The sequence below is a fragment of the Lysinibacillus sp. BSL11 genome, from assembly GCF_052928325.1.
Map to the genome: position 1 here is coordinate 1 of NZ_JAVGCX010000013.1, position 57,671 is coordinate 57,671.

The window sequence follows — 57,671 nt, forward strand, 5'->3', positions numbered from 1 at the left end:
CTCGAAACATGTTTATACAAGTAGGGGGTGAACAGTTTTGCGGACGGGATCTAGTCCCACGGGCCAGACGTTCTACCCCGACTACCGTTATAATAAGACCTAAAAGAAAAAGGTCAACCAGAAAAAAAACTGGCTAACCTCATATTACGATCGGGCCATATTGTTGAATAAGGGTTTTGGAGAAATTAGGAGGATTAATATTGAGAATAATCTAAAAAATTAGTTTATTATTAGTTCAAATTAAAGTGCTTGAGTCGTGATGGTAATAATTGGTGTGTGATATGATTAACAGAATATTGTTTGAAGGTTCTATAACCGGGCGCATTTCTGCAGAAAAAAATGCGTCTACGAAATAAAATGGGCCATGTGTTTATGGATAAAGTATAAATTTTAGGGGGTATTTTATGTTTGTAGTAAATGTAGAAGGGGCTATTCGTCGCAAAGAGAAATGGCTTTTAATCCGTAGAAGTGAAAAGGAGGAGCATGCTGGTGGAGGTCTCTCATTAGTAGGAGGAAAGTGTGAAATTGAAGGTGATTCGTCTGATATTCTGGAAAGAACATTAAAACGAGAAGTTTTTGAAGAAGTAGGTAGCGAAATTACAGGCATTAAATATGTAAATAGCTCCTCCTTCGTGACAGAATCAGGGATAAATGTCATCGATATAGTTTTCCTATGTCATCATAAATCTGGAGAACCTTACGCTAAAAGTACTGAAGAAGTGGATGATGTTATTTGGATGACTACATCAGAGGTTCTTGCACATACGGAACTACCTTTATTTCTAAAAGAAAACATTAAACTTGCAGAGAAAATACTACAAGATAATATGCAGATGAAATATTAGTTATACATTTTCCATTATAGGGCGCCATTGTGGAGCAACAAAGTTGGAAAATGATCAAACTTTTTTATAAAAACCTAACTTAAAACTGCTAAAGAAGAATCCCTTTTGATCAATCTTTTTCAAAAAGGAATTCTTCTTATTTAACGTAAAATAAAGGTTTGTGAGGTATTTTTGCTCAATCTTTATTCTAAATCTACAAAAATCTGTTGCAATTCAAAACATTAAATCATAATATAAGAATATAGTTATATACGGATTAATTCACCTTTCTTTAACGAGGTGATTTTATTTAAAATAATATATAAGCAAATAATTATATAAGGAGTGCAGATAAATGGAAAATACACTAATTGAAAAACAACTAAAAGCAGCTGCAGATTTAAATCGCATTAAATTACTCGCATGTATGAAGAATGGGGAGGTATGTGTATGTGATTTTGTAGATGTACTAGGCATATCACAACCAGCCGTTAGTCAACATCTGCGAAAATTAAAGGAGGCAGGCATTATTACGGAACGAAAAGTAGGGACTTGGAAACATTACCGTTTAGTAGAGGATCAAACGCCATTGATGAAGGGCATCTTAGAACAAATTCAGCCTTTAAAGGGTTGCAACTGTGGCACAGATTGTTGCCATGTAGGGGGAACTGATAATGAATAATAATTCTTTAACCAAGCAGCTTTCTTTTCTAGATCGTTACCTTACCCTATGGATATTTGTTGCTATGGGAATAGGTGTTTTATTAAGTTTGACAATGCCTAATATTGGAGAAGCATTAGAGGCCATGTCTATTGGCACAACATCCATACCGATTGCTATCGGGTTAATTGTCATGATGTACCCACCATTAGCGAAAGTAAAGTATGAAGAAATGTGGCGTGTGTTTAAGGATTGGAAAGTGCTTTTACTTTCTCTTTTTCAAAACTGGTTACTCGGACCGTTCTTAATGTTCTTTTTAGCCATCATCTTCCTGCACGATTATCCAGAGTATATGGCTGGACTGATTATGATTGGTTTAGCTCGTTGTATTGCAATGGTGATTGTATGGAACGATTTAGCACGTGGAGACCGTGAATATGTAGCTGGTTTAGTTGCGTTTAACTCCATCTTTCAAATCGTGACTTATTCAATTTTTGCTTACTTTTTCTTAAATGTATTACCTGGTTGGTTTGGCTTAGAGAATTTTAGTGTTTCTATTTCCATGTGGGAAATTACTAAGAGCGTACTGATTTACTTAGGGATACCATTTGCTGCAGGGTTCCTCACACGATGGATAGGCATTAAAACAAAAGGGAAACAGTGGTATGAGGAAAAATTCTTGCCAAAGATTTCACCACTTACTTTAATTGCCCTGTTATTTACGATAGTGATGATGTTTGCCTTAAAGGGTGAGCAATTAGTGGAACTGCCACTTGATGTGGTACGAATTGCAATCCCATTATTTATTTACTTTGTAATTATGTTTGCTGTGTCATTCTTCTCTTCCCGTAAAGTAGGGGCATCTTATCCTGTCACAGCAGCTCTTTCTTTTACAGCTGCAAGTAACAATTTTGAGCTGGCGATTGCGGTAGCAGTTGGCGTGTTTGGCCTTCACAGTGGCGTGGCATTTGCTGCTGTTATTGGTCCACTTGTAGAAGTACCTGTTCTCATCGGACTTGTATGGGTTGCCCTACGTTGGCAGAAAAAATACTTTAAAACCATTAAATTATAAGGAGCAATTACTATGACAAATACACTTTATTTCTTATGTACAGGAAACTCATGTCGAAGTCAGATGGCTGAAGGATGGGCAAAAAAGCTACTACCAACCAATTGGACAGTTAAAAGTGCTGGGATTGAAGCACATGGTGTAAACCCGAATGCTATAAAAGCGATGGCCGAGGTGGGGGTTGATATTTCAAATCATACATCCGATTTAATTGATATGGAGACATTACATAACGCCACGTTAGTAGTCACGTTATGTGGAGATGCAGCTGATAAATGCCCAATGACACCTCCTCACGTTCGCCGTGAACATTGGGGATTTGAAGATCCAGCGAAAGCGACAGGTACGGATGAAGAGAAATGGTCTGTATTTCAAAATGTTCGTGATGCAATTGGTAAACGCATTGAACAATTTGTAATTGAGGAGCTGAAATAAATTGAAAAAAATTCATATCTATGAACCAGCAATGTGCTGTTCTACAGGCTTATGTGGACCCTCTATAGACCCAGAATTATTGCGTATGTCATTTATTATGAATAATTTAAAGAAAACAAACATAGAAGCTGAAAGATTAAATCTTACAAACGAGCCAAATGCTTTTGTAGAAAACGAAGCAATCAATCAACTATTAATGTCGGAAGGAATTGATGCCTTGCCTGCAACGTTTGTGGATGGAGAATTACTTTGTAAAGGGATATATCCAACAAATGAACAATTTTCACAGTGGTCAGGACTTTCAGAAGACGAATTACTACAAAAGCCAAAAGTACGCTTGTCACTAAAAGGAGATGCGTAATATGGAACGCTTTACAAGAAGTTATTTCCCAGACACCCCATTCCTGTTTTTTACGGGGAAAGGGGGCGTTGGGAAAACATCGGTTGCGTGTAGCCTATCAATTACCATTGCAAAGGAAGGGAAAAAGGTACTTTTAATTAGTACAGACCCCGCATCCAACTTACAAGATATTTTTGGCCAAACGCTTTCTAATAGTCCAACTAAAATTGAAGGCATAAACAATTTATTTGCGATAAATTTGGACCCTGAACAGGCGGCACAACATTATAAAGAGCAAATGGTTGGTCCGTACCGTGGAAAACTACCTGAAGTGGTATTACAAAATATGGAGGAACAACTTTCTGGTGCTTGCACAGTAGAAATTGCTGCCTTTAATGAATTTGCATCACTATTAACTGATACTTCAGTAATTGGAAATTTTGACACTGTCGTGTTTGATACTGCACCTACAGGGCATACGTTACGATTACTACAATTGCCTTCTGCATGGTCTACGTTTCTAGATGATAACACGACTGGCACTTCCTGTTTAGGTCCTTTAAAAGGGCTAGAACCACAACGTGAAGTCTATAAAGAGGCAGTTGAACGTTTAAAGAATGCTAATCAAACAACGTTAATGTTAGTGACACGCCCAGAAGAAAATCCTTTAAAGGAAGCAGCACGTGCTTCTCGCGAATTGTTTGAAATAGGTATTCAAAATCAGACCCTACTAATTAATGGATATATGAGCAATGCAAATTCTACAGATGATATCGAAGAGGCTTTCATTGCACGTCAAGCTGATGCAATAGCAAGAATTCCTGAAGAACTAAATCAATTTGAGCAATTCTACTTACCTTTTGTACCGTACTCTTTATCAAGTATTGAGCGTATGCAAGCATGGATGACTGACCAAGAAGTTATACATGAAGATGGATCAAATGAAGTAACTAAGATTCCTGGGATAGAAGAAATGATTGCAGATTATTTAGAGCGTAAGCCGAAACTCATTTTTACGATGGGTAAAGGTGGGGTTGGAAAAACAACGGTGGCTTCTTATATTGCATTACGATTAGCGGAAGAGGGTACTCATGTACATTTAACTACAACAGATCCTGCCGCACACCTCAATTGGACATTCGGTGATGATAACGTTAAAAATTTAACGATCAGTCGTATCGATCCAAAAGCAGAAGTGGCAAACTATGAAGCAGAAGTGCTTGCTAAGGCAAGTGAAACGATGAATGAGGAAGGTTTAGCATTTGTGAAAGAGGATTTAGCTTCTCCTTGTACAGAGGAAATAGCTGTATTCAGAGCATTTGCTAACGTTGTAGAAAATCATCAAGATGAAGTCATTATTATTGATACTGCACCAACAGGGCATACGTTGCTTTTACTGGACGCAACAGAAGCTTATCATCTCGAAATAAGCCGTTCACAAGGGGATATTCCTCCAGCTGTTTCTAACCTGTTACCAAGGTTGCGTGATGCGTCTTATACGAGTGTTGCCATTGTAACTCTTCCTGAAGCAACACCTGTTTATGAAGCTTCGCGCTTACAAGAAGATTTACACCGTGCTGGATTATCTGTTGATTGGTGGGTTGTTAATCAAACATTTTCATCTATCTATACAACAAGTCCAACATTAATTCAAAAACAACAAGCTGAAACGAAATGGCTAAAAGAAGTTAGATCCATCAGCAATAATCAATTCGTGGCCATTCCATGGGTAATAACGCCACCAGTCGGAACACAAGGTTTACATGAATTAAAAGGAGAGAAAATCAAATGAAAATGAGTCCAGAAGGTAAAAATTATTTAGAACAGGTATTAGCTGATTCAGAGGTTAAAACGCTTCGTTTCTTTGGTATTGCAGGCTGCTGTGGTGTTAATTTAGGTGTAGGCTTAGAAGCACCAGCAGAAGAAGATGCAATTCAAACAATTGAAGGTATCGAGGTCGCAATTCATCCTGATATTGCACCGCAATTAACAGATGTTACGATCCATGCAGAAGAAGAGAATGGTGAACTAGGTTTAGTATTAGTTGGATACTCACCGACATCTTGCTAAACAGATACCTTAAATACTGTCTTAGCAATTATTCAATCCATTGAATGGAGGATACAATAATGACAGTTAACCATGCTAGTGTATTAACTAAAGATTATTTTATCGCTTATTTGAAGTTAATTATGATTAGTAGAGAATACACTTTGATACAGGCTAAAGAGTTTGCTTTTAACTTCTTCTTTAAAGGAGATATAGCTCGTTACGGCACTTCGACATGGTTGCAATTTGAAAAAGCTATAAAAGAAATTGATAAAACAATGTGTGAAATTGAAATGTGTTAATTACTAAGTTTACAACGTCTAGCTAACTGCTAGGCGTAAAAAATACATTTTATATAAGTGAATGCTTATATAAAAAAGAGGAGAATTTAATGATGAAAACACTAAAAGTAATCAACCAAAATGGATCTTGTTGTACTACTAAGGATATTGAAGTACAGGAGAGTGTTAATAACCCCAATAAGAATTTACCGATTGTCATAATTGGCGCAGGTCCCATTGGATTAGCTACAGCTGCTCATTTAGTGGAACAAAAGCAAGCATTTATTTTACTTGAGGCTGGGCATGAAATAGCACACAATATTCGTACCTGGGGGCATGTTACATTATTTTCACCATGGCGATATAACATCAATAAAGCTGCTAAATCATTATTAGAGGGGTCTGATTGGGTAGAACCTAACTTAGAAACAATACCTACCGGGCATGAGTTAATTGATCTTTATTTAAAACCTTTGGCAGAGTTAAGACAAATAAAACCAAGTATCCGATTGAACTCCAAAGTAGTAGCTATTTCAAGACAAAAAAATGATAAAATGAAATCAAAAAATCGATTCAATCAGTCCTTTAATATATATGTTGAAAAAGAGGATGACATCGATATTATTGAGGCAAAAGCTGTTATTGATGCAACAGGAACATGGGGGAACCCAAACCCAGCAAATTCTACAGGTGTATGGCTCCAAAATGAAAAAGCATTAGCAGATCACATTGAGTATGGTATCCCAGAAATTAATACGAATACTAAAAGATATGCTAATAAGAAAATTGCAGTTATTGGTGGTGGCCATTCAGCGATCAATACCTTATTAGCTTTGGCTGAATTACAGAGAGAAAACCCTTCAACAAAGCTAGTATGGATTATGCGTAAAGGAACTGTAGAAGAAGCCTATGGTGGAGAAGAAAAAGATGCATTAGCAGCACGTGGCGCACTCGGTGTTCGCATTCACGAATTAGTAGATACAGGTAAGGTTGAAGTAATAACTCCTTTCTATATCTCACAGGTGAAGAAAGAAGAGAACATCCATATTGTTGGTACTATAAACGGAGAACAAAAAGTATTAACAGGATTTGAAGAGCTTATTGTCAATGCGGGAAATAGACCAGACCTATCAATTAACAGCGAATTACGCCTTTCGATTGACTCAGCAACAGAAAGTGTGCAAGCATTAGCGCCACTAATTGATCCAAATGTTCATAGTTGTGGCACAGTAAGGGCGCATGGTGAAGAAATACTACGTCAACCTGAAAAGGACTTCTATATTGTCGGAGCTAAAAGTTATGGACGTGCACCCACATTTTTAATGGCAACAGGCTATGAACAGGTTCGTTCCATAACAGCTTATTTATCAGGAGATGAAGAAGCGTCGAAACGTGTGGAATTAGAATTACCAGAAACAGGCGTATGTAGTATTAATCTTGTCAATCAATCAAATACATGTTGTTAAAAATTTGACTGTTAGCGCAAGCTAGCAGTCCTTTTTAAAATACTAAGGGGGAAATGAGATGGACACACTAATTATTCGTAAAATGGAAAAGAAAGATTTACAAGAGGTATTAAATATTTATAAAGAGGGAATCGAAACAGGGATAGCAACCTTTGAAACAATTGTGCCAAGTGAACAGGTATGGGAGGAAAGACATCATGCGGCCCTGCGCTTTGTTGCAGAGGAACACAATAGAGTAGTTGGTTGGATTAGTATTTCCCCTGTCTCTACACGCGCTGTTTATTCTGGAGTGGGAGAAGTTAGTGTTTATCTATCAAGTGATCATAAAGGCAAGGGTATTGCTTCAAGGCTTTTTAAATTACTAATAGAAACGAGTGAAAAGGAGGGGTTTTGGACACTCCAATCATCCATCTTTGCGATCAATACATCAAGTATCCAATTACATAAAAAGATGGGCTTTCGAATTGTTGGTACAAGAGAAAAAATTGCTCAGTTAGATGGGATATGGCATGATACAGTTTTAATGGAAAGAAGATTAAACATATAGTACGCGCTCCCTGCTATGCTAACCAAATTCTATACTAGGAAGTTTCTCGATATAATTTTAAAAAGATTTATAGTCACCATTTTTTACAGTGGCTTCAAATATGCATTGGATTGGTAAACCTAATTTCTCATAATCAACTTCTAAAGTTTATTTTTTTATATTTCCCAATGATTCCATTTGTCTTACACGTTCCGTTACTGATGGGTAGGACAGATGTACCCTTCTTCCAAGCTCGCTCATTTATAAACGGCTGTTATTATGGAAAACTCAAAAAGCTAAGGATTTCGAGGGTGCTAGAGAACTTCAAAGATATAAATTTGGAGTTCAATACAAGCAAAGCAAGGTCAAATTCAAACGAATGAGGTTTCCACATTTTCAGAAAATACTTTAGATATTTCTTTTGCAAATGGTCTAAAACTTTACTTAAATCATGACATGGCAGGATGGAACTTTAATTCTAGTGGTGCACCAACATTTGGAGGTATCCAAACAGCGAAAAACGGTAATAATCCTGTTGGAGCAGTGTGGTTATTACTTAGTGGAGAAAACTACCATTGGAGACTAATACATGGTTATGACACTGAAGGTGGAAATTATGTAGGCTATAAAGATCCAGACGGTGGATAATATAATACATCTACTAATTATGTAAGTTGGACAAAAATATCTGATAAAATCAATACAGTTTACATGAGTAGATAATTTAAAGATTGTGAGGGGGAAAAGTGAATAAATTATCATTGTTTTTTTATTCTTTAAACGTAATTGTTACTTCTATCGCCTTTTACGTGATTAATTTTTTAACTGAACCAGTTTTGATAGGTAGTTCAGAGAATAATATTAGTAATGGTAATCCAGGACTCTTTCCTTTAGTATTTTTAATGCCGTTCTTGATAGTTTCGATTATTGGTACATTTAAAATTGCATATTCTTTTGCTATAAGAACTTACAAGACAATGCAATATAAAATAATAATTATATTTTCATTCCTTCTTTCGAGTATGATATATTTCTTTACTTTTAAAGAAGCAAGAGAATTTAGATTATTAGTCTTTGAAAATAATGATTCAGTTACTAAAATAACTCAAATTCCATTACTTAACACATATTCAAATAGTATCTTCTTTAATGGATGGACATTACTTGCGTTACTATTTACCACTGTTTTTATAGCTTATTGTTTCGCATTAGTTAAACAAAGAGATACAAGATGAATAAATGAAGTTTTGATCCAAATGGATTAACGCTTTTTATGTGTGCCCGGCATGACAACAACTCGATGGTAAAAGTCCATACAGGCTTGGCAGTAGGATCTGTTAGCAAAAGACAGGGGTGTCCATGGCTACGTGGAATCTGGAGGTAATAGGACGCAAACTCTCGAACTGTTGAACAGAAATCAGATAGAAGGTTGGCTTGGGATGGATAAGCTTGCATAACAAAGCGAAGTCTAATACTGTCCGAATCATATACAGTAAATCTGGGAGTTACATGAGAAGAAAGTGTTTGTGCTTACCCAGGGAGGTCTCTTGAGGGTTATTTTAATTAACAATTTGTCTAGTGATAGTCAGATGAATCAAGAGAAGTCATAGTAGCCAAGTCAACTATGGTGAAGGACAGAACAAACTCCAATCTTGAAAGAAACAAGGAGGTGGAGACATCCGCCGAAGCACAGAAAACATCGGGATATAGACCGAATAGATGACTACTTATAGAGGGATAAGCTGGAAGCAAAAGAGCATATAAGAGTTTGTAGGGATGTAAACATGGAAATAAAGAAACAAGATGCTATCGAACTAATTGAAAAATCATAGCTGATAAAAATCTATGGAGAGCCCAACAACTGTTGTAGAGTGTGAACCAATATCATGAACGAAGGGTCTGTAGATTCTTGTCCATATACAAGTCTGGACATTTCTTATTCGTATATTTAAGAATCATTTCAAATGCAAAAGAAGTCCGTAAAATTGTCTCAGGGAATGAAAAAGAAGTTTTAAGGACTGAACCGTTTATAATGTTGAAAAAACTCCCATGTGATATTCAACAATTGAGTGTGATACTGTAATAAGAAACAGCGCTCGTTTTCATTAAAGATCCAATATAATGATCGTGCAATTCTTTTCTCATCTAAGGCAGGGTTACGCATTTTTTTGTAGAACTAAATGTACAAGAAGTTAATAAAAGAATAAAACGATATTAGATCCTATATATGTATCAATATTCTAAGTTTTTTTTAAAAAAGGGGTGTAAGTTGTGCAAACTTCAATGGGGGAAACGGAGCTTTATCAGGAAAGAGTTATCGATAATTTCATTGACGATATTGGAAGAAAAATGGAATATTCAATTATAGGAAAAGGTACACCAATACTTGTGTTTCATGGTGGACATTCTAATTGTAAAGAAGAGTTTGGCTACGCTGAATTATTGGAACAAGGTTATTCAATAATAACTCCTTCTAGAGCTGGATATTGTAATACAGATCCACTTCTCGGGAAAGATCTTCAAACAGCCTGCCATGCTTATTTAACTATACTCAATCATTTGAATATCGAAAAGGTACATGTAATTGCCATTTCTGCATATTGAAGTAGCCGCTCAAATTACTGATGTTGATATTGAGATGTTTCGTAAAATGAACAATTGACAACGCTCTGGATATGGTTTTATGATCGACTTATCACAAACTGGAACAATTTCTGCAGCTGATTTATGCTCAATTAAGTGTCCTACATTAATTTTACATAGTATAAATGATAGTGCTGCACCTGTTGAACATGCTTATCATGCACAACATAACATCACAAATTCGAAACTTTGTATTCTTCAAAATTGGGGTCATTTAATTTGGCTCGGGCATGATTCCGAAAGAATGTATGATGAATTAATAAAATTTTTGATTACCTATTAACAACTTTATATGTATTTAAATTAGTATACGAATCACCTTCTTGTATTTTGTAATAGATATTTCTACTTTAGGAGGTGCATGAAAAGGATTATTTATTTGATTAACTAGAGATATGGATGACTTTACAATATTCAATGTAAGGTTGTCCATTTTTACTTTGGACTCTTTGACTCTATTTATTTAGTAATATTCAAAAAATTAGACTGTTAGAATACTTCGAACAGCCAAGAACTTCAGAATGACAAGTAGAAATGTACAGATATAATGGGAAGTTGACGTATTCAAGCCCTCCTCCTCGCCAAATGATTTTAGTTTACATAATATAAATACCGCTGACACAAACTTATAGTTATCGGATGGTTCCTATAGATTATCGTTCAAAAGGGGGTTATTCGTTTAAATAATGTTAATTATCGTTTAATGTAGATTTGTCTAATATTCATAAAAATTATTCTAAGAGAAATGAACTTAGCTTGTTGTTAAAGAATCACGATTCAAGTCCATAAGAAAATATATTTTGAAATTCTAAAACAGGAATACTTGAAGAGTCGAACATACAAATTTGTATGTTCGACTCTTTTTTACACATTATAAAGAACCAATGGATAAGTAATAAATTTGATACTCTGAATTTTTAAAAAGTATTTAAAAAAGGTGTTGATTTTGATCTTGCAAAATCTAATAAAAGACAAAAGTGAAGCAGCCTAGGTTCTTTTAAATAAATTTAAAAAAGTGTTAAGGAACACTTTAAGGAAAAAAATAAAAAGGGTCACTTGGGATAGGAGTGCCCCTAAGTAACAGAGGTGTAAGGCTAAAATAGCTTTACTTTACTATCAATATGCGGTGATAGCGTAGTTTGTATAGTTCATAGCCTGAGAAATAGATTTTAAAAAAATGCTCTGATATGATTCATAATTAACTTACCAAAATTTAGAGAATGACTTATTTTAATTATTTATAAATTTAATCCAAATCTCTTTAATTCAATGAAAATACCTTCTAATTGTTTTCCTTTGTCTGTTAACGTATATTCCACACGAGGGGGAACCTCCGGGAATACCTTTTTATTCAATATCCCATGATCTTCTAGTGTCTTAAGACGGAGTGAAAGTGTTTTCGGGCTAATTCCATTCATTGATTTCAATAGGTCACTGAATCGCATTGTTCCTTCTATAAGCAGATCACGAATAATTAAAAAAGTCCATTTAGTCCCAATCACGTCGAGCGTTTTAGCAATGGGGCAAGTCTCACCTGGTGCTCCTTTGGTTAATATTACTGGCTCAATAACACTCATATGAAACATCCTCCTGAAAAATTTTTTTGTTTAATTCACCTTATCATATCACAATAGTATACTTTCAGAAACTTTATGAAATAAATATCACTATTTCCATAAATGAAGTTACTATATTTATAATATCGTTGTACCTATAATTTCATCCCTTATTAAGGAGGTGACTAAAATTATTGCAAGAAATCAACGAAACAAACTACCGTTTGCTCTCATTACTATATAAATCAATGCTTTTGCTATTGATACATAATCATGAGTGTTCTTCCGGATGAAGCAAACGATTTGAATTTTACCTTAAGTACAGAAGGGTTATCATCTACACGCTGGGTAGTTTTTTAGAAATCATATAATTGAGGGAGCTAGATAAAGATGAAAAATATACTGATAATTAACGGTCATCAGAAGTATAGTTCAGCAGAGGGGAATTTAAACCAAACATTGATGAACAAAATGGTCAGTTTTTTAAGTGAAAAAAACAATGTAAAAACAACAATTATTCAAAAAGGATATAAAATCGAAGAAGAACAACAAAAATTTATATGGGCTGACATTGTCATTTACCAAACACCTATCTATTGGTTCAGTGTCCCGGGCTTATTGAAGTCGTATATGGATGAAGTATATGCTTATGGTTTATTTTTTAGGGGTGCTGATCAGTATGGAGAAGGCGGGTTGTTGACTGAAAAGAAATATATGTTTTCGACTACCTGGAATGCTCCTGAAAAAGCATTTAACGATCCCAGTCAATTTTTTGAAGGGAGCAGCCTAGAAGAAGCATTAAGTCATTTACATCGTATACAGAAATTTCTCGGAATGAAACCTTTAAAGAGTTTCTCTTGTTATGATGTAGTCAAAAATCCGAAAGTTGAAAAGTTTGTATCCGAACTTGATTTACATCTACAAGAGGTATTGAATTTTTAATCTATTAAGTAAACGTATAAGGGGAGAAAAACATGTTAAAAGATAAAAAAGTTATAATGATCGGTGGAAGCTCTGGGATTGGTTTGGAATCAGCTAAACAGCTAATAGCTCATGGGGCAGAAGTAGTCATTGCCAGCCGTTCCGAAGATAAATTACGGAATGCCAAAGAGCAACTAGGAGATAGAGCAACGGCTTATACTCTAGATACAACGCAAGAACAGCAAGTCCAGTCTTTCTTTGAAAAGATCGGCCAGTTCGATCATCTTGTGGTAAGCGCGGCAGAAACATCCGGCGGGTCATTCCTCCAAACGGATACAGCCCAAGCCCGAAAACTGTTTGAAAACAAATTCTGGGGACAATATTATGCAGCGAAATACGGTGCTTCGAAAATTTTACCAAACGGTTCAATCACTTTGTTCTCTGGGGTTGTAGCCTACAAGTCTATGGTTGGCTCAGCAATTCTAGGTGCAGTCAATGCGGCTATTTCGAATCTAGGCCAGACTTTGGCTTTAGAACTTGCTCCGATCCGAGTAAACATCGTTTCACCTGGAATAATTGATACACCTTCCCGTAGCAAAATGCCTGAAGAAGCACGTAATAACTTCTATAATGCACTTGAAAACAAACTCCCTGTGAAACGAATAGGAAGAGCTGAAGATGTTGCACAAAGCGTACTATACTTGCTACAAAATAGTTTCGTGACCGGAACCGTTCTTCATGTAGAAGGCGGTCACATTTTAATTTAAGTCAGCAGCTGAGGAAAATATATCCACTAAACAAGAAAAAACGCTATTCTTTTTGTAGAACTATACGAAAAGATAGTGTTTTTTAATCTTCCCATCTCCATGGGGCTTAAAAGGCACTCTAACACGTTTTCCTTATTTTGTTGTAACATCAGTTATGCAGTGTAAAGCGGGTAGGTGGGAGGCCTGACTTTTTCAACACATCATTAAAGATGAAATGTAACCCACGCGGATCTAATGTTTTACGATTTTTATTAGGGAAAACTGGCTCTGATGGATAAATTTGATAGGATATTAAAGAAGCTTTATAAGATGCCGGAAGCGGCATTAAGTGTGGATGAAGGGGCAATATCCGTTCTTTTTTTCCTTTTCCATCAATTCGAATTGTTTCATTTACCAGATCAACTTGTTCCCATATTAATGAAACAAGTTCAGAACGTCTTAGACCTGTTGTTGCTAATAATTTAAACATGAGCTCATTCCGCATCGAAAAACGCGATTGGGCGCGTTCTAGATAGTCAAATAGCTGCTTTAGATCCGTTAATGTCATATACACAGGAAGTTTATCATCGGTCTTTGGCGATTCAATCCCGTGCGTAAAATCATTAGCAAGGTATCGTTCTATTAAACAATATTTGGCGAACGATTTTAAGGAAGAAATTTTTCGGTTCACCGAACGAGGTTTTTGTTTTAAAGATCCTAATAGATATTGGATAAAGCGACGTACTTGGGTCTTGGTAATCTCATTTAAACAGGTTGAACAGCCATGTTCCATTAAAAAGGTTAAGAAGAGCTGTAAATCGTATTCATAACTCGTAACCGTATTTTCCGAGTAATTTTTTTCAATCTCAATATACAATACAAATTCGTCAATGGCAGCGTGTAGTTGCAAGTATAAAACCTCCAGATATCGTATTAAACAATAATTATTATCTGTACAAAATCATCCCATTATCGTAAAAAAGGAGAGTTATCGTTCACATGAAAATTATAAGGAACTTGAAAATTACAAGTCGAAAAGTACAGATATTATGGGTAGTTGGTGTATTCAAGCCCTCCTCCACGCCAAATAATTTTAGTTTACATAATATAAATTATAGGAAGTTGTGTTTCATTGAAAAGTATACTAATAATAGTGAGATAAAATGAATGTAAAAGGTCACATAGGTTTTGGACACCAAAAATTTACCTTTCTAGCTTCAAAATTCTTTCTGCTTTCCTTAAAAATAAAATAATTTTCCTTCATTTTTAAACCTTTAGTTTTGGACTTTTTAATTTTTAAAATAACCAGTCGTCAAATAAATTTCGACAACTGGCTAGGTGTATACTTTTTCGACTGTAATATCAAAGGATACTAAATATTAGTTTTTACCGAAGAAAGATCTCATCTTCATTTGCAAGTTCATTTTCTAAAAAAACGTTCTTTCATGGGAGTTTAAGAATATTTCTTCACAAAGCAACTTTATTTCAAAGACACAACGATCTTACTACATGCTTTTTATTTATCCCACACGCTCATCTGCTAGTACTACTATTTGTTATGACCAAATTAGCCGTTTCACTCGGATGGCTAAGAGGAAAATGATGACCATATGGAACAAAATCAACCTTACCCAGATGTGAAGGAGCAGAATAGCCTCTGTCAGAATCCCCCCAAATAATGTGAAGATTATACTTTGTTACTTCATTGAAATCACCTTGAATGTTTTTCGATAGTAAACTGTTAAGCTGAACAGTAGTGTTTAAAATTCTAGGAGAAGTAAAACTTTTACCTATTTTTTGAATATAGTGTTCAGGGATGCTCTCCGTATTTTCAAATAAACCATTATTTAATAAATAACGCTCTATTAAATTAGTAGTTGCCAATTTCAATGTCCATTTGTTTATAAATTGAGGAACATTTATTGATTGAGCATTTTTTTTGGCAACAGGTGGCTGAAGTAAAGTAATTGTATACTTCTTATCTATGTACTTTTGTACTAATGCTTCCAAAAGAATATACGCACCAAATGAATGGCCAATTAGATGGGCACCGTTAGTAGCTTTCTCCAATAACTTTTTTACTACATTCAAATAGATATTTAAAGGATTTTTCTCTCGTTTAAAAGGAGAACGTCCCAAACCAGGAAGGTCTATGATCCATACAGGACGACCTGTTTTTTCATGAAGCTCTTTTCCTAAAGGAAATAAATCCTCTCCATCACTCAATAAACCATGTAATAAAATAAACGGTTTCCCCTCTCCTTGTAATTGGTAAAGGGTATTGTTATCGCATAATGTTCGCTCAAATAAATGATGAAGCTCACCATTTTGATACATCAATCGATAATCCAGATCAGCTACTACGGCAGGGAAAAAGTTCATGACACTCGTCTTCTTAAACCAATCTCCCCCCATCATGTTTTTCACCGAACCATTTGAAAATGTTCGTTTTGTCATAAAATTCAGTCCATCAGAAGGAATGTTTGTTATTTTACTTACTCCACTTTTCATTATTGTTTTCATAAGCGGCATTGGAACAGAGATTTTTGGTGCACGCATATTCATACTTTCCGACATGACACTTAATAATTCAGCAATGTTCGGATCGTTCTCTTTGTCTTCAACAAGTGTATATGTTTGAATAGCCGGCTGCTCCAATTTGAAAACCTGCACAATAAACTTCGCAATCTCATCGTTTGAAATCAGTGGCAACCTATATCCCTTACCTCCAGGAATCACTGGCATGAGCCCTCTTCGCATACTTGTCACAAGCAAACCTAATCCTGCTATCTGCTCTGTACTCCCTGTTTTACTACTACCGACCACAGTTGGCGGATTAATGACAGACAGCGGATAACCTACTGCTGATGCCTGCTGACGGATATATAGATCTGCTAAAAACTTTGTTCTCTCATATGGATTTTTTATTTTTAAAAATTTGTTTCCTTCTTTAAATACATCTATCGCAACCTTGCTATTTTTATCATCAAATGGACTCATATAGCCTACAACATGAATAAATTGCTGCAAGCCCTTTAATTGGTGAATACTTTTAGCTAATTCACTAATATGTTTGGCGCCATTTAAAAAGACGGAAGCGGCCTCTTTACTTGTCGCTTGAATATCCATAGGGCCTCCTGCGTGAATCATCACATCCGTTTTCAATACCCTCTCCTTATCTTCAACACTCAGACCTAAGTCTATTTTCGTTAAATCACCTTCAATAAAGTGCATATTTGCCTCTTTTAAGATGCCTCTTTCCTGAAAAATGCGTGTTGCTTTACTTTTCGATCTCACTAATAGAAGAATTGTAACGTGCTCTTTGGCTAATTCCTCGACTAATTGCTTTCCAATAAAACCTGTTCCACCAGTTAAAAATACGGTTCTCATAAAAAATCCTCCTTGTAGTACTACTTAGTACTAATTTGATGTAAAAAAAATGCTTCTTTTATCGAAGCAAGTTAAACAAATGATCTGCTGTTTTCATGATTACAGTTGCATCCTCCAGTGTTTCTGAAATAAATAGCGCTCCTTCAAGATTTGTAATAAAAAGAGATGCAACCTCGTCAATATTTATTGTCTTTCTAAATTCACCATTCTCTACCCCTTGTTTAAGGAATAGAGAAACTTTCGTTTGTAAGCCTTTAAAAAAAAGACCTATTTTTTCTTTTACTTTTGTGGCATTTGTAGGACTTTGAATATAAAGCGTAATAAATGGACAGCTCCCCTTATATTCTCTCGTCTGAACTCCTTGTGATATTTGCTTTAAAAACAATTTGATACGATCTTCAACTAATAATTGGTTTTGAGATAGTAAGTCATCTATTGCAGATTGATACATTTCAATCCAATAATCAACGACCCCTTCCAACAATTCTTCCTTATTAGAGAAGTGATAATACACATTAGACTTTGAAACTTTACTTACACGAACTAATTCATCCATGCTTGTATAAGCAAATCCTTTTTCTAAAAATAATGTTGCAGCTACTTCAATCACACGTTTTTGATTCATTAATTTTACTTTTGTCATAATTAGAACTATACAGTACTAAAATGGGTGTTGCAAGTATTATTGTTAGTTTAATAAAAAAATTGATCAAAAAAGCTATACCTTAATTGGTTATACTGCTAAAAATTAATCTCATTTTGAACAAAGTTGAACAGAACCCCAAAACTGTTTTGGATGGCTTGCAATTTTTCACTTGCACTTGTATTATTTTTGTAGTCAATAAAGGAGATGCTTTTATGCCCTTTAAAGATGATTTGCAAAATTGATTCATTCATACCCTTCATTCAATATAAAAACTCCATTTTGATTGATGCTGATCAAAATGGAGTTTTTATTATCCCTAGCTGTTATTCAAACAATGGCATCATATGTTTTCTAATCAATTCAACACGATCCTTGGCACGTGGCATAAAGCGCGAAGCAATCGAAATGACCATCTTCTTTTGAGGATGTATGAAAATTACATTTCCACCATCCCCCAAAGCTGCATAGCAATCATCAAGTATCCACCACAAATAACCATAGGACAGCTCTCCTGATCGACTTTGTACTTTTGTGCTGTCCTCTATCCATTGAGAAGAAAGAATTTGGCGACCGTTCCATACACCTCCATTTAAATAGAGCTGACCTATTTTGGCCATATCCCGTGGCGTTAAAGTAAGTCCCCAACCAGCGGTGTTTACTTCCTTAGGGTCTATTATCCAGCCAGTGACAAATTTATCCTTCAGAAAAGCGAAATAGTCTTCTTTATTTTGTATAGTTGTATTTGTGGGTGCTTTGATTGCAAGAGGTTTAAACAAGTTTTCTGTAGCGAAATCAAGGACAGATTGACCCGTGGCATTTGTAAGAACACCTGATAAAATATGTGTGCCAACGGTAGAATAGTTAAACACCCCCATATTACCTTTGCCCCCCAGCAAATCCAATGCAGCTTTTACCCAGTCATCACTTGAATATACTTTCGTATAAGGCTCTGACTTGTATTTATAGGGTGCAGTCATTGACAACAAATTTGCTATGGTGATGTTTTGAATGGTTTTTTCGCCACGCTTTACTGTATAATTCGGAAAAAAATCTAACACATGCTGTTCTATATTTTTCATATATCCTTTATCAATTGCCATTCCAATAAGAATGGAGATGATACTTTTTGTGACAGATGCTATATGCAAAGCATCATCTTGGGTGTACCCATCAAAATATTTTTCGTAAATTAAATGATTATCTTTTCTAATAGCGATGCCTGCTATATTGGAATACTCTTTTTCTATTAAATCTTCAAAGTTATTCATCATTCTGATTGTTAGGGTTTGACACATTGACGTCAGCTATATCAATCCCCATCCTTTCGCTGAAATGAATCATCAATATTGATGTAATAAAGAATAATTTATTATAAAAAATTATTCAATTCTTTTCTTTTTTCCAGCTAGTGTGATAACAAAAAAACGTTAATCCTTGTTCGATTAACGTTACGGTATCTTTTTATCGATCTTCATTTTCATAATATGCTTCATTCGCATGTTTCTGATCTGTACCTTTAAGGTATGCTAGGATCATTTTAGGACGTTTAAGTAAAACCCAGTCTCCATGCTTATCAAATTTTCTGCTTGAAGTGATCATCCCATTTGGAATCGTTCCGTATTTTTTTCCGTTCTTTTTTCCCCAATCTTTTAATCGTTTAGCAAAATCGGCATCTTCTGCCATGAGCATATTTTCATTAAATCCATTAATTGCTTGAAAATCTTTTTTGTAGCACCAAAAGATGCCTACAGAAATGGCACCATATTTTAAAAATAGTGGTCCGATTAATAACAAAGCTGAAACAAAAATTCCTAAGGACATTCTTTCAAACTTTCCTGTAACACCGCCACCAATGTACTTTCCTGTGATTAAATTCTCCTCTGCCTTAGATAAAAGGTGCTCGTTCATCTGTGTATCGGCATCAATTGTGACGATGATTTCCCCTCTTGCTATATCAACGCCAGCGTTCCTAATCTTCGAAAGGTTCTTATCGCTATTTTTTAGTAGGATACAATTATACGATTTTGCAATTTCCTCTGTTCGATCTGTACAGCGATTTAAGACAACAATAATCTCCACTTGATTTTTAAAGGATTTGGAAGCCTTTAAAATAGAGTCTAAGCATTTTCCAATATATTTTTCTTCATTATGGGCTGGGATGACAATTGAAATTTTTATATCCTCTTTCTTTTGCACTTCTAAAGAGTTCTCCATGTCGTACATACAGCTCCTCCCTTTTAAATGTCTTCTTCATTTATAAAATAAACCAGCTGATCAGTCCACTTGTTGTCCTCGTATATGAATCCTTTCCTCGTGCATTCATAAAGCATTCCAACATTTTCTGCTAATTTTATAGATGCCGTATTGTCGAGGTTTATATGAGCTTCTATTCGATGATAATTTAATTTTTTAAATGCTAGATCAATCGCTGCTTTTACAGCCTCTTTACCATAACCTTTTCTCCAAAAATGGTTATGAATGGTATATCCGAACCTAGCCCATTGAAATTCTTCCCTCATAATGGTTGAGAAGTCTACAAAACCAATATGCGTATTATCTGTTTTTCTAAATACGCCAAATACATACACCTTATCATCCTCAGCCATCTGATGATGCTTAGTAACTAAATCACGAAACCATTCTTTCGTACAGATGCTCATATCTAATTTACCTTCATCGTACTTATGCTGGGAAGGTAAACGATTTTCATATTGCGTAAGCCAAGAAGAGTAATCTTCCTCTTCCATTAATCGAATAATTAATCGTTCTGTTTTCGTCATTATCTTATTCAATCGAACACCTCATACCTTTCTAAATAGCGATTCATGGAAGTAGTTTACTCACCTTCTTCGTCTGCAGAGGGGCCGTAGATGCCTGGTACTGGAATATCGAGAAGTCGCAAGTATACCCCAAGCTGCGCTCGATGATGGACCATGTGGCTTAATCCGAAGGTGCGGAACGCAATAGCTCGAGGCTCCTGGCGAATAATATGGTCACCGTGACGTAGCGTCCATTCCTCTCCGAGCTTCTTCTCATCACATTCAGTAAGCAACATTTCCACTTTTCTTACGTTTGCATCGAACTCATCGAGAATGTCATCTCGCTTTTCTATTGCCTCTCGTCGCAACGGAACGGTCGAAAGATCAAAGTCTGAGTACTGTAAAATAGCCATTTGCCAGTTTAGCAGATTGATTAGGTGCGTGGCCAGACCTCCTAGTGTCATTGATTTCTCATGTGGCCTCCATGTCAAATGCTCGTCGGGCAAGCGTTCCAGTATGCGACGAGTAGAAGCCAATTCTTGTGTTGTATCCCCAACAATCAATTGTTTAAGCATAAAATCCCTCTCCTCCCTTTTAATCAGCATACTATAAATTCCATTCAAGGGGAAAGCTCTCATATAAGTTTTTATGCTATGGTTAAACCTTTTTTAGACTGTTAGAATATGTAAATACTTTGAGGGTTTTGCAGTTTGAAGAAATGTTCATAAGGGAATATACTAGATTGAACAAAAAGGGGTGAAGACAAGGTGAAAATAAAAATAATTTTGTTGTTAATGATTTGTTCCTTAGCGTTAGTTGCTTGTAACGATCAGAAAGAAGCATCGAAGGTGATAGAAATTCAAGAATTAATTAATTTCGATGAAGTGCAACCCGATACTTTACAACAAATCTCCGATGCCAAAGATATTCAAATTATAGAAAAAACATTTAAAAAAGCTAGAGAATTCGGTGAGGTCGATAACGAAATTGCTCCGCAGTATAAGATCAAACTAAACGATGATGAATACTACCTATGGATAGACAATACAGTCACAGGGACAATAGCAAACGTAAACAGTAGAAATATGTTTTACAATATCCTAGCTACCGATGAATTTAAAGAGGCCATAAATTATCGATAGCAAAACAAATGATTTTTAAATAATAGCAGCAATGATCTGTACGGAAACATAGATTGTTGCTATTTTTTTAGGGTATGTTTCATATTATCTAGCTTCATGTTGCTGGGAATGTTCTCTCACTTTTTCAACGGATATAGAGCCCCTCCGTATTAGCAACCTTTTCTAATAACTCAAGATTATGTTGGCTGTAAATTAAAAAGGCTAAGCCATTCCCACTAAATACAATATTCTCCTCAGGTAAAATAAAATGTAAATGGAGATGGTCCGAAACAGCTAATTTTATTAGTGAAATTAACATTGTGTATTCATCAATGTTTAATAAAATGCCTTCTGTAAGATCTTTAGGTATAATTTTATTATTCCACTCATTCTCGTAGACTTTATAATACAATTGATCCTTATATAAAGGATCTGGTAAATAATAAAATGCATAAAATTCAGATGATTTTAACCACATCAATTCAAAAAATCTCTCAAATTTTTCTAGGCTTTTCTGGTACGAATGATAATCCTGCGTTTTTTGTTGGAAATCGACCATCTCTAATTTATCGAAGAATACTTCTACTTGACTATATTTTTCATTACTTTGTATCTGATAAGGGTAAATATCAAGTATTTTAGTACTTTCATAATCATACAATTGCTCTAGTAATTCTTCTAATTTTTTTCTGTCTTTATTGGTTGCTTCCTTGCAAATACAATCGATTATCTTTTCTAATGACATCCCTTTGACTCCTTTAATTCCTACTTCAGCACGGTAAAAGAACGTAGTAATCCGTTACATTTTTCTATTTATAGTTTAGTATACCATCTTTCATTGTTGCACCATGCCAGCGTTTTACATAGGGTGGAAATTTTAAAAAGCTGTGTATGGTAGTGCTTTCTTGCATAGTTTAAATAGATGGAATATTTAGATTTTTATTGATGGAATGGCAATGATTAATTATACTTAAATGATTAACGTTCGATTAGAAACATATAATACTAGAGTATTGGGGAGAGAAAAATGGAAGAATTAAAAGTAGAAAAAGCAATTCAAGATATTTATCCAGATGATATCGCTTGGTGTTATGGGTGTGGCCGTTTGAATGATGATGGTCATCATCTTCGCACAGGGTGGCATGGTGAAAAGACGATTACAATCTATACACCTGAATCAAAATATATGGGTATTCCAGGATTTATCTATGGTGGTTTAATTGCTTCATTAATTGATTGCCATGGAACAGGGTCGGCAGCGCTTGCCTTGCATCGTAAAAATGGACATGAAATTGGTGATGGAGCGGAGCCACCTCGATTTGTAACGGCTAACCTTCATGTAGATTTCCTAAAGCCAACACCCCAACATGTTCCATTAAAGGCAATTGGCACTGTTGAAGAAATTCACCCGAAAAAATGGAAAGTAGAAACTGAGGTTTATGCGCAGGATACGCTTTGTGCTCGTGGAACAGTAGTTCTTGTAGTCATGCCTAGTACTTTTCTAAATAAAAATGTAAATAAAAATGAATAGCACTTTTTATCCTCACTATATAAAATAAAGAAGAGCACATCTTATTCATAGATGTGCTCTTCTACTGCGTTTTTAATGGATTCATCATCATGGAACTGTATTACTAATAACTGTCACAAAGCCATTTCTCGTCGCAGTTTCCATTAACGAATAAATAGAGTCACTTGCTGTTTTGTTAAACTCATACCATTGGTCAACAGTTGCATCATAAATCAACACGTCTGGCTGTCCAGTCAAAGGTTTATCTGAAGATTGCACCAACGAATAGAGATCATAACGTGCTATGCTCCTACCTTCCATGTTCAGGAAATCATATTGGCCCATTTTATAATAGCCCCCAATTACGGTGCTATGGACAGACCATGTATAGTCGTCAGGCTGTTTTATCTTCGTGCCCATATTTTTAGTAAATATACGGTGCATTTCTTCCATATAGGCATTGCCATTGATTTGCTCGACTACTCCGCCCATTGTCATGTGGTATTCATGAAGGAATGCTTTCACTTTCATCCCCTTAATCATCAATGGCTCTGTATCGATTGAGATCGTTAAATGATCGTAATGAACTTTACAGCCAAGAGTTTCTGCTAGAAAACGTAATGGTACAATGGTGCGTCCATTCTTTAGGTATGGCTTCGCATCCAATATTACCGTTTTTCCATTTATTTCGGCTTTGTTACTGTTCAACTTTAAACTGACTCTCATCTCACTTTTGGTCAGTGTCACTTTGCCATCCGACCAATGCACCTTAGCCCCTAAATTTTCACTTATCACGCGTAAAGGTACCATTGTTCGATTGTTTTTTATTTCGGGCTTCACCTCCGTTTGTACTATCATACCGTCCACTTTTAGTTGACTGCTAGCTGCTGCAGCAGTTGTGATAGAAGTAAGAAGGACAATCAACATAAGGAAAATACCTGAATATGTTTTTTTCATTTTATTAGCTCCTTTAATTCGCTATCATTACTTCATTCCATATGAACCCTATTATTTCCTTCTACTATTATGAAGGAGAAAAAAATCCTGCTTATTCGCAGGATTTTTAAGTAAACTTTATGAGGTTTATATATACACGCTATTTCGTACCACTTGCGCCAAATCCAGATGCGCCTCGGACCGTTTGAGATAATTCATTTACTTCCACTAATTGAATAGAAGGAACAAGCTGAATAACCATTTGAGCAATGCGCATTGATTTTTCTACGATAAATGGTTCTTGACCATGGTTGATTAAAATAACACCGATTTCGCCTCTATAGCCTTCATCTATAGTGCCTGGGCTATTCAGTACGGTTACACTATGCTTTAATGCTAGTCCACTTCTTGGTCGAATTTGGGCTTCCGTTCCCTTAGGTAATTCAATCTGTATACCTGTCTTAATGAGTTTGGCTACGCCTGCTGGGATTTCTACTGCTTCTATGGAATAGAGATCCATGCCCGCATCCCCAGGGTTGGCTTGTATCGGTAGCATGGCATCAGCGTGAACTTTTTTAATTTTTACTTCTAGATTCATTGTTCTTCATCCTTAACGATTAAAATTGAATGTGTCATCTGTGATTGGCGCAACTTTTGCCTTCGCATACGTAGCGCCCTTTTGTGAAAAGAAATCATATGTGGAGCCTTCATTACGAATACCATTCATCACAATTGGATTGACTTCCTCTTCTGGGAACATGGCTTCAAAGCCGACATTCATTAATGCTTTATTAGCATTATAACGTACATACGCTCGCACTTCAGGTGATAATCCTGTTTCCGCATAAATATCATCTGTATACTTCATTTCATTTTGATATAAATCTAATAATAGCTCATAGCCCCATAAATGTAGCTCTTCTTGCTTTTCCTTTGAAAATTGCTTGAATAGATTTTGAGCAAAAAATCCAACTGCTACCCCATGGATAGATTCATCGCGCAAGATGAGTGAAATAATCTCGGCACTGTTTCGTAGGAAGCCTTGTCCCCCTAAGTATAGTGGATAGAAAAAGCCAGAATAGAACAAGAAAGATTCAAGCATAACGGATGAGAACATCGCTTTCCATAAGCTCTCTGGATTGCCTTCTTCAATACTATTATAAATGTCTGCGATTTTATTGGCCTTATACTGTAGAAATTCATTTTTCTTGACCCATTCAAATAGCTCGTCGATTTCTTCGTTTGTACAAAGCGTTGTGAAAATATAAGAATAGGACTTGGCATGTATCGCCTCGAATGCATCAAAAACGGTTAGAACAGCCTTCTCCTGTAAATCATCTGTATAAGCGGCAACACGATTCATCCCAATATTTGTTTGAACAGTATCCAGTAAGGTTAATCCTGCAAATACTTTTTTATATGTGTCCTGATGCTCAAAGCTTTTCCATTGTTTAATATCTTTACTGACCGCAATTTCTTCTGGAAACCAAATTTGCTTCCATTGCTGGTCCCAAAATATTTGGGCAAGCTCACTTGTTGCCTTATTCCAATTGACTGCCTCATAAATTATATTTGACATGCTACACACTCCTCTAAGCTTTGTAATCGTTGACGAACATAGTAAACGGACTTAATGCCCTTTATCCACGCATAAATGTATACTTTAGCCAATTGTTCGGTTGTCCAATTGTCTGTTACATAAAGCGTCATGGAAATACCTTGGTCAACGTGCTTTTGAGAAGCTGCATATAAATCAATTAAATCATACGGATTCACATCATATGCCTCGACATATAAATGGCTGTTGTCATTTGTTAAATGAGGCATTGGATAAATGGTTCTACTATCGGCGTAATCACGAACCTCTACGCGCTCTGTACATGGTGCGATTGAAGCCGTACAGCTACGAATATATGAAATACTACCAGTTGGGGCAATAGCCAAACGATAGGAATGGAATAGACCATATTGCATCACATCCTGCTTTAACGTTTCCCACATCTTGTTCGTAATGATTGGAATATTGCCAAGTGCCTTCAATACAACAGGTGACAATTCTTCCTCAGCTTTATTGATATATTGGTCAAAATAGCTACCAGATGCATAATCACTGTCCTCGAATCGATAGAAGGTTGCAGCTTTTTCTTTTGCCATTTCCATCGAAGATTTCAGTGAATAATAGTTCATCGCTTCCATAAAGTGATCCATGAAATCAATAGACTCTTTAGAGCCGTACAGGATGCCCTCCGTCACCAGATGCCCATGGAGGTTCATACAGCCAAGCCCTACAGAATGCATTAATTGATTGGCTTTTGCAACAGACGGTACATTTTTAATATGCGTCATTTGCGATACATTTGTTAATAGGTGCATGGCTGTATCGACTAATGCGCCGAAATCATTCACTTTACTTGCTGCATGGATATCGATGGAACCTAAGTTACACGATACATCTAATCCATAGTCATTTGGTTGATCCTGGTCCGTAATGATACTTGTCTCTTGTACTTGTAAGATTTCTGTACATAAATTGGACATTTTGACACGTCCAATATTTTTTAAAGGATGTACCTTATTGACATTATCATCAAAGATTTCAAACGGGTAGCCTGATTCAAATTGTGCTTTTTTCACCTCTGTATAAAGCTTCCGTGCATTTAAACGTTTAATTTTACGAATTTTTGGGTTATCAAGTAGCTCGTAGTACATGTCTGAAATGGAAAGCTCAGACATACGTTTACCGTATTCTTTAAAAATATCGTATGGGCTAAACAAGACGATATCCTTATCACGTTTCATCAGTTCGAAGAAAATACTAGGTATAATAATCCCTGTTGAAAGGGTTGCGAGGCGAATTTTATCATCAGCATTTGGTTTTTTTGATGATATGAAATTTTCTATGTCTGCATGGAAAATATTTAGATAGACAACACCTGAGCCATTTCGTTGCCCTAGCTGATTCGAATAACTGAAAGAATTTTCTAACAGTTTTGCTACTGGGATGACACCACTTGCACGATTTAATATCTCTTTAATTGGATCACCTAAAGGGCGTAAATCTGTTAAGTTGACCCCTACTCCACCACCAAGGCGTGATAGCTCTAAACAATAGCCAATATTTTCAGCAATACTGTTCATGGAGTCATCCATTGATAATTTAAAGCAGCTGACTAATTCACCACGTGCTTTCTTACCACTATTTAAAGCAGTTGGTGTCGCTGGCTGGTAGGCTTCCATCATTGCTTCGACAGAGCGTTCTGCTAGAGTTGTGTTTCCTTGCGCCAAATACAAAGCAATAATGACAATACGATCCTCATACTTTTCTAAGATCTCTTCCCCGTCACGACTTTTCATAGCATAGCTATCATAAAATTTGCTTGCGCTCATAAAGGATGGGAAGCGGAAATTATAATCATAGGCTTTCTTGTACAGCTTCTTAATAAATTCCATCTCGTACATATCGATAAATGCTTTCTCATAGTAGCCCTCATCAACTAAATAGCGGATTTTTTCCTCAATATCTATAAAATAACGCAAACGTACGTTAACATACTCTAAAAAGTAGCGGCGCGTAGCTTCGCGGTCCTTTTCTAACTCAAGTAATCCAGTTGTACTATAACGATTCAGTACGTCATTATTAAGCTTTAAATAGGTTTTCATCTCATTACCCTCGTTTCATAAAACGTTTGTATTGCTTCGTAATCCGTTTGATTACCTCGTAAATCTAATTTCCTTACTAAGGGTACATGATAGGTAGCGGCGATTTTCTCACCAGCAGCGCCAAATACATGATGGCCGAAATTACTATTGCCACTGGCAACTACTCCTTTACAAAAATCCCTGTTTTTTTCTAAGAAACGTTGTACCTTTGCTGGAATGTCACCTAAACCATCTGTGTAGGTAATTAAAAGATAGGGCTTGTTCAATCGCAATCCCTCCGAGAGCTCGATACATTCTGCCTTTAATTTGGATACAACATTTCGGACATTACCTGTACGACTCGCGTAAACGATCATAGAGCAATCAACTCAATTTGAGAAACAATTTCCTGAACATCTCCTATAAAAGTTTCATTCATCTCTAAAACAGGCACACTTAAAAAACCTGCGTCAATAATCGTTTGTTTTGCCTGTTCATCATGATCGATGTTAACGATTTCAGCTTCAAGTCCTGCACGTTGTAGTTCAGATTTTACCCATAGGCATTTTGGACAAATTGTTTTCGTATAAAGTTTCATAGAAATCCCTCTTTTCATAAAATAAAAAGCCTATCTCCTCTAGAGAGATAGGCTAAATGGAAACGTTAACATACCAAAAATACTGACGTTCCCATCTCTTAATCCCCGAAGAAATGATAAATTTGTTTTATAAAGGCAGGTCTCCTGGCTTTGCTTCATTCTCTGATTCCCTTCCCATGCAAATGCACAGTGGTTGCAATCATCGTCAGCTTCACAGTTGCGGGGACAGCGTCGGAATTGTACCGAACTTCCCTTTTAAACTACATGTAGTAGTACCTTTGTAAAACGAACACAATATATAGTTGTTGTTCAATAGTTTTAAGTGTACCATCCTTCAAATGAAAAGTAAATCAAGATTCTAAACTTCTTTATTTTTGGATTATTCAGTATTTTTAATTATGTAGTTCCAAGTAGATTACCACTAATCATTTATACCCAAATCAAAAATCTATTTTAAACGATGAACATCTTTATCTATCAAAATGTATCTAGAATTCTGAAAGAAATGTTCTATTTTAAGTACCATTGAAAAATAGTAGCTTCTATATGTAAATCCTGAAATAATTATCATCTCTTACACGTTTCAAATGACACTCATTAAAAAAGAGCATGCTTTTATCATAACATGCTCTAACCATTCTATCTTTGGGATTATAGTCTAATCTTAACCTCAGTCCCATCCTGAGCTTTGACATCGACTAGCACGAGTCCCTTATAATTTTGTAGTTCCTTGATAATCGGCTTTAGCATTTCTTTGTCGATGAGCGGAAAGGTAAAGTCTATGTTCTTTCGATCGAAGTATGCCTTTGTCCACTTATTGGCTTGTTGCTGAATCCATTTAGAAGTTAAAATGGAGAGGACAATGGTTAGCACGGTATAGGGAACTGGGACTGTAAAGCGAACATCTTTTGCTTTCACTTTTACATGCATCATTCGTCGCCTCTACTCAATGAAGACTGCAACGGAATCCCCGTTTGCTGATTTTATATCTACAATTTGTCCGTCTAATTCATTTTCGATTGCTTCAAGAAGAAGATTGATGTCGATATCTTTTACGTATTTTTCTGATTGTGGAATACTCGCAGCGATGCTGTGTCCTGCCATAAGTACGGCTTTGACAAGTTTAATCGGCAAGTTTACCGTAACATTATCATTTTCGGTGGATACAACACGAACCTTTAATGTTTTTTCTAAATACTTTGTTTTTTCCACAAATTTGTTCTCTGATTCTTCTTTCTGTTGTAGCACTTGAATCAGCTCTGATCCTTTATCCGCATCAATTTTTCCCTCTTGAATCATGGTTAACACTTTTGTGATTTCCTCTTTCATGGTCCGTTCCTCCCTATTCGTCTTTTAAGAGCTTTATCGCTTCATCTGTTGTGATTTCGCCATTTTCCAGCATGCTTACAATTTTTTTCTCGTCTACTTCATTTTTCTTTTTTTGAGCATAGCCAAGGGATGAAATAATGTCGTTTAGCTTGCCTCGAACTGTTGGATACGAAACCCCCAGTTCCTTTTCAACCTCTTTAATGTTTCCTCGGCAGGTTAAAAATACTTCCACAAAATGAAGCTGATCCTGTGATAAGGATGCTAGCTTCGACAATTCAAATTCATTTTCAATGGTCGTGTGACAATGAGAACACTGTAACTTCGTAATTTTTAATGTTCTACTACAGACAGGGCAATTTGTGATTACTTGATAAGCCATAGTGAACTCCTTCCTTTAAGTTAAGTTGATTATATAACAAAGAAATTAAATATGTAAATAATAAAAATTGATTTTTTTAATTATAAAATAAATAAAATTAATTATTAAATTAAAAATGTTAATTAATCATTGCTGTATTGCTTGTCCTAAGCAATTTCAACTTTACTCTATGTATGTCTTTTCTATTTCTACTTGTAGCTAGCGGCATCAGTTAGATAATGACAGTTTAGAATTGAAAATAAGGTTACATTGTATTCTGTAAAAAAATTTGTTACTATAAAAAGACAATTATGAGAGGACTGATGAATGGACAATGAAGAACTAAACTATATTTTCATTTGAATTGAATGATTTCAAACACAAAATATAGGGTTAGTCTATCCATTTTTAACAATCAGTTTGCATTGTATTTGTCATGACACAAATGGCAAATCGTATTTATTCAGTGAAAGACTAATCCTTCCAATGCACAAGTGGAGGGATTTTTTTCTTGCTTTCATAGTTGATTTTGCACCTTTCATTTACCCATAAAGGAGAGGAAAAATATGAGCGATTCAGAAACTATTGTGACGCATGTACACTCCGTATAAGTCGTTAATATCCATCTGCTTATACGGAGAAATAAAACATAGATGGATAGACCGACTTTGTATGAAAAGTAAACTGTTGTAATACAAAGGAGGAATTATCATGTCCATGATACAAGTACAAAACTTAACTTTTTCTTATCCAAGCAGCTTTGACAATATTTTTGAGAATGTCAACTTTCAAATCGATACGGATTGGAAACTTGGATTTATCGGTAGAAACGGACGAGGTAAAACAACATTCTTTCAGTTGTTATTAGGAAAATATGAGTATAGCGGAAAAATCATCTCTTCTGTAGACTTTACTTATTTCCCCTACCCTGTTTCAGATCCAAATAAATATACCCACGAAATATTTGAGGAAATTTGTCCTCAGGCAGAGGATTGGGAATGTCTACGTGAAATAGCTTACCTACATGTAGATGCAGAGGTCATGTATCGTCCTTTTAAAACATTATCCAATGGCGAGCAAACAAAGGTGCTGCTTGCTGCGTTGTTTTTGACAGAGGGTCAATTTTTATTAATTGATGAGCCAACCAATCATCTAGACACGGATGCACGAAAGACGGTTTCAGATTATCTTCGCAGGAAAAAAGGATTTATTTTAATTTCACATGACAGAAGCTTTTTAGATGGCTGTGTTGACCATATTCTATCGATCAATAGAGCCAATATTGACGTTCAAAGTGGAAACTATTCTTCTTGGAAGTTAAATTTTGATCGACAGCAGGAGCACGAAGAAGTAACCAATCAACGACTGCAAAAAGATATCGACAGATTAAAACAATCCTCAAAGCGTTCGGTAGGATGGTCTAATCAAGTGGAAGCCTCCAAAAATGGCACAACCAATTCAGGTTCAAAGCTGGACAAAGGCTTTGTCGGGCATAAAGCAGCTAAGATGATGAAACGAGCAAAGAATCTGGAATCCAGACAACAAAGAGCTATTGAGGAAAAATCAAAGCTGCTAAAAAATGTGGAAAAAACTGAGTCATTGAAAGTAGAGCCATTGGCATGTTCATCTAAAGAAATGGTTGCTGTAACAGATGTATCCATTCAATACGATAACCATATCGTGAATAAGCCTATTAGCTTCAAAGTGGCACAAGGGGATCGAGTTGTTTTAGATGGCAAAAATGGAAGCGGAAAAAGTAGTATGTTAAAACTTATTCTAGGTAAGCCCATCCAACATACAGGCTCCATAAAGTTAGCTTCAGGTCTAGTCATTTCCTATGTTCAACAGGATACATCCCATTTAAGGGGATTGTTATCGGAATTTATTGAAGAGTATGGTATTGATGAGACGTTATTTAAATCAATCCTGCGCAAGATGGATTTTGAGCGTATTCAATTTGAGAAGGATATCTCTCATTATTCTGGTGGGCAAAAGAAAAAGCTCCTGATTGCTAAAAGCTTGTGTGAGAAGGCTCATTTATATATTTGGGATGAACCACTCAATTATATTGATATCTATTCACGCATGCAGATTGAAGAGCTTATAAAAAGCTCCCATCTCACAATGGTGATTGTTGAGCATGATCAGGCATTCCAACAAACTGTAGCAACGAAAACGGTAGCGATGTCGTAAAGAGAAGAATCCATTTTATGGATTCTTCCTTTTTAATGATATTGAAATCAATGGACCCATTTAGTATTTGTCTCTTTCACGATATATAGCTCACCTAGTGATGCACTTTGCGCTGGCAGTAATCTTGGAAACCTTAATCGAACAAACCAGGAGTGATTAGCCACATTTTCTCCACAGAAGTTCACCGCCATTTTATAGTAATTCTCCTCCATGCCAGTTAATATGGGCATGGGCTTTATCACCTCAGTTTGCCACTCCTGATAATCAGGGCTTGAGCCATATACTTTTGGAATGATGTCAGCTAATGCTTGACTAAGCTCATCTTTGTCTTTCTCCGTTGTTTTCATCAATACATCTGGATTTGGACATTTTAAGCCTTCAGGTTCTGACCCCCAAGTAGCTGTTGGAAATAACAAAAGCATACATAAAAAGGGCAGTATTATTTTTCCCATTGTTCAACTCCCTTTCTTTAAAAATGCTCGATAATTTGCTGTGATTGGTGCACTCTATAAAGTATCATCCTGCAGAAAGGTCACTATTCCATGAAAAAATTTGCTTATGTTTTAATGGCTATCTTCACTATGTTCATTGTGCCATGTAAGATTTATGCGCAAAGTGAACAAGCTGATGATCAACTAATCAGGGACACATTCATTACAATCCTTAATCCATTTATCGAAAAGGAAATTGATCATTACTACGGCTATCCTAAGCAGTACGGCTTATATGATGTGAAAATTTTAAAGATTGTCAGAGAAAGTCAGTTTAGCTTTAGGGTTGACGTGGAAGCTACTACCTTTGAGCATGCACATTCCCCACCCTACAGTAAGGAAATCATTACATTTGAAGTCAGTCCAACTGGTGTCAGCACACTTCGCTATATACATGAGGCAGATGATGTAGAAAAAGCAATAAACGCATTCTATAGGGCAACACTGTTAGATATACAGCAGAGTTTTAAGCTGGACTTAGCATCGTATACTTCCTATCATTACGATCAATTGCAATATCAAGCTGAAATAAATAGTGATATGAAACCCCTTGCTACGATTGCAGAGGAAATAGTGACCCATATTTTATTTCCTGATCGAAAGATTCCCTACAAAAATGTCATAGACCCTGTCACCTTTATCAAGGGTAATATAGGCTATATGGTCTTTAAAAGGGCGGATGGTACAAATGTAAGCTATCAACTGCAAAAGAAAGACGGCACATGGATCGTAACAGATAAAACAAGTAAGCCAGGTAAGAAAATGGAGGATTTGTTGCCGTGGTATATATAGAAAAATGAAGCCAACTGATTCCATCAGTTAGGCTTCATTCTTTAAGAGCGTTTGCATCATACTTTTTATAATCCCCATGTGTAAATTTTCATGGTTCATATGAAAGACAACCATGTCGCCTAATGTTTTCATACCTAAAAAAGGTTCTTTAAGCGGTTCATGTAAATGTCCTTCACAAGCTTGTTCAATAAGAATGGGTTGTTCCTCTAGGAGTATAATGATTTGATCCATTGTTGGCGGTTGCTCAGTCCAGTTATCTGGTTTACTGCCACTTGGGAACATTACATGATAGGATAGGGGCAAACGCCTTTCTTGTGTAACAGCTGGAAAAACGGTATGATCCCAACCAACTAATAGATGACCAGCATTCCAACGAATATTGTTATGATGTCCAGCGGGTATCTGATCAGCAATATTTTCAGGGATTGTACGTAGAAATTCAACAGTCCAATTACGCCACATTTTCATTTGCTTAAATAATTGCTCTTCGTTCATATACTAGCTCCCTTTCTATACGTTTTCAGTTCTATTGAATACCATGGATTAAATTAATTTATAGTAAATTACGGTTGCTTCTAATTCTCCATCTGATGAAATAGTATATTGAGGAATTTTCCCCACTTCTTGATAATCTAATGATTTATATACTCGTTGTATTGTCTATAAATTTTTTCTGGCACAGGGAGATCAATTTCAGCTAATTTTGCCTCTATCGATTCAAAGAATTTTATACATTCTTGTTTTCTATTTTGTTGAATTAAGAATTCTAACAATTGAAACATATAGTGTTCATTATATTCATCTAGCTCTAATAGCTTTTGTAGGCAATTATACTTTAATAAAGTATGGGCAGCGTTTGGACGTGCAATATACTGTTCAAGCACATGTAATACAGCTTGCTTTAAGCGGAGCCTAATTTGATTAACCCATAAATACTCCTCATCTATTAAAAAATCACCCTCATAGCAATTCAATAACTGCTGAATGGATTTCTCATCATGTTGATCCTGCTCCAATAGTTGATTCAGCTCATCATAATCAGTTTGAATTTCAGCATTTAATTTATAGTGATTATTGACCAAGAGTATTGGATCTTGAATGCCATTGTCCTTTAATATCTTTCTTAAATGATAAATAGTTGTATGTAAATTACTAGCTGCCTTTTCAAAGTCCAAATCTGGCCACAATTCCTCTAAAAGAACTGCATTTAACATAGGTCTTTTTTGGTGAAATAGTAAATATAAAAATAGTTCACGTACTTTTCTTGTACGCCACTTAATCACATTATGTTGAACATCCAGTAGATAAAAGCTGCCTAATGTATGCGCATATAATGAGTTTTTCTTCTCATCCCTCGGCGCCACCGTAACGACCATTTTTTTCTGTGCTTTTGTTAACGCAATAATCAGTCGTTTTTCATGCACAGGCTTTAATAAATAATCCGTTGCCTCTACTTCAAAAGCCTCCACTGCAAATTGTGTATGAGCTGTAACAAAAATAATTTGTAAGGATGGTTGCTTGTGTAGTAACTGCTTTGCAAGTTGCATACCGTGTGTGTCAATCATTTCAATATCTAAAAACACTACATCTATTATTTCTTTTTCAAGAAAATGGAGGGCTTCAGTTGAATTTGTAAATGTCCCCTTAATGTTAATCTGAAATTGGGCAAGCTGTTTAACCATAATAGTTAAAACATCAATAGCCAATTTTTCATCATCAACGATCATTATATTCATGTGCCACCACCCTCTGGTAATAAAATGACAATTGTTGTTCCCTTTCCTTCTTCGCTGTAAATTCGTAAACTAGCATTTTTTATTAATTTAAATTTCTTTAATGGATTCATAAAGCCAATTCTTGTACTTTCTTCATTAAGCAATTGGTGCACTTTTTCTTCTGAAATTCCTACACCATTATCATAGATTTTTATTCTTACAAATTGTCCCTCTCTCTGTAGGCTTAATTCAATGGTCCCTCCCTCTACTTTCTTAGAGATTCCATGGAATACTGCGTTTTCAACTAATGGTTGAATGGACAAAGCAGGGATTCCTAATTGAATAGATTCGTCAATATCATATTTAATACGTAAACGATCTCCAAAGCGCATTTTTTCAATCGATAAATAGGCTTTTACAAGTTCCATCTCCTCATCAATGGGGACAATGCTATTTCGGTAATGAACATTCAATTTTGCTCGGAAATAAGTGGCTAAACAATAAAGAGCTTCACGTGTGTTTTCCATATCTGTATAACTTAAACCAATAATCGTATTAAGGGTGTTATATACAAAATGTGGTGTGACCTGTGAATATAAATAGTTCATTTCTACTTCGATCGCATCGATTGAAGATTGTCGAACAGCCAATAAAGATTCAATACGAATAAAAAGTTCATCGGTAGAAATCGGCTTTTGTAGATAGTCATTCGCCCCAACTTTTAACGTTTGCAGTAAGTCAGATTGCTTCATAACTGTAGTTAAGATAATTATGGGTAGTTCCAGCATATCATATTGTTTACGTACACGTTTACATAACTCATAACCTGACATCCCATTCATCATTAGGTCGATTAACATACAATCTACATGATTGGTTTTAATATAATCGATCGCATCAAAGCCATTATCTACGGCGATCACTGTATATCCCTTTAAACTTAATGCTTCCGTTAAAGCTTTTATATTAACATGGTTGTCATCTACCACCAGTATTTTTTTATCACTTCCTTTATAAATAAGAGGTAATCGAAGCTGTATTTCTGTATCGGTATGCGATGTAATGGTATCTTGTTCATTACTTACGTTTTCTGGTGTTGAGAGAGGCATTGTAAATGTAAATGTTGTACCTTCCTCTACAGTGCTTGTCACATGAATGTTACCATTTAATTTTTCAACAATATTTTTAGTAATACTTAGTCCCAAACCTAACCCTTCTTTATTATGATGATTGTTTCCTTGATAAAAGGCGTTAAAAATACGATCTAACTCTTGTGTCGCAATTCCACAGCCTGTATCACTTACTTGGATGACCATCTGCTGCTGTTCAACATGCGCAGTGACTGTGATTGTTCCGTTTTGTGTAAATTTAATAGCATTATGCAGCAAGTTATATAAAATTTGTTTAAAGCGTAATTCATCCGTGAAGATCTTTGGCAAATCCCAGTTTATCTCTGCTGCTACCCTTACTTGACTATTTTTGGGCATTACACTACGAATTTCGGCCACTACTTCATGTATAACAGACAGAGATACACTACGTAGACTAATCCTTAATTCTCCTGTCATTTGATTGGAAGAAAACAATAAATCTTCTACTAAATGACCTATGCGCTGTGTAACGCTGTGAATTAGAATAACTTGCTCCTGTTGCGATCGTTTTAATGGTCCTTGAGCACCTTCCATTAAGGATTTGGATAAATTTAATATTCCGTTTAGGGGGGCACGGAGTTCATGCGATGTTTTCAGAAGAAATTCATTCTTCATTTGGTTATGTTCAAGCAATTCTTCTGACAATGCTGCTATTTTTAAAAATGCTTGATTGGCACGATAATTTAATAATGAGGCAAAGCCAAATAATATTAGTAAAAATAACAAAAATTCTGTATAGTCAAAAGGCGTCCCAAATAAAAAGTTACAAATGAGTAAAATGGAATAACAACTAATCGCTGTAATAACTATTAGCACATAACGCACAGCCTCTAGACGTTTTAGCATGACCTTTATAAGAATCCATATATTATAGAAAATAACCGGAGCGGTGACACTAATATAGATTATTTTTCTCATAATCATTTCAAATTCTGAGGAGGCCCTTTCATTTTTAGTAAAGGGATTATAGATACCGTACATAACAAACACGATACCAAGCAATATGGCAAGCGTGTATAAAATTTTTCTTTCTAGTAATTGTGGATACATCGCATTTATAAAAAATGTTAAAGCAAGCAATGCAAGTGGAATGATTCCTAATTGCAGACGTAATTGATTGACCGTTGATAGATCAGTAAATAACAGGAAAAACACTTTTTGATTGATAAACGACATATAAAACCCTAATGAAATAGTAAAAAGACCAAAAAATAACTCTTCTTTACGCTTGCGATTCTGTAAAAATGTAAAGACATAGATCGCACCAACTATCATATGACCTATACTCACTACTATATCTAAAACCAATTTCCAGTGATAATGCTTTTGAATAGCCTTCATCGTACCAAATTCAATAGGATAAACAATTCCAGCCTGAGGATAATTGTAGTTTGCAACATGGATGACAATGTCTAGTTTTTTATTGACACTAGGAGAAAACACGGTATATTTATCATCATTTTCAGATGCATACGCACTTAAAACGGTACTTGGATTTCCTTTAGCCCCTACCTCAACGCCATTAATGAATACACGACTAGCTTGACGAATCGTTCGAATATATAGGCCGTAAAATCCATCTGATGGTACCTCTATGCTGACGTGATAGGTTCCCACCGAAAGCCCCTCTTCATTTGGCTCTACATATGATTGCCAATTAAAGGGTACATTTAAATTCAGTTTTTTATGTTGATAGCTATCAACATTATCCCCCAAAGAAATTAATACATTTGGATAAAATGCCCATTCGCCTTCTAGCTTTACAGGCTTTAATAATTGCTCTTCCTCTAACTTTCCTATACCTTTATGTATAATTTTCGGCTGATTATTGGAGAAATATTGCCAATTACCAATCAAAAAAACAATCACAAAAAGCATGATTATACTGACAATAATTATGGTATTTTTTTTCATTTCCGTGCCCCCAAAGATCGATCATTTATGATGTATCTTTACATCATATTGCTCACAGTTTTTACAATCAACCCCTTTTGAGATAGTAGCATACTGTGTTTGAACAAAATCTAAACAAACAATAATAATACCTTTCTTGATGTTTTATTTGTTGTTATTTTAAAAAAATGATTGTGAGCAGATTATGGATTTTTATTAGCCTCTGCAAGTATGTGAAGGGATTTGTTTTTCAACAACTTACTATTGTCTAAATAGTCTTTCCACATTATTGAAGGAAAATATTAATCATTAAAATTTTTCTGAAAAAATGTTATGATCAAAAAGGATTTTGATTGATGGAGGATTTTGATGAAGGTTGATTTTGAAGAGTTATTAAATGGTGTTTTTTCAGCTTTACAAGCTATTGAAGGAGTAAAATCCGTGGATTCCATTCTTGAAGTACTAAAGGATCGAATTATTTTTCCTGAGATTACCACTCTAATATTGAACGCTAGGTTTGAACTGGTTTATTTATTTAACGAGCAGAAAGTAGTGTTTAAAACATTAAAAGAAGTATTGATTGATTCAAATTATATAGAAGAAATTAATTTAATCAATCAACATTGTCATTCAATTGAAAGTATTTTAAATGACTTTGTTCACACAGATACACTTAAAAACTATTCTTTAAGCCTCCTCTCCTTTAAATATAAAGAGAAAATTCCGAATAGTTAATGTTTTTAGGGTGTAGCGACCTGAAAATGGAGTATGGCAAGTGTCCCTTCTCCAAACTCCATTTTCCAGACGTTAAGACCTAGTATTTCTGTTGATATAAAATGGTTTGAGCAATCCCGATAAAATATTCGGATTCTACAATGATATGATTTAATACAACTTTAGCTGTCGGATTGGCGCTTATCGGTTGACTTTCTTGCATAAGCGTTCGGCAAAATTGAATAAATTGATCACTCTGTTGCAGACAGAAGGAAGTAAGCTGTAAAATATCCTGAAACAAAGCTGGAGAAACTTGTCCCTGTGAACGATTGACGGTTTCTATATATCTCACAACTTGCTGATGTGTTTGAGCGAAAGCTTTTTCCCATTCCTTTAACGCATCGACATATTGCTGCTCCAAATCTTTTACAAGCTCTCTGATTACTACTGTATGCTCCTCTTCTTGATGTTTCCAAAATTCAGCTTCATCTAATACACGTAATGGCATTTGATGGCCATAATAAAATTGCATAAAAATCCCCCTCCCACTTTTCTCTACTATGTATATACAAGAAATGTAGAAATAGAACTTTGAAAGAGATTCACGTCATTGTAGTACTGTTAAACCAAGCATTGTTTAATAGCTTAATGCCTGTGTCAATCTCATCTTCCGCTAGATTAGCAAATCCAAGTAATACCTTTGCAGGCTGAACACCCAAGGGATTTGCATAAAAAACAGAAGTAGGGTAGACCTTAACACCCACCATTTTTGCTGTATCAATCAATTCCTCTTCAGTCATCTTATTATTTGGTTCAAGTAAAATATGTAAGCCACTGCTCGCTCCATAAATTTTCCCATTTTCCCCGAAAGTTTGATGAATGGACTTTAGTAAGGCCTCATATCTTCGCTTATAACTATTTCGTGTTTTATTCAAGTGTCTCTCCCAATGCCCACTCTCTATAAATAGCTGTAACGTATGCTGATGGAGTCTAGACACAGTTTGAACATAGTAATTGTTTTGATGAAATACATCTATTAATTTTCTAGGTAATATCATATAGCTTAGCTTAATGGCTGGAATCAACGATTTTGAAAAGGTGCCCATATAGATGACGCGATCACTCGAATCTAATCCCTGTAGTGCAGGAATCGGTTTCCCAGCATATCGAAATTCTCCATCATAATCATCCTCGATGATATAAGCATCTTCTTCCTTTGCCCACTCTAGTAATGCTAATCTTCTTGAGATAGGCATAACCGTTCCTAGAGGAAATTGATGGGAGGGGGTGACATAAACAGCTTTGATATTATTTTTCCTTAACGGATTGATATGAATACCATGCTCGTCAAGTGGGATTGGTTTCACCTTTATCCCAGTATCTTTAAACAGGTAACGAACGCGATAATAACCTGGATCTTCCATAGCAAAAAGCTCATTTCGTCCAATTAGGTTACATACGATACCCAGAAGAAACTGCAAGCCTGCTCCTATAACGATTTGCTCTGCACTACATTGCACCCCTCTTGATTCATAAAGATAGCTTGCCATATAATTTCTTAATTCCAGCTCTCCCTGTGGATCTCCATATAAAAGGAGTTGAGCCTGTTCTTCATCAAGGCTCTGCATCGATAATTTACGCCATATATTAAAGGGAAAATCTTTTAGATTAATATCCCCATAATTAAAATCGTACTTAATCGCTGGTCTGTCTTGTTTCTGCTGAGTCGCTAGTTGTGGTTCAAAATGGTGAGGGCCTCCTTGAAAATAACCTTTTTCAAGGTCAACCACATATAGTCCATCTCGCTCTCTACTTATCACATAGCCCTCTGCAAGAAGCTGCTGATATGCTGCATCTACTGTGTTGCGACTAATCTGTAAATGTTTAGCTAAACTACGCTGAGACGGCAATTTGCTTTGAGCTCTTATCTTTCCATTTTGGATTTCTGCTTTTATATAGTTATATAATTGAAGGTAAAGTGGTTCCTGATTATTCAAGTTTGGGGTCATTTCGAGCATGCTTCTTGGCTCCTTTAGAAATAGCGTTATTGGCACTTTTAAGAGGTGCCAGTGATTGATTATAATAAAATCTACATTGTTGAGTAGAAAATGTAAAGACATCCCTGCATAATTATTTTTTTATTCAAAAAACTCGCGATGATTTTATGTATAAGGAGAGATTTCCATGTATGTTCCTAAGTATTACAAAGTATCGGATTTAGAAGAAATCAAAGAATTTATTCAACATAATTCCTTCGCAACAATCGTTTCAATAAGAAAAGGTAAGCCAATTGCAGCTCATATACCCGTGTTGCTGAAAAAAATCGAGAATGACTATTATTTGACTGGTCACTTAGCCTATGGTAACCCTTTATGGAAGACCTTTGAGGAAGTACAAGACATTCTCGTGATATTTAATGGTCCACATGCCTATATCTCTTCCTCTTGGTATGAGCATGAAAATGTGCCAACCTGGAATTATCAAGCTGTCCATGTATATGGAAAGGCAAGTCTGATTGAAGGAATAGCTTTAGAACAAGATTTGACTAGCTTACTTGAAAAATATGAGTCATTCCGTGAAAATCCTGTGTTGTGGGATAAACTATCTCCTGAGCTTTTGCAGCAAGAAATGAAAGGAATAAAGGGGTTTAAAATAAAGGTGGAAGAAGTGCAGGCAGCCTATAAATTAAGTCAAAATCGAAATGCTAGTGATTACGCCAATATAATAAAGGAACTTTATAAAGAGGATAATCCACATGCTGATGCGGTGGCTGAGGCGATGAAGAAAAATAGAAGCCATTAAAATAGCAGGCAGAAATGTTGTGAATCAACGTTTCTGCCATAACATTTTGGCTAGTGTTTTCGTCATGATAAGATCAATTTGTTCTTCGTCACCCATATAAAAAGAATGGGCGCCTGTTTGGACAAAGCCTATTTTCTGATAAAAACCGATGGCACTGTCATTTTTCTCCCAAACCCCTAGCCAAATGCTTTTTTTGTTTTGAGCTACAGCCTCCTCTATTGCTTTATTCATAAGGTATTTGCCAAGCCCTTTTCCTTGATATTGATGTCGAACATAAATTCTCTCCACCTCTAATGACTCATCCCCCATTAGTTCCGATTGTGCTTCATTGACATTTACTTTTAAATAACCAGCTATTTCTTCCTCATAATAGATAAAATAGAACGCTGAATCCAAATTGGCCAATTCCTTCTCTAGCTGTTGCTCATGAAAGGCACGCTCTAAATAAGCCTTCATATTTTCGGGGGAGTTCTGATCTTTAAATGTTTCATTAAATGTTTCAATACTTATTGCTTGAAGCTGTTTTAAATCTGCGTGCTCACACTTCTCTAATTTAACAGACATTGATTCCACTCCTTTGTCGTAACTCTTCCTAGAATTTATATTGCAAATGCAACAAAAAGAGTATATAGTCAATTTAACGCAATTTTGTTGTATTTGCAATAATAATAGTAGAAGGGGGTCTTTTAGTTGAAATATGTCTTTTATGTAGTGGGCATTTTAATTTTAACGCTAGGTATTTCGCTCACGATTCAATCTAAACTCGGTACATCACCTTTCGATGCGCTTCTAGTAGGATTATCTAAAAATGTGGGGCTAACTGTAGGTAGTTGGGAAATCCTCTTAGCTCTCCTATTAATAGGTAGTAATTCCCTATTAGCTAGAAAAAGGCCTGAAATTTTAGGGTTGATCACCGCATTGATCACTGGCATAGGGATTGATATATGGTTATTTTTATTACACGATGTAGTATCACCAGATATTTTGTTTAGCCAAGCTGTCTGTTTTACTACTGGATTAGTTATAGTGGGGTTAGGAACGGCAACTTATTTACATACAAATTTTGCACCAATTCCTGTAGATCGACTTACTTTGATCATCAAAGAATTAACAAGAAAAACGGTTTTCTTCTCAAGAACCCTTATTTATATTTTATTTTTAATATTAGCTATCATTTTTAATGGCCCCATCGGTGTCGGTACATTATTAACAGTTTGCTTAGGTGGTTATATCCTCCATTTTTTTATGCCGATAACTGGAAGAATACTAGATAATATACTGAACAACTCCTAAAATATAAAACCAGATACTCGTTCAAGAATGAGTTCTGGTTTTGATGCCTAATTTTCCCCAAGTTCCACACCGTATTGATTGAAAATGGCTTGGTATTTATTTTTGAAAATGGACCACCTCTGTTCGGTTCCATGCTTTTTCTGCAATGCATTGTAGTAGAGCTTTGCTGTTGTTACATCATTGGCTTGTAATAACAAATGAAAACTTTCTTCGCCCAAGTGCAAAAATGGCCCTGCTATATAATAATCAACAATGGATCTTGCGGAAGTCATCGTTTCATAGAAATTATGAACCTCCTCTAACCCCAGCAGCAATATGTTGGTTAATTCGTCCAAATTTGTAGTGGCTGTGATGGAAAATCGATCAGGTGCATCTTCGACAATGGAGCTAATCCTTGCTCGAAAGTGGCATTCTGCTTCTTTGGGTGCTGTCACACACTCTCTTGATTGTAGCTGTGCCAGCTCAGCTGCATATATCCCACAATTCACATAAAACATCAGAGTGTCGGCTGTATTACCAGAGGATTTTTGAAAATTGATGAGATAGATAAGATTTTCAGTTGTTTGATAGAAGTTCAATCCTTTCTTTTTGTAGCCTAGCTTGATTAGAAATGGCTTGATGTCCTGTTTTATTAATTCATTAAAAATTTGCTGCAATGGAGTGCCTCCTTCTCGTTTAGTATTCATTCGATTTTAATATCTCTATCACTCTCGTATGTTTCTTTATTATTTTTATTATAGTTTAACGTATCCATTGATCAAAAAGACATACATTAAGGCTAACCATTCCTATTTAGCAATAAATGATTTTGAAGATACTGGAGCTACATAAAAAGCAGCGCATGTCCACATGTCTAAGGCTGTATAAATTCCTTAAAGAGACAAAATGGAAGATACGTTGATAAATAGAATTTTCTACCACCATCCTTAGTGCCATAACGTGAGAAACACTTAATAATGATTTAAATAGCTGGAAAGTTACTATTAAAATATCGGTTTTTCAATTGGATAAAACATTTAAATTAACACTTATGTCCCTATAGAACCATTAATTTCATATATTTTTAGTAAAATTGTCCATTATTATTGCAAAAGTTTTACACAATTAAAATTAAGGTTTCAATTTTGGTGTTTAGGGGTAATCGGTAATATTATTGAAAAATAACTCTACCCTATTTCATGCTATTCTTACTTTAGTTCAAAGGCGAAAGCTTTTTGAAAGGAGTAAGATTGATTTGAAGAAAAAATGGTTACTACCCATTTTCGCATCGTTTATGTTCTTTACAGGTATGGGTATTCATGATGCGAAAGCGGCAACAATAGCAGATATAACAAATACAGCCAAAGCATATATTGGAGCTCCTTATAAATATGGAGGAACGGATATTAAGACAGGTGTGGATTGCTCAGCATATACACAATTAGTTTTTTCTAAGCTAGGCATTTCATTAGAACGTACATCTAAAGCTCAATACCAGCAAGGTACTTCAATTTCAAAAGACAATTTAAAAACGGGTGATCTCGTATTTTTTAATACTTCTGGAAGCGGTGTTTCACACGTTGGTATATACATAGGTGACAATAATTTTATCTCAGCTACTACGAGTTCTGGGGTTAAGGTAGATACAGTGAATGACCCATACTATTGGGGTTCACGTTATGTAGGGGCAAAACGTATTGCCAACTTCTCTGATTATGGAGAAGTAAAAGATGCGGAAATTGACTTTAGCATTTATGCATCGCGTGGAGAGGTAGCTCTTCGATTAGCCAATAAATTACATTTAGATACGAGTAATACGAATTCAAGTTTCCCAGATATTAAGCCATCATCGAAATATGCAGGTGCTGCAGAGGCACTTAAAAAAATTGGCGTTTTTACGGGTGATGATAATGGAAAATTCAATCCTGGTTCTCCAATGACACGTGGGCAACTATCTAAAGTCTTAGTGGAAGCATTTCATTTAACACAGCAAGGAACAGCTGAACAATTTATTGATGTTCCAGGCTCACATTGGGCAAATAATTATGTAGCGATCCTTGCTTCGAATAAAGTAACCGTAGGTAAAGGTGACGGCACATTCGGAGTGAACGACAATGTCACATTGATCCAATTAGAAGCCTTTATCCAACGATTAGCTCAATAACTACTAGAATAGGTATTTCATCTATGGATGAAATGCCTTTTTTATTCTTACTAGGAAATGGCATTTTATACTCCCCCACTACCATATAGAAAAGCCAGTACGAATTGTACTGACTAATCAACTAGGATTTTCATATAAATTATTTTGGACTCTGTAAATAAGTTTTCTCAAATTATTCAATCGAAATTAAAGTTGAGAAACAGGTACTTGACTTTCATTTTTCTCACTGACTCTCAAATCTAGTGTTTTTGTAACTATATAGTACAAAAATGTACCAGTTAATCCTAGTAGAAGAAGTAAGCCTCCCATATAAATAGGTGGAACCCACTCCCCTATGATGATTAGCAGTGAAGAAACTACCATTGCTCCATAGAGGGTCATGCTATTAAAAGCCATATAGGTACTCCGAGCGTTGGGTGGTGCAATTTCGCCTAGCATTGCCTGCTTTATCGGAACATACATCAGTTCACCGATTGTTCCAATAAACATAGCGATGAAAAGAATTAACACATTATTTGTAAAAGCAAAAATACTAAAGCATATCGAAAAGATCAGCATGCCTGTAACTAGCGTCCAGCGATCACGCCATTTTTTAAAGGCGAATAATATAACACTGGATAAGAGAACCACAAGAATGGTGTTCTCTGTGCGTAGAAAGCCTAACATCTTTGTGCCATCAAGCATGAAATCTATATTGAAGAATGTAGATAGTTGATGAGGTATTTCTTTTTCGAGACGAATGCCAATATAGTTTGTTAAAGACTGTTCCAATGAAAGGATTAAGACCCCTCCTATAATGTAAAACATAAACAATTTATCTTTTAAAACGGTAGAAAAACTATAGAACATTTCTTTTAATGCCCAATTTTGTTTTTGATTTGATGGTTTAGCAGGTTCTTCGGGTATGTAGGTTTCCGTAATTAAAAAAATGGTCATTAATACAGATAGCAAAGAGATAAATGATATTCCGATAAATAATTCAAATAAGTAATTTTTGAAGAGAAATGCGCCAATGATTCCGCCAATAGCAGTTGCTAAATTCCCTAACCAATAGCTAATTGTAAAAACAAGTTTTCTGGATTCAGAATTAGTTACATCAATAATCATAGCTTGTGCTGCGGGCTGAAACATGCCTCCCCAAAACATATTAATAATAAAGAAGCCAGCAGAAAGATATGGTGAATCGAACCAAGGTGAATTACAAAGAGTGATAAACAGATACGAAAGTAATAAACCTATTTCAGCATAAATCATTATTTTTTTTCGACCTATTCTGTCTGAAATGTGACCGCCGATTAAACCACCAATGACACCACTTATCACAATGATGATAAGTATAATTCCTGTTTGAGTAGCTCCTATTTTTTGAGAAAAATAGATTGCTAAAAAAGGTATAACAGCCATGGACATAAGGCTGCCTATAAATTGCATTGCTAGACGAAGTTTGACATTAGGATGGATATCCTTTAGTTTCATACTACTCACCCCTTTTTAGTGATAGGACCGAATAACCTCAAAGCCTGTCTCGTTATATCTTTCCACATCAAATTTGTATACTCATCGATAAACGTTAAACGCATTCCATTTAAGATGGATAGGTATGACTCGGCAATTAAGGATGTATTTTCTTCATAAAAATAACCTTGCTTTTGTCCTGCTTCTATAACAGGATGAATACTAACAATAAAACCGTTGACGAAATCGTTTAATTCATTAAAGAGTTTTGGATATCGATCAGGTCTTGCTAGAACCTGCTGAATTAATCGTAGAAATTCACTTTTCATTGAAAAAAGTTGTACATGGCAATCTATCATTTTTCTCACAATATCAAGAGGCTCGCCTTTAAAGTGTTTTTCTATCTCGATAAAATATGTTTTAATTTCCTCCAATGGTTCTAAAATCGCTGCTTCATAAAGTGCTTCTTTCGATTCAAAATATGTAAATACTGTTCCAAAACTAACACCTGCTTCTTTTGCTATTTCTGCCACCTTTGTCTCTGCAAAACCATTTTCGCTGTATAATTTGATTGCAGCGTTTAGAATAGTGGATCGTTTTATTTTCTTTTTTTCATTAATAGTAAGTTTAGATTCCATTTCAAAACTCCTTCAAAAAAATGATTGATGAATCAATCAAATTGTATTGTAAGTTGTTTCCTATGTCAATTTAATTTTTGGATTTATTTTCATATTCTTAAAGTTCTTTGTATTAAAAACAGACGTTGCTCAGCATAAGCAACGCCTGTTTTTTTATCTTTTCATTATTCCTCTACCTGTTTTCCAGCAACTTCCCCACCTGTGAGATTATCATCGTTAGGCTTAACTCGCTTTATAAAGAAGGCAAGTATGAGTGCGATGGCCGCAATCAATGTGGAAAGGAAGAACGTATAATTGATGCCATGCAGCATGGCTTCGTTTAAGATTTGCTGTTTTACTTCGCTGGCAGATTGTGTCGTAGCCTGTGCTGCATTGGCACTCATATTGTTCATCGCACCTGCAGTCAATTCCTCTGCCTTGGCAGTTGTTTTATTGTTCATAATCGTAATCAGCACCGCAGAACCAATCGCACCAGAAACCTGCTGTAATGTGTTGTTCATAGCTGTACCGTGTGGATTATTGTGTGCTGGTAGCTGATTTAAACCGTTTGTCATCACAGGCATCATTACCATAGACATCCCAAACATACGTAATGTATACAGCAGCACCAATGTAGAATAAGCTGTATCCATGCTAATTTTACTGAAGTAATACGTCGTTACAATGGTAATGATTAAGCCAAATACAGCCAAGCTTCTTGCCCCGTATTTATCAAAGAGCTTCCCTGTAATCGGCGACATAATTCCCATCACAATGGCACCAGGTAGCATGAGCAGACCTGAATCCATTGGTGAAATACCACGAATGGTCTGTACGTAAATAGGCATTAAAATCATCGCCGAGAACATCGCTACCGAAATAACGATGGAGATGGCTGAGGATAAGGCAAACATTGGATATTTGAAAATACGAAACTCAAGCATGGGCTCATCCATTCGTAGCTGACGAAGGGTAAAGGTAATTAATGCAATCGTCCCAATAATAATAGTTCCATATACAAGGATATGATCCCATCCTTTTTCACCTGCGGAACTAAAGCCATAAAGCAAGCCGCCAAAACCAATGCTTGATAGAATAAGAGAAATCACATCGAGCTTAATCGCACGTTGTGGTGTTACATCCTTTAATTTAAAGGCTGCAAAAATTAAAGTTAAAATGGCAATTGGTAGCACAAGGTCAAATAACATTCTCCAGCTATAATGCTCGATTATCCAACCAGAAAGCGTCGGGCCGATCGCTGGAGCTGTAATCATCACAAGACCGAACATCCCCATTGCAGCTCCTCGTTTTTCTACAGGGAATGCTGTCAGCATAACATTCATTAATAAAGGCATCATGATCGCTGAGCCTGCAGCTTGTATCATACGTGCTGCTAATAACACACCAAATGCAGGTGCAATACTAGCTAGAAATGTACCTAATGTAAACAGAGCCATCGCTGTAATAAATAATTTTTTATCCGTAAATCGTTGAATGAAGAACGCGCTGGCAGGAATTAAAATACCGTTAATTAGCATATAGCCTGTTGAAAGCCATTGTACTGCAGTGGCTTTCACATCGAATTCGTCCATAATGGCTGGTAGTGCAATGTTGAGTAAGGTCTCATTTAAAATAGCAACAAAGGCCCCGATAAATAAAATGGCAATCATGCCATATGGCGCTTTTGTCTCAACTGAAATGGTTTTCTCTGACATATAGTATCAGTCCTACTTTCTTTATCTTTTTCAATTTCATTCACATGTTTAGGAAGCCATTTGATTGTCTCAAAGAATGGAGCTTCTTCGTTGTTTGTTCCCCCAATCTGCTGTTTTGCCCCTGTTAATTTCATCGCAACCACCCCTCAAAAAATTAAAATTAAAATTGTTGACGACACAATAGATTGTATTGTATAATTAAAATAGGGATAATGCGCTGTGTAATAATTATACAGTGTCTATCTCTATAAATTTATCACAAGACTATTCACATTTCAATGTATTTTACATAATTTTTTCACAAAAAGTCGATTCCTGAACTCTTGGAATGCGACTTTTTTGTTGTCGTTATTTTTATAAATAATCCTTCCCTTGTTAATTCGTAAATGGTAGGGGTGACTTCTTGTAAGTAGCAGTGACTACGCGAAACACTAATGTTTCCACCGCAATATCTAGGACCAATTATACAAGCTAACCAGGCGCTCAAATATTTACAGGCCAATGTCTCAAATCAATTATTTATTGACGGTGATTCAGCAGGTACTCAAATTGCCAGTCGAATAAAGGCGATAATAACTAATGAAGCACTAGCAAAATCAATGGATATTCAAACTTTTGTTGATAAGAAACAGTTAAAAAGTGCACTTTTATTCTGTGGTGTTTACAGCATGGAAAAATAGGTGCTCAGTCATCTTTCATTATTATTCATAAGAACCCTAAATGTGCAGGTAAAGATTTTTCTGAAACAAAAATGTTGAACAGACGAATAATTAGTTTCATTTTATTTTTTCATAAAAAATATATAATCCTAGAAATAAATATCTATTTAAAATGATTCATGAATATAAAAATGAATAGTGAACTTTGTATGTAAACACAAACCTCCCTTCCAACTTATGAATAAGTTATCGTGAGGAGGTGATAAAAAATTGAGTGAGAATAAAACTAGAAAAAATGCTACTAATAATGAAATAGATCAGTTTTATAAAGCTGTTGATGATTTCAATGAAGCAGCGAGTGCTTTTTTCCGTATACCTATTTTTTTTAGCCATCAGAACCTATTTACTCTGGGGCCATCGCAACCACCATTATCACAAGAGCAGCGATTCATTATTCGTATGTTTAATGAAATAAAAGAGGTTCTTCTTTTCCCTAGAACACTACCCAATACAGACCAGTATCCTAACACCACTTTAGAAAATGTACGTAGAATTGTAAACTCTAGTTACGGAACTATAGCTGCCCTTTTAAAGCCAACACGTCGTACGGATCAATTAGAACCCTATTCACCTTTCATGCAAATAGAACCTTCGATGTCTTTTCAACACGGGCTCCCCTTGCTTCTTGTGAAACAAAGTACGATTAAAGCTGGGGGGATTTGGGGTGATGCGGGACCACTTGCACCCTTCACACCATTAATTTGGTTTTCTGAAACAACAACAGTAGATGAGTTTTTTGAAAGTGTAGCGTGGAAAGAAGCACTACAGAATTGGGCAGGGCAAGTTAGAAGTGGATATTTTATTCAGACTAATCCGGAATTTAAATATACATGCGATGACTAAAACCTGTATTCCTTATGGACGTATAAAAAAGAAGGATCACTTGTCGCTCAAAGTGATCTTCCTTATCTATATTATATGTAGTTCATTTGTGAACCATTTGAAAGTGTTTTTACTCACATTAAATACCCATACATAAGGTTATTGTTCATGCCTAATACTCTTTACTACATATTATAAATAGAAAGGGGATAAGTTCTTGTATGGATAATTGTCGATATAATAGTAGTTTGTCAACATTTAGAGCATGCGATCAATCAGGACCATTTGTGGCTACAGAAACCAACTGTTTAAACCCTTCTTCTACCACTGACAGCACTATAATTGCATTCTCAAGCGGAAATTCAACATCACATATTCAAGCTCTAGTTGGACTCGCAAGTAGCATAGGGTTCGGTACTGCAAATACCGTTTCTATTATAAATAATGTCATTAACATAGATGGAAACACAAGTGAAGCCTTAACAGTTCCTTGTAATGGTAACATTACAGCTATCTCAGCGTCATTTTCTCCATTAGGATCATTACCTTTAGTAGAAGGAACTGTTACAATCCGTGCTCAAATTTTTCATGCACCCGTTGGAAGTAATATTTTCACTGGTACAAGTGCCTTTATTGATTTGACTCCCCCCATAACATTACCGATTGTAACCTTAGGAAAAATAGCTTTCGCATCAGGTAATATTTCACCCTTACCTATATCGATAGGTGATTGTTTATTAATAGTTTTTTATATTCCTTCAATAACAGTGAATCTACCAGTTAATGTAATAGGTACTGCAAGTGCAGGCATTAATATAGTAACTAAAAAATAATATTGTATATCATCACCACTAACTGAGTGATCACAAAACTTTTATAATCAGATATTATTACTTAACTGTTTTCTCAATCTTTCTATAAAAGCAGCCAGCCACCTAGCGAGCTGACGGTATTGCAGAGCTAGGTGGCTAAGTGATGCTTTTAACTAGTTTTAATTGAATATATAAGGAGTACCTATATCCTTTCTATATTCTCGTTGGCCTTAAAATATAATAAGTAGTGACTGCCTTGGTTTTTTTCATCAGCAGCTAAAGCTAAAAATGAAATTGGTCGAACAGGTAAAGCTTTCAGACAACTTTAACAATCGGTGTTGTGAATGTTATAACCTCTTTATTAAAAGTGGGCTCTAGCGATTTTTTCCAATAACCTCTGTGAAGCATTCACCTACTAGCATTAGCGATCTACCTCTTCCCTAACGTCCTCGGCATAGCAGTCAAGGTTTCTCTATCACCTTCCCAATTTACAGATTTCATTACTTGTGTGAATAATTGTGAATCCATCCACACTGCCATGATAGTAGTTAGCCTTGATGGATAGTTGTTATCCATGACTCTATCTTAAATACTTTCTAACGAATTTAAACCATCCACTTAAGCACTTTCTCAGCCATCCACTTGGCTATAATTTACAAAATTACTAGAAGCTATTTAGAGCTTGTGCAAACCTTTTAATCCCCTCATTGATTGAATGAACATCCTCTCTGGCGTAAGTGAAGCGTACAAAACCCTTTTTGGAGCCCATCGTAGATCCAGGAACATAAATGACGCCTCGCTTAATGGATTCCTCAAGTAATTGCGTTTCGTTATATCCCTTGAGAACATGACACCATAAATGAATCCCACCTTGTGGAATGGAAAACGTCACTATGTCCTTTAAATACATATCGAGGCTCTGTACAATGCTATCTCGTCGTGTTTCTAATTCCTTCACTAAATGCTTAATATGCAAATTAAAATTAGGGGACTCTAAAAAATCATTGGCGATCCATTGTGTGAAACTAGAATGCCCAAAGTCAATTTGTTGCTTGGCATCGGATAGTCGTTCAATTACAGATGTAGGACCAACAATCCATCCGATTCGTAAGCCTGAGGCAACAATTTTGGACAAAGAGCTAATATATAAAACATTCCCGTTCTTATCGAGCGATTTAAGCGTAGGCATTTTATCCCCCGAAAAAGCTGTTAGGCTATAGGGGTCATCTTCTACTACTGGTATACCTAGTTTAGAGGATATGTCTAGAATAGCTTCTCTTTTCTTCAAATCTAAGGAAGACCCTGTTGGATTATGAAAATCAGGATTTAGAAAAATCATTTTAATTCGATGTTTTTTATATAATACTTGCAAATCATCCGGTTTAATGCCATCCTTGTTGACAGGAAGATAATGGATTTGTAAGCCTGCTGTTTTAAAGATAGGCAGATTAAAGTTGTAAGAAGGATCTTCTATGGCGACTGCATCTCCAGGCTTTAACAGGCATTGGACAATCAAATGTAGGGCTTGCTGTGCTCCTGATGTAATCAGTATGGAGGACGGCTTTGTCTCAATTCCCCTGCTGTTTTTAATATGCCGTGTAAGGGTTGTCCGTAATATGTCACTCCCTAAAGGATGATCATACCCAAGACTACCGATAAATGAACGCGTTGCGGTAATCTCTCTCAAGGCGCTTTTTGGAAAAAGATCCTCTGATAATTCGCCAGTAGCTAGATTAATTAATTTATGCTCAATAGCCTCTTTTCTAATTTTTTGGGTAACAGGAAGGTTCGGTAAAAAGGAACCTGCCTCAATATAGCGATTCCAGCTAGGAATCCGTTTCCTCGTGATGCCCCAGATGTCTTTACTAATGGTTGTGCCACTTCCACGATTCCGTTCAATCAGCCCCATTGCTTCCAATTCATCGTATGCACTCACTACCGTACTTCTGTTTACACTCAAAGCGTTTGCTAAATAGCGCTCAGATGGTAAGGGTTTATCGGGCGGGAATGTTCCATCTGCAATACCCTTCTCAATGTATTCTGCGAGCTGCTTATAAATCGCTTTTTTTACTGTTCGATCAGGTTTCCAATCCATGTTTATTCACCTCGGTTATGCCTTATCCTTTCTTAGCTCTAGTAAATAAGCTAAAAAGACAATCATACTATAACAATATTTGAAGCTAACCATCCATTTCCTTATTACTTTCACCATCCACTTTCAATTTCAAACCATTCTAATTGATGAAAGCCCTTACTTGATGCGCATTTCCCTCTATAAAATTATACTGAAATTATTTTTCTCGTTTGAGAACATTCTGTGTTATCTTGGAAAACGCCTTGTCTTTCAAAAGAAGTGCCCCTATTATAAAAATCAATTGTGAATCGAATTCCATACAAACCCGTAGTAGCCTATAGCACTTCAATGAAATAGTTAAAGGGGTTTGTTTATGAAAAAAAGTTGGCTCAGATTAATTGGTCTTTCCACTATTGTCACAATGCTAACAGGCTGTGACCCATTGTTAGTATTAGATCCAAAAGGACCTCAAGCTCAAGTGCAAGCCAAAGATATTATGCTCTCGATAGGGATTATGTCCTTTATCATACTCATTGTTTTTGTGTTGTTAGCTTATATGTTAGTGAAATTTCGTGCATCTAAGCAAAGCCCTGACTATAAGCCTCCCCACATTAAGGGGAGTACAAAGGTGGAAATCATTTGTGTAGGTATACCCGTTCTAATTGTAGTGTACCTATCCTTTATTTCTGTTGAAAGTAACTATAAGGTGGAATCTACACCAGAGAAATACAAACAGGAAGAGCCGTTAATTATTTATGCTTCAACATCGAACTGGAAATGGCATTTTAGCTATCCAGAAGAAGATATTGAAACGGTAAATTATTTGTATATTCCTGCAGAGCGTCCTATCGAATTTAAACTTTATTCTTACGGACCGATTACAAGTTTCTGGATTCCTCAACTGGGTGGTCAAAAATATGCAATGGCCGATATGGTGAATACATTGCATCTGGCTGCGGATCTACCTGGGGAGTATATGGGGAGAAATGCAAACTTTAATGGTAAAGGGTTCGCTGAAAATACGTTTAACGTAACAGCAGTGACTCAGGATGAGTTTGATGATTGGGTGAAGGAAGTAAAAGCAACAGCTGAACCATTAACAGAAGAAAAATTTAATACGTTGCTAGAACCAGGACACGTTGGCCAATCAACCTACACGGGTACACATTTAACATTCCTGCCAGCCCCTGAGGGTGAAAATGGTGGACATCAGCATGGCACATCACACATTAAAGATCATGCTTCTCAACAAAACGATCATTAATTAAAAGGAGACATAGTCATATGGAGTACTTCGAACGATTTGCTATACCCCATCCAAGCCCAGCTATCTATGCATCGATGGTTGCGATTGGACTGACGGTGATAGCAGTTATAGTTGGCTTAACCTACTTTAAAAAATGGGGCTACCTTTGGCGTGAATGGTTAACAACCGTTGATCATAAACGTATTGGTATTATGTATCTAATTTCTGCCCTTCTGATGCTTTTCCGTGGTGGAGCAGATGCGATTATGATGCGCGCCCAAATGGCTGTACCTGACAATACATTACTTGATGCGCAGCATTATAATGAAATCTTCACAACACATGGAACAGTCATGATTATTTTTATGGCCATGCCTTTTATTATGGCCTTTATGAATTATATTGTGCCCTTACAAATAGGTGCAAGAGACGTTGCTTTCCCACGTTTGAATGCTTTAAGCTTTTGGCTATTTTTCATGGGGGCTATGCTACTAAATATATCCTTTGTTATAGGTGGCTCCCCTGATGCTGGCTGGACGAATTATTTCCCTCTAGCAAATAATGAATTTAGTCAATCTGTAGGAACAAACTATTATTTATTTGCCTTACAGATTTCAGGTCTTGGCACATTAATTACTGGTATTAATATGATTGTGACGATACTTAAAATGAGAGCATCAGGCATGACGCTTATGAAAATGCCGATGTTTACGTGGTCTTCATTAGTAGCAAACGTGATTATCGTTTTTGCTTTTCCAGTTTTAACGGTTGCCTTAACGATGGGAACTTTTGACCGACTATTTGCTACTAATTTTTTCACAACTTCCGATGGTGGTATGGATATGCTGTGGGCAAACTTTTTCTGGGTCTGGGGGCATCCTGAGGTTTATATTCTGATTTTACCTGCCTTTGGGATCTACAGTGAGATTATTTCTACTTTTTCAGGTCGAAATCTCTATGGTTATAAATCAATGGTCGGCTCCATGGTGATCATTTCCTTCCTTTCGTTTTTAGTATGGACACATCATTTCTTTACGATGGGACAAGGTGCTTTAACAAATAGTATTTTCTCGATTACAACGATGGCCATTGCCGTTCCAACTGGTGTTAAAATTTTTAACTGGTTATTCACCCTGTGGAAAGGAAAAATTGTTTTTACAACGCCAATGCTTTACTCCATGTTATTTATTCCTACTTTTACAATAGGTGGCGTAACGGGTGTAATGCTTGGCATGTCAGCAGCTGACTATCAATACCATAACACAATGTTCTTGGTTGCCCACTTCCATATGGTAATTATTCCTGGTGTTGTCTTTGCTATGCTAGCTGGTTTACATTACTATTGGCCAAAAATGTTTGGCTTTATGTTGAATGAAAAAATCGGCAAGTGGACGGCTTGGATTATTGCTATCAGTACGTTACTAGCCTTTATGCCAATGTTTGTCTCTGGCTTAGATGGACAAGCACGACGTATGTACACTTATTCTGCCTCCACTGGCTTTGGATTATGGAATATGATTTCGTTTATCGGTGCAATTGGCTTAACAATTGGTTTTATCTTAATTGTTTACAATGTTATCTACAGTATTCGTTATTCACCAAGGAATGTTGGGTCGGATCCATGGGACGCTCGCACGTTAGAGTGGGCTACACCAAGCCCTGTGCCTTACTATAATTTTGCCAAGGTGCCACATGTGATTTCAACGGAAGCGTTATGGGATGCAAAATATCATCAGCATGAACTGTTCCCAGAGCCATATGAAAAGATTCATATGCCGAATAATAGCGGTGTGCCTTTTATATTAGGATGTATTTTCTTTGCATGGGGCTTCTCCTTTGTTTTCGGAATGTGGATACCGACAATTCTCACAACCATTGGTATTTTTATTTGCATGGCTCATCGTTCATTGGAAAAAGATCCAGGACACTATGTACCTGTCGAAAAAGTGAAAGCAACGGAATCGAAATTGCGAGGTAGTCAATTATGAAAATCGATCAATCACTCCCTTTAGAATATAGTACTCAGCAAAATCAATTGAATATATTAGGCTTCTGGGTGTTTATTGGTGCTGAAATTATGCTCTTCGGCACATTATTCGCAGGTTATTTTGTTTTAGTAGACCGTACTGGGAATGGTCCAACAGGAGCGGAGATTTTTGAAATTACACCTGTTTTATTTGAAACGTTTATTCTTTTAACAAGTAGCTTTACCATTGGCTTAGGTATACATGCTATGCGTAAGGGCTACACGAAAGCAATGATAGGTTTCTATGTTTTGACAATAGTACTCGGTGTCGTTTTTATTGGTTTTGAAGTTTACGAGTTTATGCACTATATTCATGTTGGTGCGAGCTTACAGACGAGTGCCTTTACGGCTGCCCTTTTAACAACATTAGGAACACATGGTGCACACGTTACCTTTGGGGTATTCTGGGGAATGTTCATCGTCTATCAGCTCATCCAACGTGGCTTAACACCAGAAACAGCCAATAAATCGTTTATCTTCTCTTTATACTGGCACTTTTTAGATGTGGTCTGGATTTTTATTTTCAGCTTCATTTACTTGAAAGGAATGGTGTAACATGAATGATTTATTCCCGATGAAACAAGTCATGGGGTTTGGTGTGTCCATAATCCTTACGATCCTTGCGGCATGTGTATATTTTTTCAATCTATCTTTTCCGATTACCATGACTATTTTATTAGTCACAGCATTTATTCAGGCAGGCTTGCAGTTAGTTGTCTTTATGCATGCTGGTGAAACAAATGATAAACCAGCCATCTATACCAATATTTATTATGGTTTAATCATTGCGCTCGTTACCATTTTCGGAACATTATTATGTATGATTTGGGGTTATATCTGAATAGAAAAAAATCGTCCTTACTTTAACTTAGTAAGGATGATTTTTGTATGGAAACGCATGATATTCAAAAGACAATGAGGGTAAACAATTCTTTGAAATTTTCACAATCAAAGTAAGAGTCCACTTTCATTAATTGTGATATGAAGTGATTCGTGGTTGAGCTTGGTTGAATGGTATTAATATAGGATTGCCTTTATCAATAATTATAGAGGATGTTGTTTCATTTATGACGCCAATTTTATCGATTTCCTCGTTTCTTATAAGATTTTTTTGATATTCATGAAAATAATAAATGATGAAATCGATAATCAGAATTATTTTTTCCTCCCAAAATAGTATCATCTTCTGCTGGAT

General features: G+C 35.9%; 60 protein-coding genes, 3 pseudogenes and 1 riboswitch. Of the genes and pseudogenes, 30 read left to right on the forward strand and 33 right to left on the reverse strand.

Annotated features, from left to right (window positions below):
* Positions 1-404: 404 nt before the first annotated feature.
* From RCJ95_RS15740 to RCJ95_RS15785, 10 genes are all read left to right on the forward strand, one after another.
* A complete protein-coding gene (locus RCJ95_RS15740; protein WP_446722462.1) occupies positions 405-845 on the forward strand; it encodes an NUDIX hydrolase in 441 nt (146 codons plus the stop codon).
* Between the two features lie 334 nt (positions 846-1,179).
* Positions 1,180-1,506 (forward strand): ArsR/SmtB family transcription factor, encoded by a 327-nt coding sequence (locus RCJ95_RS15745; protein WP_257522201.1) that lies wholly within the window; start codon positions 1,180-1,182, stop codon positions 1,504-1,506.
* Entirely contained in the window at positions 1,499-2,557 is a 1,059-nt protein-coding gene (arsB, locus tag RCJ95_RS15750; RefSeq protein WP_221683287.1) for an ACR3 family arsenite efflux transporter, read from the forward strand. The genes RCJ95_RS15745 and arsB overlap by 8 nt, the downstream gene beginning before the upstream one ends.
* Positions 2,558-2,569: 12 nt before the next feature.
* Entirely contained in the window at positions 2,570-2,989 is a 420-nt protein-coding gene (gene arsC, locus RCJ95_RS15755; RefSeq protein WP_446722463.1) for an arsenate reductase (thioredoxin), read from the forward strand.
* A 1-nt stretch (position 2,990) separates the two neighbouring features.
* Positions 2,991-3,350 (forward strand): arsenite efflux transporter metallochaperone ArsD, encoded by a 360-nt coding sequence (gene arsD, locus RCJ95_RS15760; protein WP_446722464.1) that lies wholly within the window; start codon positions 2,991-2,993, stop codon positions 3,348-3,350.
* 1 nt (position 3,351) lies between these two features.
* The gene (arsA, locus tag RCJ95_RS15765; RefSeq protein WP_369354130.1) at positions 3,352-5,121 is read left to right on the forward strand and encodes an arsenical pump-driving ATPase; all 1,770 of its coding nucleotides are present in this window, start codon (positions 3,352-3,354) and stop codon (positions 5,119-5,121) included.
* Positions 5,118-5,399: a Fe-S cluster assembly protein HesB gene (locus tag RCJ95_RS15770; RefSeq protein WP_036124835.1), complete on the forward strand. Its 282-nt coding sequence runs from the start codon at positions 5,118-5,120 to the stop codon at positions 5,397-5,399. Before arsA ends, RCJ95_RS15770 begins: the two co-directional genes overlap by 4 nt.
* A 59-nt stretch (positions 5,400-5,458) precedes the next feature.
* On the forward strand, positions 5,459-5,680 hold the full coding sequence (locus RCJ95_RS15775) for a hypothetical protein (RefSeq protein WP_446722465.1): 222 nt from the start codon (positions 5,459-5,461) through the stop codon (positions 5,678-5,680).
* Positions 5,681-5,772: 92 nt separating this feature from the next.
* Positions 5,773-7,125: an FAD-dependent oxidoreductase gene (locus RCJ95_RS15780; protein ID WP_446722466.1), complete on the forward strand. Its 1,353-nt coding sequence runs from the start codon at positions 5,773-5,775 to the stop codon at positions 7,123-7,125.
* A gap of 58 nt (positions 7,126-7,183) precedes the next feature.
* Entirely contained in the window at positions 7,184-7,672 is a 489-nt protein-coding gene (locus RCJ95_RS15785) for a GNAT family N-acetyltransferase (protein WP_312129320.1), read from the forward strand.
* Here RCJ95_RS15785 and RCJ95_RS15790 read toward each other — a convergent pair.
* Positions 7,657-7,912 (reverse strand): annotated as a pseudogene (locus tag RCJ95_RS15790) (AsnC family transcriptional regulator); the annotation flags it as partial. The gene RCJ95_RS15785 and the pseudogene RCJ95_RS15790 overlap by 16 nt on opposite strands.
* 195 nt (positions 7,913-8,107) lie before the next feature.
* On the opposite strand from RCJ95_RS15790, the gene RCJ95_RS15795 reads away from it, so the two are divergent.
* The 3 genes and pseudogenes from RCJ95_RS15795 to RCJ95_RS15805 all read left to right on the forward strand — a co-directional run bounded on the left by RCJ95_RS15795 (position 8,108) and on the right by RCJ95_RS15805 (position 10,577).
* Positions 8,108-8,299: a hypothetical protein gene (locus RCJ95_RS15795; RefSeq protein ID WP_257522198.1), complete on the forward strand. Its 192-nt coding sequence runs from the start codon at positions 8,108-8,110 to the stop codon at positions 8,297-8,299.
* A gap of 98 nt (positions 8,300-8,397) precedes the next feature.
* On the forward strand, positions 8,398-8,886 hold the full coding sequence (locus RCJ95_RS15800; RefSeq protein ID WP_312129322.1) for a hypothetical protein: 489 nt from the start codon (positions 8,398-8,400) through the stop codon (positions 8,884-8,886).
* 1,048 nt (positions 8,887-9,934) lie between these two features.
* A pseudogene (locus RCJ95_RS15805) lies at positions 9,935-10,577 on the forward strand (alpha/beta fold hydrolase).
* Positions 10,578-11,532: 955 nt separating this feature from the next.
* Here the strand turns inward: RCJ95_RS15805 and RCJ95_RS15810 are convergent.
* Positions 11,533-11,871, reverse strand: a complete 339-nt coding sequence (locus RCJ95_RS15810) for a winged helix-turn-helix transcriptional regulator (protein WP_132362202.1) — start codon at positions 11,869-11,871, stop codon at positions 11,533-11,535.
* 369 nt (positions 11,872-12,240) lie between these two features.
* Here RCJ95_RS15810 and RCJ95_RS15815 point away from each other — a divergent pair, with 369 nt between their 5' ends.
* Positions 12,241-12,792, forward strand: a complete 552-nt coding sequence (locus tag RCJ95_RS15815; RefSeq protein WP_221681844.1) for an NAD(P)H-dependent oxidoreductase — start codon at positions 12,241-12,243, stop codon at positions 12,790-12,792.
* 32 nt (positions 12,793-12,824) lie between these two features.
* Positions 12,825-13,538, forward strand: coding sequence for an SDR family oxidoreductase (locus tag RCJ95_RS15820; protein ID WP_221681845.1), 714 nt, complete (start codon positions 12,825-12,827; stop codon positions 13,536-13,538).
* A gap of 148 nt (positions 13,539-13,686) precedes the next feature.
* Here the strand turns inward: RCJ95_RS15820 and RCJ95_RS15825 are convergent, their stop codons facing one another.
* The 7 genes from RCJ95_RS15825 to RCJ95_RS15855 all read right to left on the reverse strand — a co-directional run bounded on the left by RCJ95_RS15825 (position 13,687) and on the right by RCJ95_RS15855 (position 20,887).
* Positions 13,687-14,427, reverse strand: coding sequence for a tyrosine-type recombinase/integrase (locus RCJ95_RS15825; protein WP_446722467.1), 741 nt, complete (start codon positions 14,425-14,427; stop codon positions 13,687-13,689).
* A 623-nt stretch (positions 14,428-15,050) separates the two neighbouring features.
* The gene (locus RCJ95_RS15830; RefSeq protein ID WP_446722468.1) at positions 15,051-16,907 is read right to left on the reverse strand and encodes an alpha/beta fold hydrolase; all 1,857 of its coding nucleotides are present in this window, start codon (positions 16,905-16,907) and stop codon (positions 15,051-15,053) included.
* A 58-nt stretch (positions 16,908-16,965) separates the two neighbouring features.
* Positions 16,966-17,532 (reverse strand): TetR/AcrR family transcriptional regulator, encoded by a 567-nt coding sequence (locus RCJ95_RS15835; protein ID WP_048392738.1) that lies wholly within the window; start codon positions 17,530-17,532, stop codon positions 16,966-16,968.
* A gap of 344 nt (positions 17,533-17,876) precedes the next feature.
* Positions 17,877-18,821 (reverse strand): serine hydrolase domain-containing protein, encoded by a 945-nt coding sequence (locus RCJ95_RS15840; RefSeq protein WP_312129331.1) that lies wholly within the window; start codon positions 18,819-18,821, stop codon positions 17,877-17,879.
* A 193-nt stretch (positions 18,822-19,014) separates the two neighbouring features.
* Positions 19,015-19,776, reverse strand: a complete 762-nt coding sequence (locus RCJ95_RS15845) for a glycosyltransferase (RefSeq protein WP_221681850.1) — start codon at positions 19,774-19,776, stop codon at positions 19,015-19,017.
* Between the two features lie 14 nt (positions 19,777-19,790).
* The gene (locus RCJ95_RS15850; protein ID WP_221681852.1) at positions 19,791-20,345 is read right to left on the reverse strand and encodes a GNAT family N-acetyltransferase; all 555 of its coding nucleotides are present in this window, start codon (positions 20,343-20,345) and stop codon (positions 19,791-19,793) included.
* A gap of 44 nt (positions 20,346-20,389) precedes the next feature.
* On the reverse strand, positions 20,390-20,887 hold the full coding sequence (locus tag RCJ95_RS15855) for a DinB family protein (RefSeq protein ID WP_221681853.1): 498 nt from the start codon (positions 20,885-20,887) through the stop codon (positions 20,390-20,392).
* Between the two features lie 192 nt (positions 20,888-21,079).
* Between RCJ95_RS15855 and RCJ95_RS15860 the strand changes: the two genes are divergently transcribed.
* Positions 21,080-21,454 (forward strand): hypothetical protein, encoded by a 375-nt coding sequence (locus RCJ95_RS15860; RefSeq protein WP_221681854.1) that lies wholly within the window; start codon positions 21,080-21,082, stop codon positions 21,452-21,454.
* Between the two features lie 124 nt (positions 21,455-21,578).
* Here the strand turns inward: RCJ95_RS15860 and RCJ95_RS15865 are convergent, their stop codons facing one another.
* Entirely contained in the window at positions 21,579-22,178 is a 600-nt protein-coding gene (locus RCJ95_RS15865) for a hypothetical protein (protein WP_312129335.1), read from the reverse strand.
* Between the two features lie 282 nt (positions 22,179-22,460).
* Between RCJ95_RS15865 and RCJ95_RS15870 the strand changes: the two genes are divergently transcribed.
* Positions 22,461-22,964: a PaaI family thioesterase gene (locus tag RCJ95_RS15870; RefSeq protein WP_337975723.1), complete on the forward strand. Its 504-nt coding sequence runs from the start codon at positions 22,461-22,463 to the stop codon at positions 22,962-22,964.
* 87 nt (positions 22,965-23,051) lie between these two features.
* On the opposite strand, the gene RCJ95_RS15875 is transcribed toward RCJ95_RS15870, so the two are convergent.
* From RCJ95_RS15875 to RCJ95_RS15915, 9 genes are all read right to left on the reverse strand, one after another.
* Entirely contained in the window at positions 23,052-23,900 is an 849-nt protein-coding gene (locus RCJ95_RS15875) for a stalk domain-containing protein (RefSeq protein ID WP_337975724.1), read from the reverse strand.
* Between the two features lie 139 nt (positions 23,901-24,039).
* Positions 24,040-24,477 carry a dUTP diphosphatase gene (gene dut, locus RCJ95_RS15880; protein ID WP_337975725.1) on the reverse strand — a complete coding sequence of 146 codons (438 nt, stop codon included), beginning with the start codon at positions 24,475-24,477 and terminating at the stop codon, positions 24,040-24,042.
* Between the two features lie 12 nt (positions 24,478-24,489).
* Positions 24,490-25,458, reverse strand: coding sequence for a class 1b ribonucleoside-diphosphate reductase subunit beta (gene nrdF, locus RCJ95_RS15885; RefSeq protein WP_004229921.1), 969 nt, complete (start codon positions 25,456-25,458; stop codon positions 24,490-24,492).
* The gene (nrdE, locus tag RCJ95_RS15890) at positions 25,446-27,539 is read right to left on the reverse strand and encodes a class 1b ribonucleoside-diphosphate reductase subunit alpha (protein WP_337975726.1); all 2,094 of its coding nucleotides are present in this window, start codon (positions 27,537-27,539) and stop codon (positions 25,446-25,448) included. The genes nrdF and nrdE overlap by 13 nt, the downstream gene beginning before the upstream one ends.
* A complete protein-coding gene (gene nrdI, locus RCJ95_RS15895) occupies positions 27,536-27,895 on the reverse strand; it encodes a class Ib ribonucleoside-diphosphate reductase assembly flavoprotein NrdI (RefSeq protein ID WP_337975727.1) in 360 nt (119 codons plus the stop codon). The genes nrdE and nrdI overlap by 4 nt, the downstream gene beginning before the upstream one ends.
* Complete coding sequence (locus RCJ95_RS15900; protein ID WP_004229925.1) at positions 27,892-28,116, reverse strand: glutaredoxin family protein; 225 nt, start codon at positions 28,114-28,116, stop codon at positions 27,892-27,894. Before RCJ95_RS15900 ends, nrdI begins: the two co-directional genes overlap by 4 nt.
* A gap of 117 nt (positions 28,117-28,233) precedes the next feature.
* A riboswitch (cobalamin riboswitch) is annotated at positions 28,234-28,411 on the reverse strand.
* Between the two features lie 356 nt (positions 28,412-28,767).
* Positions 28,768-29,049 (reverse strand): hypothetical protein, encoded by a 282-nt coding sequence (locus RCJ95_RS15905; protein WP_274773352.1) that lies wholly within the window; start codon positions 29,047-29,049, stop codon positions 28,768-28,770.
* Positions 29,050-29,058: 9 nt separating this feature from the next.
* A complete protein-coding gene (locus RCJ95_RS15910; RefSeq protein WP_257522175.1) occupies positions 29,059-29,445 on the reverse strand; it encodes an SHOCT-like domain-containing protein in 387 nt (128 codons plus the stop codon).
* 13 nt (positions 29,446-29,458) lie between these two features.
* On the reverse strand, positions 29,459-29,824 hold the full coding sequence (locus tag RCJ95_RS15915; RefSeq protein WP_312129360.1) for a DUF2089 domain-containing protein: 366 nt from the start codon (positions 29,822-29,824) through the stop codon (positions 29,459-29,461).
* 690 nt (positions 29,825-30,514) lie between these two features.
* On the opposite strand from RCJ95_RS15915, the gene RCJ95_RS15920 reads away from it, so the two are divergent.
* On the forward strand, positions 30,515-31,996 hold the full coding sequence (locus tag RCJ95_RS15920; RefSeq protein ID WP_446722469.1) for an Lsa family ABC-F type ribosomal protection protein: 1,482 nt from the start codon (positions 30,515-30,517) through the stop codon (positions 31,994-31,996).
* 47 nt (positions 31,997-32,043) lie between these two features.
* Here RCJ95_RS15920 and RCJ95_RS15925 read toward each other — a convergent pair whose 3' ends face one another.
* Complete coding sequence (locus tag RCJ95_RS15925) at positions 32,044-32,448, reverse strand: hypothetical protein (RefSeq protein ID WP_446722470.1); 405 nt, start codon at positions 32,446-32,448, stop codon at positions 32,044-32,046.
* 90 nt (positions 32,449-32,538) lie between these two features.
* Between RCJ95_RS15925 and RCJ95_RS15930 the strand changes: the two genes are divergently transcribed.
* Positions 32,539-33,279, forward strand: coding sequence for a DUF3888 domain-containing protein (locus RCJ95_RS15930; protein WP_274773345.1), 741 nt, complete (start codon positions 32,539-32,541; stop codon positions 33,277-33,279).
* Positions 33,280-33,306: 27 nt separating this feature from the next.
* Here RCJ95_RS15930 and RCJ95_RS15935 read toward each other — a convergent pair whose 3' ends face one another.
* The 4 genes and pseudogenes from RCJ95_RS15935 to RCJ95_RS15950 form a co-directional block, all read right to left on the reverse strand.
* Complete coding sequence (locus tag RCJ95_RS15935) at positions 33,307-33,774, reverse strand: DinB family protein (protein WP_221681901.1); 468 nt, start codon at positions 33,772-33,774, stop codon at positions 33,307-33,309.
* A gap of 48 nt (positions 33,775-33,822) precedes the next feature.
* A pseudogene (locus tag RCJ95_RS15940) lies at positions 33,823-33,930 on the reverse strand (GNAT family N-acetyltransferase); the annotation flags it as partial.
* Entirely contained in the window at positions 33,912-35,015 is a 1,104-nt protein-coding gene (locus tag RCJ95_RS15945) for a response regulator (protein ID WP_446722471.1), read from the reverse strand. The gene RCJ95_RS15945 and the pseudogene RCJ95_RS15940, both read right to left, overlap by 19 nt.
* Positions 35,012-38,059: an ATP-binding protein gene (locus RCJ95_RS15950; protein ID WP_446722472.1), complete on the reverse strand. Its 3,048-nt coding sequence runs from the start codon at positions 38,057-38,059 to the stop codon at positions 35,012-35,014. The genes RCJ95_RS15945 and RCJ95_RS15950 overlap by 4 nt, the downstream gene beginning before the upstream one ends.
* A gap of 348 nt (positions 38,060-38,407) precedes the next feature.
* Between RCJ95_RS15950 and RCJ95_RS15955 the strand changes: the two genes are divergently transcribed.
* The gene (locus RCJ95_RS15955; RefSeq protein WP_337975734.1) at positions 38,408-38,773 is read left to right on the forward strand and encodes a hypothetical protein; all 366 of its coding nucleotides are present in this window, start codon (positions 38,408-38,410) and stop codon (positions 38,771-38,773) included.
* A 79-nt stretch (positions 38,774-38,852) separates the two neighbouring features.
* Here RCJ95_RS15955 and RCJ95_RS15960 read toward each other — a convergent pair whose 3' ends face one another.
* Together RCJ95_RS15960 and pdxR (RCJ95_RS15965) are read right to left on the reverse strand one after the other, a co-directional pair.
* Positions 38,853-39,284 carry a DUF2935 domain-containing protein gene (locus tag RCJ95_RS15960; protein ID WP_066036753.1) on the reverse strand — a complete coding sequence of 144 codons (432 nt, stop codon included), beginning with the start codon at positions 39,282-39,284 and terminating at the stop codon, positions 38,853-38,855.
* A gap of 70 nt (positions 39,285-39,354) precedes the next feature.
* Positions 39,355-40,770 carry a MocR-like pyridoxine biosynthesis transcription factor PdxR gene (pdxR, locus tag RCJ95_RS15965; protein WP_446722473.1) on the reverse strand — a complete coding sequence of 472 codons (1,416 nt, stop codon included), beginning with the start codon at positions 40,768-40,770 and terminating at the stop codon, positions 39,355-39,357.
* A gap of 166 nt (positions 40,771-40,936) precedes the next feature.
* Here pdxR (RCJ95_RS15965) and RCJ95_RS15970 point away from each other — a divergent pair, with 166 nt between their 5' ends.
* Positions 40,937-41,554, forward strand: coding sequence for an FMN-binding negative transcriptional regulator (locus tag RCJ95_RS15970; protein ID WP_274773337.1), 618 nt, complete (start codon positions 40,937-40,939; stop codon positions 41,552-41,554).
* A 24-nt stretch (positions 41,555-41,578) separates the two neighbouring features.
* On the opposite strand, the gene RCJ95_RS15975 is transcribed toward RCJ95_RS15970, so the two are convergent.
* Positions 41,579-42,118: a GNAT family N-acetyltransferase gene (locus RCJ95_RS15975; RefSeq protein ID WP_446722474.1), complete on the reverse strand. Its 540-nt coding sequence runs from the start codon at positions 42,116-42,118 to the stop codon at positions 41,579-41,581.
* Positions 42,119-42,244: 126 nt separating this feature from the next.
* Here RCJ95_RS15975 and RCJ95_RS15980 point away from each other — a divergent pair, with 126 nt between their 5' ends.
* On the forward strand, positions 42,245-42,847 hold the full coding sequence (locus RCJ95_RS15980; RefSeq protein ID WP_274773333.1) for a YczE/YyaS/YitT family protein: 603 nt from the start codon (positions 42,245-42,247) through the stop codon (positions 42,845-42,847).
* 47 nt (positions 42,848-42,894) lie between these two features.
* Here the strand turns inward: RCJ95_RS15980 and RCJ95_RS15985 are convergent, their stop codons facing one another.
* Positions 42,895-43,503, reverse strand: coding sequence for a DUF4304 domain-containing protein (locus RCJ95_RS15985; RefSeq protein WP_221681938.1), 609 nt, complete (start codon positions 43,501-43,503; stop codon positions 42,895-42,897).
* Positions 43,504-44,081: 578 nt separating this feature from the next.
* Between RCJ95_RS15985 and RCJ95_RS15990 the strand changes: the two genes are divergently transcribed.
* Entirely contained in the window at positions 44,082-44,990 is a 909-nt protein-coding gene (locus RCJ95_RS15990) for a C40 family peptidase (protein ID WP_257522166.1), read from the forward strand.
* Between the two features lie 186 nt (positions 44,991-45,176).
* On the opposite strand, the gene RCJ95_RS15995 is transcribed toward RCJ95_RS15990, so the two are convergent.
* The 4 genes from RCJ95_RS15995 to RCJ95_RS16010 form a co-directional block, all read right to left on the reverse strand.
* Entirely contained in the window at positions 45,177-46,466 is a 1,290-nt protein-coding gene (locus RCJ95_RS15995; protein ID WP_446722475.1) for an MFS transporter, read from the reverse strand.
* Between the two features lie 5 nt (positions 46,467-46,471).
* Positions 46,472-47,083, reverse strand: a complete 612-nt coding sequence (locus tag RCJ95_RS16000) for a TetR/AcrR family transcriptional regulator (protein ID WP_257522164.1) — start codon at positions 47,081-47,083, stop codon at positions 46,472-46,474.
* Between the two features lie 164 nt (positions 47,084-47,247).
* Complete coding sequence (locus tag RCJ95_RS16005; RefSeq protein WP_257522163.1) at positions 47,248-48,777, reverse strand: DHA2 family efflux MFS transporter permease subunit; 1,530 nt, start codon at positions 48,775-48,777, stop codon at positions 47,248-47,250.
* Complete coding sequence (locus RCJ95_RS16010; RefSeq protein WP_221681964.1) at positions 48,729-48,911, reverse strand: hypothetical protein; 183 nt, start codon at positions 48,909-48,911, stop codon at positions 48,729-48,731. The genes RCJ95_RS16005 and RCJ95_RS16010 overlap by 49 nt, the downstream gene beginning before the upstream one ends.
* A 300-nt stretch (positions 48,912-49,211) precedes the next feature.
* On the opposite strand from RCJ95_RS16010, the gene RCJ95_RS16015 reads away from it, so the two are divergent.
* The 3 genes from RCJ95_RS16015 to RCJ95_RS16025 all read left to right on the forward strand — a co-directional run bounded on the left by RCJ95_RS16015 (position 49,212) and on the right by RCJ95_RS16025 (position 51,151).
* On the forward strand, positions 49,212-49,457 hold the full coding sequence (locus tag RCJ95_RS16015) for a hypothetical protein (RefSeq protein ID WP_446722476.1): 246 nt from the start codon (positions 49,212-49,214) through the stop codon (positions 49,455-49,457).
* 249 nt (positions 49,458-49,706) lie between these two features.
* Entirely contained in the window at positions 49,707-50,339 is a 633-nt protein-coding gene (locus RCJ95_RS16020; protein ID WP_004229970.1) for a hypothetical protein, read from the forward strand.
* Positions 50,340-50,539: 200 nt separating this feature from the next.
* On the forward strand, positions 50,540-51,151 hold the full coding sequence (locus tag RCJ95_RS16025; RefSeq protein WP_446722477.1) for a hypothetical protein: 612 nt from the start codon (positions 50,540-50,542) through the stop codon (positions 51,149-51,151).
* A 643-nt stretch (positions 51,152-51,794) separates the two neighbouring features.
* Here RCJ95_RS16025 and pdxR (RCJ95_RS16030) read toward each other — a convergent pair.
* Positions 51,795-53,225 carry a MocR-like pyridoxine biosynthesis transcription factor PdxR gene (pdxR, locus tag RCJ95_RS16030; protein ID WP_257522158.1) on the reverse strand — a complete coding sequence of 477 codons (1,431 nt, stop codon included), beginning with the start codon at positions 53,223-53,225 and terminating at the stop codon, positions 51,795-51,797.
* Positions 53,226-53,577: 352 nt separating this feature from the next.
* Between pdxR (RCJ95_RS16030) and qoxA the strand changes: the two genes are divergently transcribed.
* Genes qoxA through qoxD form a run of 4 tightly spaced genes read left to right on the forward strand, consistent with a single transcriptional unit; the run spans position 53,578 to position 57,317 of the window.
* Positions 53,578-54,468, forward strand: coding sequence for a cytochrome aa3 quinol oxidase subunit II (gene qoxA / locus RCJ95_RS16035; RefSeq protein WP_221681980.1), 891 nt, complete (start codon positions 53,578-53,580; stop codon positions 54,466-54,468).
* Positions 54,469-54,488: 20 nt separating this feature from the next.
* Entirely contained in the window at positions 54,489-56,438 is a 1,950-nt protein-coding gene (gene qoxB, locus RCJ95_RS16040) for a cytochrome aa3 quinol oxidase subunit I (protein WP_221681989.1), read from the forward strand.
* Positions 56,435-57,031 carry a cytochrome aa3 quinol oxidase subunit III gene (gene qoxC, locus RCJ95_RS16045; protein ID WP_221681998.1) on the forward strand — a complete coding sequence of 199 codons (597 nt, stop codon included), beginning with the start codon at positions 56,435-56,437 and terminating at the stop codon, positions 57,029-57,031. The genes qoxB and qoxC overlap by 4 nt, the downstream gene beginning before the upstream one ends.
* Position 57,032: 1 nt before the next feature.
* Positions 57,033-57,317 carry a cytochrome aa3 quinol oxidase subunit IV gene (qoxD, locus tag RCJ95_RS16050; RefSeq protein ID WP_221682008.1) on the forward strand — a complete coding sequence of 95 codons (285 nt, stop codon included), beginning with the start codon at positions 57,033-57,035 and terminating at the stop codon, positions 57,315-57,317.
* Positions 57,318-57,671: the final 354 nt, after the last annotated feature.

Bases quoted from the DNA above. Each gene is read 5' to 3' on its own strand.
- RCJ95_RS15910 (WP_257522175.1), bottom strand. From the start codon at position 29,445: ATGAAAGAGGAAATCACAAAAGTGTTAACCATGATTCAAGAGGGAAAA.
- arsB (WP_221683287.1), top strand. From the start codon at position 1,499: ATGAATAATAATTCTTTAACCAAGCAGCTTTCTTTTCTAGATCGTTAC.
- RCJ95_RS15955 (WP_337975734.1), top strand. From the start codon at position 38,408: ATGAAGGTTGATTTTGAAGAGTTATTAAATGGTGTTTTTTCAGCTTTA.
- RCJ95_RS15975 (WP_446722474.1), bottom strand. From the start codon at position 42,118: ATGTCTGTTAAATTAGAGAAGTGTGAGCACGCAGATTTAAAACAGCTT.
- RCJ95_RS15900 (WP_004229925.1), bottom strand. From the start codon at position 28,116: ATGAAACTTTATACGAAAACAATTTGTCCAAAATGCCTATGGGTAAAA.
- RCJ95_RS15875 (WP_337975724.1), bottom strand. From the start codon at position 23,900: ATGAAAAAAACATATTCAGGTATTTTCCTTATGTTGATTGTCCTTCTT.
- RCJ95_RS15815 (WP_221681844.1), top strand. From the start codon at position 12,241: ATGAAAAATATACTGATAATTAACGGTCATCAGAAGTATAGTTCAGCA.
- pdxR (WP_446722473.1), bottom strand. From the start codon at position 40,770: ATGCTCGAAATGACCCCAAACTTGAATAATCAGGAACCACTTTACCTT.
- RCJ95_RS15745 (WP_257522201.1), top strand. From the start codon at position 1,180: ATGGAAAATACACTAATTGAAAAACAACTAAAAGCAGCTGCAGATTTA.
- RCJ95_RS15855 (WP_221681853.1), bottom strand. From the start codon at position 20,887: ATGCTTAAACAATTGATTGTTGGGGATACAACACAAGAATTGGCTTCT.
- RCJ95_RS16000 (WP_257522164.1), bottom strand. From the start codon at position 47,083: ATGGAATCTAAACTTACTATTAATGAAAAAAAGAAAATAAAACGATCC.
- arsC (WP_446722463.1), top strand. From the start codon at position 2,570: ATGACAAATACACTTTATTTCTTATGTACAGGAAACTCATGTCGAAGT.
- RCJ95_RS15915 (WP_312129360.1), bottom strand. From the start codon at position 29,824: ATGGCTTATCAAGTAATCACAAATTGCCCTGTCTGTAGTAGAACATTA.
- qoxC (WP_221681998.1), top strand. From the start codon at position 56,435: ATGAAAATCGATCAATCACTCCCTTTAGAATATAGTACTCAGCAAAAT.
- qoxD (WP_221682008.1), top strand. From the start codon at position 57,033: ATGAATGATTTATTCCCGATGAAACAAGTCATGGGGTTTGGTGTGTCC.
- RCJ95_RS15925 (WP_446722470.1), bottom strand. From the start codon at position 32,448: ATGGGAAAAATAATACTGCCCTTTTTATGTATGCTTTTGTTATTTCCA.
- RCJ95_RS15960 (WP_066036753.1), bottom strand. From the start codon at position 39,284: ATGCAATTTTATTATGGCCATCAAATGCCATTACGTGTATTAGATGAA.
- RCJ95_RS16025 (WP_446722477.1), top strand. From the start codon at position 50,540: ATGGATAATTGTCGATATAATAGTAGTTTGTCAACATTTAGAGCATGC.
- RCJ95_RS15945 (WP_446722471.1), bottom strand. From the start codon at position 35,015: ATGAATATAATGATCGTTGATGATGAAAAATTGGCTATTGATGTTTTA.
- RCJ95_RS15770 (WP_036124835.1), top strand. From the start codon at position 5,118: ATGAAAATGAGTCCAGAAGGTAAAAATTATTTAGAACAGGTATTAGCT.
- nrdF (WP_004229921.1), bottom strand. From the start codon at position 25,458: ATGTCAAATATAATTTATGAGGCAGTCAATTGGAATAAGGCAACAAGT.
- RCJ95_RS15835 (WP_048392738.1), bottom strand. From the start codon at position 17,532: ATGAATCAAAAACGTGTGATTGAAGTAGCTGCAACATTATTTTTAGAA.
- RCJ95_RS16005 (WP_257522163.1), bottom strand. From the start codon at position 48,777: ATGTCAGAGAAAACCATTTCAGTTGAGACAAAAGCGCCATATGGCATG.
- RCJ95_RS15845 (WP_221681850.1), bottom strand. From the start codon at position 19,776: ATGTACGACATGGAGAACTCTTTAGAAGTGCAAAAGAAAGAGGATATA.
- RCJ95_RS15865 (WP_312129335.1), bottom strand. From the start codon at position 22,178: ATGTCATTAGAAAAGATAATCGATTGTATTTGCAAGGAAGCAACCAAT.
- RCJ95_RS15780 (WP_446722466.1), top strand. From the start codon at position 5,773: ATGAAAACACTAAAAGTAATCAACCAAAATGGATCTTGTTGTACTACT.
- qoxA (WP_221681980.1), top strand. From the start codon at position 53,578: ATGAAAAAAAGTTGGCTCAGATTAATTGGTCTTTCCACTATTGTCACA.
- RCJ95_RS15810 (WP_132362202.1), bottom strand. From the start codon at position 11,871: ATGAGTGTTATTGAGCCAGTAATATTAACCAAAGGAGCACCAGGTGAG.
- RCJ95_RS15740 (WP_446722462.1), top strand. From the start codon at position 405: ATGTTTGTAGTAAATGTAGAAGGGGCTATTCGTCGCAAAGAGAAATGG.
- RCJ95_RS15995 (WP_446722475.1), bottom strand. From the start codon at position 46,466: ATGAAACTAAAGGATATCCATCCTAATGTCAAACTTCGTCTAGCAATG.
- RCJ95_RS15775 (WP_446722465.1), top strand. From the start codon at position 5,459: ATGACAGTTAACCATGCTAGTGTATTAACTAAAGATTATTTTATCGCT.
- dut (WP_337975725.1), bottom strand. From the start codon at position 24,477: ATGAATCTAGAAGTAAAAATTAAAAAAGTTCACGCTGATGCCATGCTA.
- pdxR (WP_257522158.1), bottom strand. From the start codon at position 53,225: ATGGATTGGAAACCTGATCGAACAGTAAAAAAAGCGATTTATAAGCAG.
- RCJ95_RS16015 (WP_446722476.1), top strand. From the start codon at position 49,212: ATGTTTCCACCGCAATATCTAGGACCAATTATACAAGCTAACCAGGCG.
- RCJ95_RS15950 (WP_446722472.1), bottom strand. From the start codon at position 38,059: ATGAAAAAAAATACCATAATTATTGTCAGTATAATCATGCTTTTTGTG.
- RCJ95_RS15920 (WP_446722469.1), top strand. From the start codon at position 30,515: ATGTCCATGATACAAGTACAAAACTTAACTTTTTCTTATCCAAGCAGC.
- arsA (WP_369354130.1), top strand. From the start codon at position 3,352: ATGGAACGCTTTACAAGAAGTTATTTCCCAGACACCCCATTCCTGTTT.
- nrdI (WP_337975727.1), bottom strand. From the start codon at position 27,895: ATGATCGTTTACGCGAGTCGTACAGGTAATGTCCGAAATGTTGTATCC.
- RCJ95_RS15905 (WP_274773352.1), bottom strand. From the start codon at position 29,049: ATGATGCATGTAAAAGTGAAAGCAAAAGATGTTCGCTTTACAGTCCCA.
- RCJ95_RS15935 (WP_221681901.1), bottom strand. From the start codon at position 33,774: ATGAACGAAGAGCAATTATTTAAGCAAATGAAAATGTGGCGTAATTGG.
- RCJ95_RS15795 (WP_257522198.1), top strand. From the start codon at position 8,108: ATGGCAGGATGGAACTTTAATTCTAGTGGTGCACCAACATTTGGAGGT.
- RCJ95_RS16010 (WP_221681964.1), bottom strand. From the start codon at position 48,911: ATGAAATTAACAGGGGCAAAACAGCAGATTGGGGGAACAAACAACGAA.
- RCJ95_RS15820 (WP_221681845.1), top strand. From the start codon at position 12,825: ATGTTAAAAGATAAAAAAGTTATAATGATCGGTGGAAGCTCTGGGATT.
- RCJ95_RS15870 (WP_337975723.1), top strand. From the start codon at position 22,461: ATGGAAGAATTAAAAGTAGAAAAAGCAATTCAAGATATTTATCCAGAT.
- RCJ95_RS15930 (WP_274773345.1), top strand. From the start codon at position 32,539: ATGAAAAAATTTGCTTATGTTTTAATGGCTATCTTCACTATGTTCATT.
- RCJ95_RS15830 (WP_446722468.1), bottom strand. From the start codon at position 16,907: ATGAGAACCGTATTTTTAACTGGTGGAACAGGTTTTATTGGAAAGCAA.
- RCJ95_RS15785 (WP_312129320.1), top strand. From the start codon at position 7,184: ATGGACACACTAATTATTCGTAAAATGGAAAAGAAAGATTTACAAGAG.
- RCJ95_RS15840 (WP_312129331.1), bottom strand. From the start codon at position 18,821: ATGAATAACTTTGAAGATTTAATAGAAAAAGAGTATTCCAATATAGCA.
- RCJ95_RS15970 (WP_274773337.1), top strand. From the start codon at position 40,937: ATGTATGTTCCTAAGTATTACAAAGTATCGGATTTAGAAGAAATCAAA.
- qoxB (WP_221681989.1), top strand. From the start codon at position 54,489: ATGGAGTACTTCGAACGATTTGCTATACCCCATCCAAGCCCAGCTATC.
- nrdE (WP_337975726.1), bottom strand. From the start codon at position 27,539: ATGAAAACCTATTTAAAGCTTAATAATGACGTACTGAATCGTTATAGT.